General features: G+C 67.2%; 56 protein-coding genes and 1 tRNA gene (1 of these 57 cut by a window edge). 33 read left to right on the forward strand and 24 right to left on the reverse strand.

Annotated elements, in window-relative coordinates:
* Positions 1–242: 242 nt before the first annotated feature.
* On the reverse strand, positions 243–1,439 hold the full coding sequence (tyrS, locus tag NFU04_RS07965; protein WP_251308972.1) for a tyrosine--tRNA ligase: 1,197 nt from the start codon (positions 1,437–1,439) through the stop codon (positions 243–245).
* A 112-nt stretch (positions 1,440–1,551) separates the two neighbouring features.
* On the opposite strand from tyrS, the gene NFU04_RS07970 reads away from it, so the two are divergent.
* On the forward strand, positions 1,552–2,679 hold the full coding sequence (locus NFU04_RS07970; protein WP_251308973.1) for an anhydro-N-acetylmuramic acid kinase: 1,128 nt from the start codon (positions 1,552–1,554) through the stop codon (positions 2,677–2,679).
* An 11-nt stretch (positions 2,680–2,690) separates the two neighbouring features.
* Here NFU04_RS07970 and NFU04_RS07975 read toward each other — a convergent pair whose 3' ends face one another.
* Complete coding sequence (locus NFU04_RS07975; RefSeq protein WP_251308974.1) at positions 2,691–3,833, reverse strand: PilT/PilU family type 4a pilus ATPase; 1,143 nt, start codon at positions 3,831–3,833, stop codon at positions 2,691–2,693.
* A gap of 44 nt (positions 3,834–3,877) precedes the next feature.
* Positions 3,878–4,912 (reverse strand): type IV pilus twitching motility protein PilT, encoded by a 1,035-nt coding sequence (locus tag NFU04_RS07980; protein ID WP_251308975.1) that lies wholly within the window; start codon positions 4,910–4,912, stop codon positions 3,878–3,880.
* Positions 4,913–4,960: 48 nt separating this feature from the next.
* Here NFU04_RS07980 and NFU04_RS07985 point away from each other — a divergent pair, with 48 nt between their 5' ends.
* The 7 genes from NFU04_RS07985 (at position 4,961) to NFU04_RS08015 (ending at position 9,799) form a co-directional block, all read left to right on the forward strand.
* A complete protein-coding gene (locus tag NFU04_RS07985) occupies positions 4,961–5,674 on the forward strand; it encodes a YggS family pyridoxal phosphate-dependent enzyme (protein WP_251308976.1) in 714 nt (237 codons plus the stop codon).
* Positions 5,675–5,713: 39 nt separating this feature from the next.
* On the forward strand, positions 5,714–6,535 hold the full coding sequence (gene proC, locus NFU04_RS07990) for a pyrroline-5-carboxylate reductase (RefSeq protein ID WP_251308977.1): 822 nt from the start codon (positions 5,714–5,716) through the stop codon (positions 6,533–6,535).
* A 39-nt stretch (positions 6,536–6,574) separates the two neighbouring features.
* Complete coding sequence (locus NFU04_RS07995; RefSeq protein ID WP_146803451.1) at positions 6,575–7,165, forward strand: YggT family protein; 591 nt, start codon at positions 6,575–6,577, stop codon at positions 7,163–7,165.
* 70 nt (positions 7,166–7,235) lie between these two features.
* Positions 7,236–8,390, forward strand: a complete 1,155-nt coding sequence (metX, locus tag NFU04_RS08000) for a homoserine O-succinyltransferase MetX (protein WP_251308978.1) — start codon at positions 7,236–7,238, stop codon at positions 8,388–8,390.
* Positions 8,390–8,992, forward strand: coding sequence for a methionine biosynthesis protein MetW (gene metW, locus NFU04_RS08005; protein ID WP_198058178.1), 603 nt, complete (start codon positions 8,390–8,392; stop codon positions 8,990–8,992). Before metX ends, metW begins: the two co-directional genes overlap by 1 nt.
* Positions 8,993–9,020: 28 nt before the next feature.
* Positions 9,021–9,476 (forward strand): DUF4426 domain-containing protein, encoded by a 456-nt coding sequence (locus tag NFU04_RS08010; RefSeq protein ID WP_251308979.1) that lies wholly within the window; start codon positions 9,021–9,023, stop codon positions 9,474–9,476.
* Positions 9,476–9,799 (forward strand): Rieske (2Fe-2S) protein, encoded by a 324-nt coding sequence (locus NFU04_RS08015; RefSeq protein WP_251308980.1) that lies wholly within the window; start codon positions 9,476–9,478, stop codon positions 9,797–9,799. The genes NFU04_RS08010 and NFU04_RS08015 overlap by 1 nt, the downstream gene beginning before the upstream one ends.
* A gap of 164 nt (positions 9,800–9,963) precedes the next feature.
* Here NFU04_RS08015 and sfsA read toward each other — a convergent pair whose 3' ends face one another.
* Entirely contained in the window at positions 9,964–10,692 is a 729-nt protein-coding gene (gene sfsA / locus NFU04_RS08020; protein ID WP_251309038.1) for a DNA/RNA nuclease SfsA, read from the reverse strand.
* Entirely contained in the window at positions 10,692–11,852 is a 1,161-nt protein-coding gene (locus tag NFU04_RS08025) for a pyridoxal phosphate-dependent aminotransferase (RefSeq protein WP_251308981.1), read from the reverse strand. Before NFU04_RS08025 ends, sfsA begins: the two co-directional genes overlap by 1 nt.
* 238 nt (positions 11,853–12,090) lie before the next feature.
* On the opposite strand from NFU04_RS08025, the gene dksA reads away from it, so the two are divergent.
* From dksA to NFU04_RS08080, 11 genes are all read left to right on the forward strand, one after another.
* Positions 12,091–12,528, forward strand: a complete 438-nt coding sequence (gene dksA, locus NFU04_RS08030) for an RNA polymerase-binding protein DksA (protein WP_146803444.1) — start codon at positions 12,091–12,093, stop codon at positions 12,526–12,528.
* Between the two features lie 69 nt (positions 12,529–12,597).
* Positions 12,598–13,479, forward strand: coding sequence for a tRNA glutamyl-Q(34) synthetase GluQRS (gene gluQRS / locus NFU04_RS08035; protein ID WP_251308982.1), 882 nt, complete (start codon positions 12,598–12,600; stop codon positions 13,477–13,479).
* Between the two features lie 26 nt (positions 13,480–13,505).
* The gene (locus NFU04_RS08040) at positions 13,506–13,685 is read left to right on the forward strand and encodes a hypothetical protein (RefSeq protein ID WP_146803442.1); all 180 of its coding nucleotides are present in this window, start codon (positions 13,506–13,508) and stop codon (positions 13,683–13,685) included.
* A gap of 18 nt (positions 13,686–13,703) precedes the next feature.
* A complete protein-coding gene (locus tag NFU04_RS08045) occupies positions 13,704–16,658 on the forward strand; it encodes an ATP-binding protein (protein ID WP_251308983.1) in 2,955 nt (984 codons plus the stop codon).
* Positions 16,636–18,030, forward strand: coding sequence for a sigma-54-dependent transcriptional regulator (locus NFU04_RS08050; RefSeq protein ID WP_251308984.1), 1,395 nt, complete (start codon positions 16,636–16,638; stop codon positions 18,028–18,030). Before NFU04_RS08045 ends, NFU04_RS08050 begins: the two co-directional genes overlap by 23 nt.
* Positions 18,031–18,889: 859 nt before the next feature.
* On the forward strand, positions 18,890–20,296 hold the full coding sequence (gene pcnB, locus NFU04_RS08055) for a polynucleotide adenylyltransferase PcnB (RefSeq protein ID WP_251308985.1): 1,407 nt from the start codon (positions 18,890–18,892) through the stop codon (positions 20,294–20,296).
* Positions 20,289–20,786, forward strand: coding sequence for a 2-amino-4-hydroxy-6-hydroxymethyldihydropteridine diphosphokinase (gene folK / locus NFU04_RS08060; protein ID WP_251308986.1), 498 nt, complete (start codon positions 20,289–20,291; stop codon positions 20,784–20,786). Before pcnB ends, folK begins: the two co-directional genes overlap by 8 nt.
* Positions 20,787–20,935: 149 nt before the next feature.
* Positions 20,936–21,727: a 3-methyl-2-oxobutanoate hydroxymethyltransferase gene (gene panB, locus NFU04_RS08065; protein WP_251308987.1), complete on the forward strand. Its 792-nt coding sequence runs from the start codon at positions 20,936–20,938 to the stop codon at positions 21,725–21,727.
* Positions 21,727–22,575, forward strand: coding sequence for a pantoate--beta-alanine ligase (panC, locus tag NFU04_RS08070; RefSeq protein ID WP_251308988.1), 849 nt, complete (start codon positions 21,727–21,729; stop codon positions 22,573–22,575). The genes panB and panC overlap by 1 nt, the downstream gene beginning before the upstream one ends.
* Positions 22,576–22,598: 23 nt before the next feature.
* Positions 22,599–22,979 (forward strand): aspartate 1-decarboxylase, encoded by a 381-nt coding sequence (gene panD / locus NFU04_RS08075; protein ID WP_146803435.1) that lies wholly within the window; start codon positions 22,599–22,601, stop codon positions 22,977–22,979.
* Positions 22,980–23,119: 140 nt separating this feature from the next.
* A complete protein-coding gene (locus tag NFU04_RS08080) occupies positions 23,120–24,295 on the forward strand; it encodes an acetyl-CoA C-acetyltransferase (RefSeq protein WP_251308989.1) in 1,176 nt (391 codons plus the stop codon).
* 186 nt (positions 24,296–24,481) lie between these two features.
* Here the strand turns inward: NFU04_RS08080 and NFU04_RS08085 are convergent, their stop codons facing one another.
* The 16 genes from NFU04_RS08085 to rplU form a co-directional block, all read right to left on the reverse strand.
* Positions 24,482–25,759 (reverse strand): PilX N-terminal domain-containing pilus assembly protein, encoded by a 1,278-nt coding sequence (locus NFU04_RS08085; protein ID WP_251308990.1) that lies wholly within the window; start codon positions 25,757–25,759, stop codon positions 24,482–24,484.
* Between the two features lie 31 nt (positions 25,760–25,790).
* Entirely contained in the window at positions 25,791–26,333 is a 543-nt protein-coding gene (locus NFU04_RS08090) for a PilW family protein (RefSeq protein ID WP_251308991.1), read from the reverse strand.
* A complete protein-coding gene (pilV, locus tag NFU04_RS08095) occupies positions 26,330–26,773 on the reverse strand; it encodes a type IV pilus modification protein PilV (RefSeq protein WP_251308992.1) in 444 nt (147 codons plus the stop codon). The genes NFU04_RS08090 and pilV overlap by 4 nt, the downstream gene beginning before the upstream one ends.
* Position 26,774: 1 nt before the next feature.
* Positions 26,775–27,248, reverse strand: coding sequence for a GspH/FimT family pseudopilin (locus tag NFU04_RS08100; RefSeq protein WP_251308993.1), 474 nt, complete (start codon positions 27,246–27,248; stop codon positions 26,775–26,777).
* Positions 27,229–27,654, reverse strand: coding sequence for a type IV pilin protein (locus NFU04_RS16380; RefSeq protein ID WP_285835131.1), 426 nt, complete (start codon positions 27,652–27,654; stop codon positions 27,229–27,231). The genes NFU04_RS08100 and NFU04_RS16380 overlap by 20 nt, the downstream gene beginning before the upstream one ends.
* Positions 27,655–27,799: 145 nt before the next feature.
* Positions 27,800–28,753 carry a 4-hydroxy-3-methylbut-2-enyl diphosphate reductase gene (gene ispH / locus NFU04_RS08110; RefSeq protein ID WP_251308994.1) on the reverse strand — a complete coding sequence of 318 codons (954 nt, stop codon included), beginning with the start codon at positions 28,751–28,753 and terminating at the stop codon, positions 27,800–27,802.
* A 354-nt stretch (positions 28,754–29,107) separates the two neighbouring features.
* Positions 29,108–29,554 (reverse strand): FKBP-type peptidyl-prolyl cis-trans isomerase, encoded by a 447-nt coding sequence (gene fkpB / locus NFU04_RS08115; RefSeq protein WP_251308995.1) that lies wholly within the window; start codon positions 29,552–29,554, stop codon positions 29,108–29,110.
* Positions 29,555–29,571: 17 nt separating this feature from the next.
* Positions 29,572–30,102, reverse strand: a complete 531-nt coding sequence (lspA, locus tag NFU04_RS08120; RefSeq protein WP_251308996.1) for a signal peptidase II — start codon at positions 30,100–30,102, stop codon at positions 29,572–29,574.
* Positions 30,095–32,929: an isoleucine--tRNA ligase gene (ileS, locus tag NFU04_RS08125; RefSeq protein ID WP_251308997.1), complete on the reverse strand. Its 2,835-nt coding sequence runs from the start codon at positions 32,927–32,929 to the stop codon at positions 30,095–30,097. The genes lspA and ileS overlap by 8 nt, the downstream gene beginning before the upstream one ends.
* A complete protein-coding gene (gene ribF / locus NFU04_RS08130) occupies positions 32,926–33,978 on the reverse strand; it encodes a bifunctional riboflavin kinase/FAD synthetase (RefSeq protein ID WP_251308998.1) in 1,053 nt (350 codons plus the stop codon). The genes ileS and ribF overlap by 4 nt, the downstream gene beginning before the upstream one ends.
* A gap of 47 nt (positions 33,979–34,025) precedes the next feature.
* Positions 34,026–35,630: a murein biosynthesis integral membrane protein MurJ gene (murJ, locus tag NFU04_RS08135; protein WP_459382074.1), complete on the reverse strand. Its 1,605-nt coding sequence runs from the start codon at positions 35,628–35,630 to the stop codon at positions 34,026–34,028.
* Between the two features lie 122 nt (positions 35,631–35,752).
* Positions 35,753–36,019, reverse strand: a complete 267-nt coding sequence (rpsT, locus tag NFU04_RS08140) for a 30S ribosomal protein S20 (RefSeq protein WP_146803424.1) — start codon at positions 36,017–36,019, stop codon at positions 35,753–35,755.
* A gap of 197 nt (positions 36,020–36,216) precedes the next feature.
* Positions 36,217–37,356, reverse strand: a complete 1,140-nt coding sequence (gene proB, locus NFU04_RS08145) for a glutamate 5-kinase (protein ID WP_251308999.1) — start codon at positions 37,354–37,356, stop codon at positions 36,217–36,219.
* A gap of 11 nt (positions 37,357–37,367) precedes the next feature.
* On the reverse strand, positions 37,368–38,558 hold the full coding sequence (gene cgtA / locus NFU04_RS08150) for an Obg family GTPase CgtA (protein WP_251309000.1): 1,191 nt from the start codon (positions 38,556–38,558) through the stop codon (positions 37,368–37,370).
* Between the two features lie 99 nt (positions 38,559–38,657).
* Positions 38,658–38,915, reverse strand: coding sequence for a 50S ribosomal protein L27 (gene rpmA / locus NFU04_RS08155; RefSeq protein ID WP_251309001.1), 258 nt, complete (start codon positions 38,913–38,915; stop codon positions 38,658–38,660).
* Positions 38,916–38,948: 33 nt separating this feature from the next.
* Entirely contained in the window at positions 38,949–39,260 is a 312-nt protein-coding gene (gene rplU, locus NFU04_RS08160; RefSeq protein ID WP_146803420.1) for a 50S ribosomal protein L21, read from the reverse strand.
* A gap of 269 nt (positions 39,261–39,529) precedes the next feature.
* On the opposite strand from rplU, the gene ispB reads away from it, so the two are divergent.
* From ispB to NFU04_RS08175, 3 genes are all read left to right on the forward strand, one after another.
* The gene (ispB, locus tag NFU04_RS08165) at positions 39,530–40,504 is read left to right on the forward strand and encodes an octaprenyl diphosphate synthase (protein ID WP_251309002.1); all 975 of its coding nucleotides are present in this window, start codon (positions 39,530–39,532) and stop codon (positions 40,502–40,504) included.
* A 90-nt stretch (positions 40,505–40,594) separates the two neighbouring features.
* Positions 40,595–40,671: transfer RNA gene (locus NFU04_RS08170), tRNA-Pro, on the forward strand.
* Between the two features lie 165 nt (positions 40,672–40,836).
* Positions 40,837–41,256 carry a hypothetical protein gene (locus tag NFU04_RS08175; RefSeq protein ID WP_251309003.1) on the forward strand — a complete coding sequence of 140 codons (420 nt, stop codon included), beginning with the start codon at positions 40,837–40,839 and terminating at the stop codon, positions 41,254–41,256.
* Between the two features lie 5 nt (positions 41,257–41,261).
* Here the strand turns inward: NFU04_RS08175 and NFU04_RS08180 are convergent, their stop codons facing one another.
* Together NFU04_RS08180 and NFU04_RS08185 are read right to left on the reverse strand one after the other, a co-directional pair.
* Positions 41,262–42,794 (reverse strand): phospholipase D family protein, encoded by a 1,533-nt coding sequence (locus tag NFU04_RS08180; RefSeq protein ID WP_251309004.1) that lies wholly within the window; start codon positions 42,792–42,794, stop codon positions 41,262–41,264.
* A 4-nt stretch (positions 42,795–42,798) separates the two neighbouring features.
* The gene (locus tag NFU04_RS08185; protein WP_146803416.1) at positions 42,799–43,026 is read right to left on the reverse strand and encodes a hypothetical protein; all 228 of its coding nucleotides are present in this window, start codon (positions 43,024–43,026) and stop codon (positions 42,799–42,801) included.
* Positions 43,027–43,305: 279 nt separating this feature from the next.
* On the opposite strand from NFU04_RS08185, the gene NFU04_RS08190 reads away from it, so the two are divergent.
* Entirely contained in the window at positions 43,306–44,100 is a 795-nt protein-coding gene (locus NFU04_RS08190) for a TlpA disulfide reductase family protein (protein WP_251309005.1), read from the forward strand.
* Between the two features lie 228 nt (positions 44,101–44,328).
* Positions 44,329–47,262, forward strand: coding sequence for an RNA polymerase-associated protein RapA (gene rapA / locus NFU04_RS08195; RefSeq protein ID WP_251309006.1), 2,934 nt, complete (start codon positions 44,329–44,331; stop codon positions 47,260–47,262).
* A gap of 72 nt (positions 47,263–47,334) precedes the next feature.
* Here the strand turns inward: rapA and NFU04_RS08200 are convergent, their stop codons facing one another.
* On the reverse strand, positions 47,335–48,237 hold the full coding sequence (locus NFU04_RS08200) for a TIGR01777 family oxidoreductase (RefSeq protein WP_251309007.1): 903 nt from the start codon (positions 48,235–48,237) through the stop codon (positions 47,335–47,337).
* A gap of 108 nt (positions 48,238–48,345) precedes the next feature.
* Between NFU04_RS08200 and NFU04_RS08205 the strand changes: the two genes are divergently transcribed.
* From NFU04_RS08205 to NFU04_RS08245, 9 genes are all read left to right on the forward strand, one after another.
* On the forward strand, positions 48,346–48,552 hold the full coding sequence (locus tag NFU04_RS08205) for an FAD-dependent oxidoreductase (protein WP_251309008.1): 207 nt from the start codon (positions 48,346–48,348) through the stop codon (positions 48,550–48,552).
* A complete protein-coding gene (locus NFU04_RS08210) occupies positions 48,537–48,908 on the forward strand; it encodes a sirohydrochlorin chelatase (RefSeq protein ID WP_146803411.1) in 372 nt (123 codons plus the stop codon). The genes NFU04_RS08205 and NFU04_RS08210 overlap by 16 nt, the downstream gene beginning before the upstream one ends.
* Positions 48,905–49,810, forward strand: coding sequence for a MerR family transcriptional regulator (locus NFU04_RS08215; protein WP_285835133.1), 906 nt, complete (start codon positions 48,905–48,907; stop codon positions 49,808–49,810). Before NFU04_RS08210 ends, NFU04_RS08215 begins: the two co-directional genes overlap by 4 nt.
* A gap of 178 nt (positions 49,811–49,988) precedes the next feature.
* Entirely contained in the window at positions 49,989–51,407 is a 1,419-nt protein-coding gene (gene phrB, locus NFU04_RS08220) for a deoxyribodipyrimidine photo-lyase (RefSeq protein WP_251309009.1), read from the forward strand.
* 22 nt (positions 51,408–51,429) lie between these two features.
* A complete protein-coding gene (locus NFU04_RS08225) occupies positions 51,430–51,870 on the forward strand; it encodes a nuclear transport factor 2 family protein (RefSeq protein ID WP_251309010.1) in 441 nt (146 codons plus the stop codon).
* A 62-nt stretch (positions 51,871–51,932) separates the two neighbouring features.
* Entirely contained in the window at positions 51,933–52,742 is an 810-nt protein-coding gene (locus tag NFU04_RS08230) for an SDR family NAD(P)-dependent oxidoreductase (RefSeq protein ID WP_251309011.1), read from the forward strand.
* Positions 52,739–54,061 (forward strand): NAD(P)/FAD-dependent oxidoreductase, encoded by a 1,323-nt coding sequence (locus NFU04_RS08235; protein ID WP_251309012.1) that lies wholly within the window; start codon positions 52,739–52,741, stop codon positions 54,059–54,061. The genes NFU04_RS08230 and NFU04_RS08235 overlap by 4 nt, the downstream gene beginning before the upstream one ends.
* A complete protein-coding gene (locus NFU04_RS08240; RefSeq protein ID WP_251309013.1) occupies positions 54,058–54,828 on the forward strand; it encodes a DUF1365 domain-containing protein in 771 nt (256 codons plus the stop codon). Before NFU04_RS08235 ends, NFU04_RS08240 begins: the two co-directional genes overlap by 4 nt.
* Positions 54,825–56,047 carry the 5' portion of an SAM-dependent methyltransferase gene (locus tag NFU04_RS08245; RefSeq protein WP_251309014.1) on the forward strand. The gene runs 46 nt beyond the window's last position, so 1,223 of the gene's 1,269 nt are visible here — the first part of the coding sequence; it begins with the start codon at positions 54,825–54,827; its stop codon lies off the right edge, out of view. Before NFU04_RS08240 ends, NFU04_RS08245 begins: the two co-directional genes overlap by 4 nt.

Here is a 56,047-nt window from a genome sequence, read left to right on the forward strand (position 1 = left end):
TCTCGAGAGGGTTTCGAAAAACCCAACAGAAACAAGCACTTTTGCCACTCATTGCCGCTGGCCACGATGTCCGTCGCCGGCAGCGGATGCGTACTTTACGGATTTCCCCCCGCCCCTGCAAGGGCTTTTTTCAGAAAGTTTATCCACAGCCGAAGATCGCCGACCGCCTGTGGATGACCCCATGGACCAGAGACGACGACGCCCGCTCGAAAGCGGGCGTCGTCGGTACCGAGTCCGGTGTCTCAGGCGACAATGACTCGGGCATAGCGTTTCTTGCCGGCCTGGATCACATAGCTCTTGCCGCTCTCGAGCATATGGTCACGAGCCACCACTTCGCCATCCACCTTGACCCGACCGTTACCCAGCATGTCCTTGGCCTGGGCACTGTTATTGGCCAGCCCGGAGCGATTGAGTACCGCGGCAATCGGCGCCTGAGCACCGTCGAAATCGACGCTCACTTCGGGCAGGTCTTCCGGCAGCTCGCCCTCGGCCAGTTGATTGCCGGCGGACTTGTGGGCGTTGGCCGCGGCCTCTTCGCCGTGATAGCGGGCGATCAGCTCCCGAGCCAGGACCATCTTGATGTCCCGCGGGTTGGCCCCGGCATCCATATCCCGCTTGAGCGCCTCCAGTTCCTCGTTGCTCTTCAGGGAGAGCAGCTCGAAGTAGCGCCAGATCAGGCTGTCGGGCATGGAGACCAGCTTGTTGAACATCACCCCGGGGGCATCGTCGACGCCCACATAGTTGCCCAGCGACTTGGACATCTTCTGCACGCCGTCCAGGCCCTCGAGCAGCGGCATGGTAATCACCACCTGGGGCTCCATGCCGTAGTGCTTCTGGACCTCGCGGCCCATCAGCAGGTTGAATTTCTGATCGGTGCCGCCCATCTCGATATCCGCCTCCAGGGCCACGGAGTCGTAGCCCTGGACCAGCGGGTAGAGAAACTCGTGGATGGAGATCGACTGACCGGCCTTGTAGCGCTTCTCGAAGTCGTCGCGCTCGAGCATCCGCGCCACCGTACTCTGGGCCGCCAACTCGATCATCCGGGCGGCGTTGAGCTCGCTGAACCATTCGGAGTTGAAGCGCACCTCGGTCTTCTCGGGATCGAGGATCTTGAACACCTGCTCCTTGTAGGTCTGGGCGTTGGCGATGACCTCTTCCTCGGTGAGCGGCTTGCGGGTGACGTTCTTGCCGGTGGGATCGCCGATGCGTCCGGTGAAGTCGCCGATCAGGAAGATGATCTGATGCCCCAGGTCCTGAAACTGGCGCATCTTGGTGAGCAGCACGCTATGCCCCAGGTGCAGGTCCGGAGCCGTGGGATCGAAGCCCGCCTTGATACGCAGCTTGCGCCCCGAGGCGAGCTTCTTCTTCAGCTCGTCCTCCAGAAGAATCTCATTGGTACCGCGCTTCAACAGCGCCAGCGCGCTCTCGACATCGGTCATCGTACCCTTACTCCACAGAAAGCGGTGTTGATGGCAAAACAGCTTGACGAATGGGACGGGATGTTAACATGTCTTGCCCAGTACCGTTGAGAGCCCGCGAGGAGTCGTCACGATGTCGCTATATATCGGCCTGATGTCCGGCACCAGCCTGGATGCCATCGATGCCGCCCTGGTGGACTGTTGCGCCCCGACGCCGCGCCTGCTGGCGACCCGGGCGGTGACGATGCCCGAGGCCCTCCGCGACCTGCTGCTGCGGCTCTGCCATGCCGAGGGCGCGAGCTTTCGCGAGCTGGCCGAGGCGGAGGAGGCCTTCTGCCAGTCACAGGCCCGGGCGGTCCACGAGCTGCTCGCGGCCAGCGGCACGGCCGCCGCCGACGTTGCCGCCATCGGCAGCCACGGTCAGACCATCGAGCATGCCCCCGAGGGTCACGCCGGCGGCGCGTCCTATACCCTGCAACTGGATAACCCCAGCCGGTTGGCGGAGTTGACCGGCCTCGAGGTGGTGGCCGACTTTCGCCGCCGCGACCTGGCGGCCGGCGGCCAGGCCGCCCCCCTGGCACCGGCCTTCCACCAGGCGCTGTTTCGTCACCCCGAAGAATGGCGCCTGGTGCTCAACCTGGGCGGCTACGCCAACCTGACCCTGCTGCCGCCGCTCGACCACCCCGCCGACGTGCTGGGCTTCGATAGCGGCCCCGCCAATGCCCTGCTGGATGGCTGGTATCAGCGCCACCAGGGCGGACGCTTCGACGCCGATGGCGCCTGGGCCGCCGGCGGCCGGGTCGACGCGGCCCTGCTGACTCGCCTGCTGGCCGATGACTACTTCCGACGCCCCCCGCCCAAGAGCACCGGGCGCGAATACTTCCACCTGACCTGGCTGGAGCGCCACCTGGATGGGGACGAATCGCCTCGCGACGTTCAGGCCACCCTGGCGGAGCTGACCGCCGCCAGCGTGGCCCTGGCCGTCGAGCAACTCAGCGAGCGGTTGCCCGAGGCCAGGCCCACCCGGCTGCTGCCCTGTGGAGGCGGCGCTCACAACCCCCACCTGCTGAATCGCCTCCAGGCCCGGCTTCGCGGGTTGGCTCTCACCCCCACCGCCGAGCTGGGCTGGCCCGCCGACTGGCTGGAGGCGGGCGCCTTCGCCTGGCTGGCCCATCGCCGCCTGAGCGGGCTGCCCGGCAACCTGCCCTCGGTGACCGGCGCCCGTGGCCCCCGGATACTGGGCGGTGTCTACGCCCCCTGAGCTCTGCCCCGCTAGAAATCATCCCCCGAGCGCAGGCTAAAGCGCTCGCTGCCACTCTTGGCCTGGCCCACCGCCTCGCTGTTGGGATCGCCGAACTTGATCATCATGCGCAGGTCGTTGGCGGAGTCGGCATGCACCAGGGCCACGTCCTCGCTGACCACCCCCGCCCGGTAGAGGTCATAGAGCGCCTGGTCGAAGGTCTGCATGCCCAGGTCCCGGGAACGCGCCATGATGTTCTTGATCTCGCTCACCTCGCCCTTGCGGATCAGGTCGCTGATCAAGGGCGAACGCAGCATGACCTCGATGGCCGCGCGGCGCTCTCCCTGAACGGTGGGCAGCAGCTGCTGGGCGACGATGGCACGCAGGTTGAGGGAGAGGTCCAGCCATACCTGGTCATGGCGCTCGGCGGGGAAGAAATTGATGATACGATCCAGGGCCTGGTTGGCGTTATTGGCATGCAGGGTGGCCAGGCAGAGGTGGCCGGTCTCGGCGAAGGTCAGGGCGTGCTCCATGGTCTCCCGGGTACGCACCTCACCGATCAGGATCACGTCCGGCGCCTGACGCAGGGTGTTCTTCAGCGCCACCTCGAAAGACTCGGTGTCGATCCCCACCTCACGCTGGTTGATGATCGCCTTCTTGTGGGGGTGCACATACTCGATGGGGTCCTCGATGCTGATGATATGCCCGCCCAGCGTCTCGTTGCGCTGCTGGATCATCGCCGCTAGGGTGGTCGACTTGCCGGTCCCGGTGCCACCCACCACGAACACCAGGCCGCGCTTGATCTCGGCCAGCTCACCCAGGGCCGGCGGCAGATAGAGCTCCTCCAGGTGGGGAATATCGAAGGCGATACGCCGCAGCACCATGGCAGGTTGGTTACGTTGCTGGAAGGCGCTTACCCGAAAGCGCCCCTTGCTCGGCAGGCTCAGGGCGAAGTTGGCCTCGCGCTCGGCGGCGAAGCGCTCCCGCTGAGCCTCCGGCACCGCCGCCTGCACCAGCTCTGCCACCTGGGCAGCGCTCAACCCCTGGTCTCCCATGGGGATCAGCTTGCCGGTGATCTTCAGGGTGGGTGGCGCCTTCACCGAGATCAGCAGGTCCGAGGCCTCCTTATCCACCATGATCTGCAACAACTGCTCCAGCCATTCGCTCGCGGTCATGGGTTATCCCTCGCTCGTCATGTTGTGGTTGAGCCATCGCCGATTCAGGTCGGCAGGATCGCCTTGGCCTTGGCCTGGGCCTCGTCCCGGGAGACCACGCCATCGCTGACCAGGCGTGCCAGGGCCGCGTCCAGGGTCTGCATGCCCAGGTTGCCGCCGGTCTGGATCGCCGAGTAGAGTTGCGCCACCTTGTCCTCGCGGATCAGGTTACGCACCGCCGCCGTGGCCACCAGGATCTCGTGGGCGGCCACCCGCCCTCCGCCGATGCGCTTGAGCAGCGTCTGGGAGATGACCCCCTGCAGGGACTCGGAGAGCATGGAGCGCACCATGGCCTTCTCTTCTCCAGGGAAGACATCGATGATCCGGTCGATGGTCTTGGCCGCCGAGGTGGTATGCAGGGTGCCGAAGACCAGGTGACCGGTCTCCGCCGCGGTCAGCGCCAGGCGAATGGTCTCCAGGTCACGCATCTCCCCCACCAGGATGACGTCCGGGTCCTCGCGCAGGGCGCTGCGCAGCGCCGGGGCGAAGCCATGGGTATCGCGATGCAATTCGCGCTGGTTGATCAGGCAGCGTTTGCTGCGGTGGACGAATTCCACCGGGTCCTCGATGGTCAGGATATGGTCGTAGCGGATCTCGTTGATGTAGTCGATCAGTGCCGCCAGGGTGGTGCTCTTGCCCGAGCCAGTAGGCCCGGTCACCAGCACCAGGCCGCGCGGCATCAGCGCCATCCGGCGAAAGACCTCGCCCAGCCCCAGGTCCTCCATGGTCAAGATCTCGGCGGGAATGGTACGGAAAGCGCCGCCGATGCCGCGACCATGGTTGAAGACATTGACACGAAAGCGCGCCACTCCCGGCACCTCGAAGGAGAAATCGGTCTCCAGGTGCTCCTCGAAGTCGCGGCGCTGCCGATCATTGAGGATATCGTAGATCAGCTTGCGCACCTCGCGATCTTCCATGGCCGGCACGTTGAGTCGCCGAATGTCGCCATCCACCCGGATCATCGGTGGCAGCCCCGCCGATAGATGCAGATCCGAGGCGTTCTGCTTTGCCGAGAATGCCAGCAGTTCGGTAATATCCATGCGGTTCCCCCTGTATCCCTGCGCCTAATTGTAAGGACGTGTATCAGTATGACAGAGGTTGCGCTTTCCGAGACGTTGGCGGCCGCCAATCGCCGCCTGGCCGAGGCCCTGGCCCAGGCCGGTCGCGAGCCCGCAGCGGCGCGGTTGCTGGCGGTCAGCAAGACCAAGCCTGCGTTGATGGTGCGTGAGGCCTATCGACTCGGTCAGCGCGACTTCGGCGAGAACTACCTTCAGGAGGCCCTGGAAAAGCAGGAGGCCTTGGCCGACCTGCCCAAGATCGCCTGGCATTTCATCGGCCCCCTGCAATCCAACAAGAGTCGCGCTGTGGCCGAACACTTCGCCTGGCTGCACAGCCTCGATCGGGAGAAACTGGCGCGGCGCCTCGACGAGCAGCGCCCGGCGCACCTGCCGCCGCTCAACGTCTGCCTGCAGGTCAATATCAGCGACGAGGCCACCAAGGCCGGCGTCTCCCTCGACGACCTGCCGGCCCTGGCCGAGGCGGTCGTGGCCCTGCCCAGGCTGCGCCTGCGCGGCCTGATGGCGATTCCCGCCCCCGCCGAGGGGAGCGAGGCCCAGCGCGAGCCCTATGCGCGGCTGCGCCGAGCCCTGGAGGAGCTGCGCCAGCGCTTCCCCGAGGCGCCCCTGGATACCCTCTCCATGGGCATGAGCGACGACCTGGAGGCCGCCATCGCCGAAGGGGCCACCTGGGTCCGCCTGGGCACGGCGATCTTCGGCGCCCGCCCCAAGACACCCCGCGCCTAGGCAGATGCCCTGGGCCCCACGCAGAGGAATCGATTCCCTATGGCTAGCCAAGTGACCTTTATCGGTGCCGGCAACATGGCCAGCGCCATCTTCGGCGGCATGATCGAGGGCGGCTACCCCGCCACGGCCATCACCGCCACTTCGCCCAGTGACGACTACCTGGCACCGCTGCGCCAGCGCTACGGCATTCATACCGAGACCGACAACGCCAAGGCGGTCGCCAATGCCGATGTGGTGGTGCTGGCGGTCAAGCCGCAGATCATGCGCGACGTCTGCACGGCGATGCGTGACGCCATCCAGGCCCGCAAGCCGCTGATCGTCTCGGTGGCCGCCGGCCTCGGCGCCGATACCCTGGAGGCCTGGCTGGGCGGCGAGCTGGCGGTGATTCGCTGCATGCCCAACACCCCCTCCCTGGTGGGCGCCGGTGCCTGCGGCCTCTACGCCAACTCGCGGGTCAGCGACGCGCAGCGCCAACTGGCGACCGGCCTGCTGGAGGCGGTGGGCCTGGTGGAGTGGGTCGACGAGGAGTCCCTGCTGGAGGCGGTCACCGCCATCTCCGGCAGCGGCCCGGCCTACTTCTTCCTGTTCTTCGAGGCCCTGGAGGCCGCCGGCGTGCGTCTCGGCCTGCCCGCCGCCAGTGCCCGCCGCCTGGCCCTGCAGACCGCCTACGGGGCGGCGCGCATGGCTCAGCAGAGCGACAAGGACCCGGCCACCCTCAAGCAGAACGTGATGTCGCCGGGGGGGACCACCGAGCGCGCCATCCACAGCTTCGAGGCCGCCGAGTTGCGGCGCATCGTCGAGGAGGCCACCGAGGCCTGTGCCGACCGCGCCCGGGAGATGGCCCGGGAGCTCGGCCAGTAACGCCGTCACCGCATCCAGTCAAGATAAGGAGCCCCGCACATGGGCAGTCAAATGGGCAACGCCGGCCTGCTGCTGGTCAACACCCTGGTCAATATCTACCTCTTCCTGATGATGCTGCGCTTCCTGCTGCAGGCATCCCGGGCCGACTACTACAACCCCATCAGCCAGTCGGTGGTGAAGATCACCCAGCCGGTGATCGGCCTCTTCCAGGGCTTCCTGCGCCCGGTGGGGCGCTTCGACCTGGCCACCCTCGGCGCCGCCTTCGTGCTCAAGGTCATCGCCATCATCGCGATCCTGCAGATCGCCGGCATCGGCATGCCGCCGCTGGTCGGCGTGGCCATCGGCGCGGTGGCGGCCATCGCCAACGCCATCCTCAAGATCTACTTCTTCGCGCTGATCGCCATGATCATCCTCAGTTGGGTGGCCCCCAGCGCCAGCCACCCTGGCGCCCTGCTGGTGATGCAGCTGGTGGAACCGATCATGGCCCCGCTGCGCCGCGTCATCCCGCCGCTGGGCATGCTCGACCTCTCCCCCATCGTGGCCTTCATCGCCATCAGCCTGATCGATGGTATCGTGGTGGGCTCGCTGACCCGTGCCGCCGGCATCTCCGGCGCCCTGGTCGGCCTGTGAGGCGCGTGCCGCCCCGGCGGCGGCACGCCCCTTCGACAACATAACGACACGACTGGACACCAAGGACCCCATGCCCGAGCTACCCCGCGATTCGGTCGGCCTGGTCACCCCGCAGACCGCGCATTTCGATGCGCCTCTGGAGCTGGCCTGCGGCCGCACCCTGCCCAGCTACGAGCTGGTCTACGAGACCTACGGCGAGCTCAACGCCGAGCGCAGCAATGCGGTACTGATCTGTCACGCCCTCTCCGGACACCACCATGCCGCCGGCTACCACGGCCCCGACGACCGCAAGCCCGGCTGGTGGGACGCGCATATCGGTCCCGGCAAGAGCATCGATACCGAGCGCTTCTTCGTCATCTCCCTGAACAACCTGGGAGGCTGCCACGGCAGCACCGGGCCGCTGAGCCACAATCCGGCCACCGGCCGTCAGTGGGGCCCCGACTTCCCGATGATGACGGTCACCGACTGGGTGCATAGCCAGGCGCGGCTGGCCGACCGCCTGGGCATCCAGCGCTTCGCCGCGGTGATCGGCGGCAGCCTGGGCGGCATGCAGGTGCTGCAGTGGAGCCTCAACTACCCGGAACGGGTGGCCAATGCGGCGGTGATCGCCGCCACCCCCAAGCTCTCGGCGCAGAATATCGCCTTCAACGAGGTGGCCCGCCAGGCGATCCGCTCCGACCCGGACTTCCATGACGGCCGCTACGCCGAGCACGACACCCTGCCGCGGCGCGGCCTCAAGCTGGCGAGGATGGTGGGGCATATCACCTACCTCTCCGAAGACGCCATGGGCAGCAAGTTCGGCCGCGACCTGCGCAGCGACGACTTCAACTTCGGCTACGACGTGGAGTTCCAGGTGGAGTCCTACCTGCGCTACCAGGGAGACACCTTCTCCAACCGCTTCGATGCCAACACCTACCTGCTGATGACCAAGGCCCTGGACTATTTCGACCCGGCGGCGCCCCACGGCGGCGACCTGGCCGCGGCCCTGGCCCCGGCCAGTTGTCCCTTCCTGGTGGTGAGTTTCTCCACCGACTGGCGCTTCCCGCCGTCGCGCTCCCGGGAGCTGGTGGACGCCCTGATCCGCGCCGGCAAGGCGGTCAGCTTCGCCAATATCGACTCGCCCCATGGTCATGACGCCTTCCTGCTGCCGGAGCCCCGCTACCAGGCGGTGTTCGCCGGCTTCATGAAGCGCGTGGCCCGCGACCTGAACCTGGAGGCCCACTGATGCGCGCCGACCTCAAGCTGATTCATGGCTGGGTGCCCGAAGGGGCCCGGGTCCTCGACCTGGGCTGCGGCGACGGCACCCTGCTGGCCGCCCTGGCCCGGGATAAGGGCGTCACCGGTTACGGCCTGGAGATCGATCCCGACGGCATCACCGCCTGTATCGAGAAGGGCGTCAATGTCATCGAGCAGAACCTCGACGAGGGCCTGGCCAACTTCGACGACGACGCCTGCGACCTGGTGATCATGACCCAGGCCCTGCAGGCCCTGCGCCGCCCCGACCTGATGCTCGACGAGATGCTGCGGGTGGCCGGAGAGTGCATCATCACCTTCCCCAACTTCGCCTACTGGCGGCATCGCCTCTACCTGGGCTTCAAGGGCTATATGCCGGTCTCCAAGTCGCTGCCCCACGCCTGGTACGACACCCCCAATATCCACCTCTCGACCTTCAACGACTTTGAACGCCTGTGCCGCGACAAGGGTCTGATCATCAGCGACCGGGCGGTGGGCAACGGCGAGCACGAGGGACACTGGACCTCGCGGCTGTGGCCCAACCTGTGTGGCGAGACCGCCGTGTTCCGGGTCAGCCGGGGCCCGGGCGGCTGAACCGAACCCAACAGCAAGGGGAAAGACCATGAAGGCCAAGACTCTCGGCGCCTGGCTGCTTACCGGCCTGCTGGCCTGGCTGCTGGCGGCCGGCGCCCAGGCCCAGCAGTACGAGCGGGTCGGCAACTACCAGATCCACTACAGCGCCATCAACACCAGCTTCCTGACGCCGGAGGTGGCCGCCGCCTACGATATCCAGCGCAGCCAGGTGATGGCGCTGCTCAATATCAGCGTGCTCGAGGAGCAGGAGGACGGCACCACCCGCCCGGCGAATGCCTGGGTCAGCGGTCGCGTCGGCAACCTGGCCGGCCAGACCCAGAACCTGGCGTTCCGCACCGTGCGCGACGGCGAGGCCATCTACCACCTGGCCACCTTCCGCATCCAGGAGGACGAGCCGATGCGCTTCGAGCTGGAGGTGGGCTACGATCGCAACGCCGACCCCGCCCAAGTCGGCTTTATGCAACGCTTTTATATCGATCGCTGATGAGTGCTATTGCCCACCGTTCCCAACTGGATGCCACCGCGGCCCTGGGACTGCGCCTGCCGGACGGCCGCGAGGCCTTCCTGGTGCGGGTACACGGTCGCATCAGCGCCTTCGAGAACCGCTGCCCCCATCAGGGCATCGGCCTCGACTTCCAGCCGGATGTCTTCCTCGAGCCCGGCGGCGAGCTGATTCAGTGCAGCATGCACGGCGCCCTCTTCCTGCCGGAGAACGGCGAATGCGTCTTCGGGCCCTGCCAGGGGCGCCACCTGGTCCCGGTGGCGATTCGCATCGACGACGACGGCCAGATTCATCTGGCCGAGTGATACGGCGGATCCCCGGCGCGCCCTTGCTGAATCGCCGAGACGCTGGTGAGGCCACTGGTGTGGTAGGAGCCTGCTTCAGCAGCGGTCCGACGTCTCGGCGATGGTATAGCCCTTACCAGGCGCCTGCGGCGCCAATCGCTGGCTGAGGCCAGCTCCCACGGGTATTAGTCCAGGTGAACGGGCAGCCGCCTGACCAACTGGATGCCCCGGGGCACTCCGGCCTCGACGACCACCTCACAGCCATAGGCCAGCACCTCCACCCCCGCCTCGGCGGCCCGTCTCAGGGTCTCGGCATAGCGGGGGTCGAGGTGCGCCGCCGGGGCCACCGAGGGGATGCCGGTGTGGGCCACGCAGAACAGCAGCACCGCCCGATGCCCCTGCGCGGCCAGGTCGGCCAGCACCTCCAGGTGCCTGCGGCCCCGCTCGCTGACCGCGTCGGGGAAGTAACCGCCGCCATCGGCCTCACGCAGGGTCACCTGCTTGACCTCCACATAGGTCGGCTCGCCCCGATCGTCGCTCAGCCGGAAATCGAGGCGCGCCCCCTCCACCCGCACCTCGCGCCTCAGCTCGGCGAAGCCGGCCAGCTCTCTTACCACGCCCTCGCGCAACGCCGCCTCGACGATGCCGTTGGCGCGCCCGGTATGCACCGAGGCGAAGGCGCTGCCGCCCTCCGGCTGGGGTAGCTCGATCAGCTCCCAGGTCCAGGCCAGCTTGCGCTTGGGGTTATCACTGGCGGCCAGCCAGACTCGGCAGCCCGGCACATTGACCGCGCGCATGGAGCCGGTATTGGGACAGTGGGCCACCACCAGGGAGCCATCGGCCAGCTCCACATCGGCCAGGAAGCGCTTGTAGCGCCGGCGCAGGAGGCCCGGCGTCAGGGTGGGGTAGGTCATCATCGCCGCCCCAGGAAACGTTCGAGGCGGTTCAGGGCCTCCTCCAGGCGTGCCACCGAGGTGGTGAAGGCGATCCGCACATGGTGCTCGCCGCCACGCACCGCGAAGTCGATGCCCGGGGTAATGGCGACGTTCTCCTCCTCCAGCAGTTGCCGGCAGAAGGCCTGGCTGTCACTGCTGTAGCGGGAGATATCCAGCCACACATAGAAGGCCCCCTGGGGCGGCAGCGAGGGCGCCAGGTCGAGGCGCGCCAGCCCCGCCAGCAGGGCATCCCGACGCCGCGCCAGCTCCCGGCGACGGCTCTCCAGCTCGTCGAGGCAATCCGGGGTGAAGGCCGCCAGGGCCGCGTGCTGGGCCGGGGTGGAGGCGGCCAGGAAGACGTTCTGGGCCAGCCGCGTCAGGGGCTCCACCGCCGCCTCCGGGGCCAGCAGCCAACCCAGGCGCCATCCGGTCATGCCGAAATACTTGGAGAAGCTGTTGACCACGAAGGCCTCGGGAGCCACCGCCGCCGCCGAGACCGGCTCGACCCCATAGGTCAGCCCCTGATAGATCTCGTCCACCAGCAGGGCGCCGCCGCGCGCCTCGACCGCCGCCGCCACCGCCGCCAACTGGTCGGCATCGAGCATATGGCCGGTGGGGTTGGAGGGCGTGGCCAGCATCGCCAGCCGCGTGGTATCGCGCCAGTGCCGGGCGACCAGCTCGGCATCCAGCTGCCAGCCGCTCGCCGGCCCCACCGCCACGGTATCCAGTTCGGCCTCGGCCAGGGCCATGAAGTGGCGATTGCAGGGGTAGGTGGGATCGGCCATCAGCACCCGGTCGCCGCGCTGCACCAGCAACTGGCTGGCCAGCAGCAGGGCCCCGGAGGCGCCGGGGGTGACCAGGATCCGCGCCGGATCGACCTCGGCGCCGAAGCGCTCGGCGTAGTGGCCGGCGATGGCCTCGCGCAGCGCCGGCAGGCCCGCCGCCGGCGTGTAGCGGGTCTGCCCCGCGGCCAGGGCCCGCTGCCCCGCCGCCACCACCGCCTCCGGGGTGGCAAAATCCGGCTCGCCCACCCCCAGGTGAATCACGTCATGGCCGGCGGCCTCCCGTCCCTGGGCCTCCTCCAGCAGACTCATCACCCGGAAGGGCTCGACGCGATCCAGCCGCGCGCTCCAACTCATGCGTCACTCTCCTTCAACGGCCGCGACCCGGCCTCTCGATGGCTCGATATGGCACCTCTGGCGGGGGCCATGGTCAAACGGGATTGTAACCGGCTGCGGCATCAGCCGGCACCTCCGGATCATGTGACGGTTGCAATGCGGGCGTTTTTTCGCTAAATAAGCAAGGCTTTGGGCCGGCAGCAGTGCGCCTGCCCGACCGGGCATCGGCCCCAGTCACTCGAGCAATGAGGCAGCCCCCATGCCAGTAGCAGCACAAAAGACGGAAGCGCCAAAGAAATTCACCCCGTACGAAGCGGCACCGGGTGAAGAGTACATGAACGAGAAGCAGCTGGAGCACTTCCGACAGATCCTGCTCGACTGGAAACAGGAGCTCATGGAAGAAGTGGACCGCACCGTGCGTCACCTGCAGGAAGACGCCAACAACTATGCGGACCCGGCGGATCGTGCCACCCAGGAAGAGGGCTTCAGCCTCGAGCTGCGGACCCGCGACCGGGAGCGCAAGCTGCTCAAGAAGATCAACGAGACCATCGAGAAGATCGACGAGGACGACTACGGTTTCTGCGAGGCCTGCGGCGTCGAGATCGGCATTCGCCGCCTCGAGGCACGCCCCACCGCCACCCTCTGCGTGGACTGCAAGACCCTGGCCGAGCTCAAGGAGAAGCAGCTCGGCGGCTAACCCCCAGGCGATACCAGCGTGACGGGCACCCTCGGGTGCCCGTTTGCCTTTCCGCCGACGGAGTCCGCCATGCCACGCTATCGAGGCCGCTTCGCCCCGACGCCCTCGGGCCCCCTGCACTTCGGTTCCCTGGTCGCCGCCCTGGGCAGCTACCTGGACGCCCGCCAGGCCGGCGGCGACTGGCTGCTGCGCATCGAGGACATCGACCCGCCGCGCTGCCCCGCCGGCGCCGGCGACACCATCCTGCGCCAGCTGGAGGCCTTCGGCCTGCACTGGGATGGCCCGGTGCACTACCAGAGCGACCGCCACGACGCCTACCAGGCGGCCCTGGAGCGCCTGATCGATCGGGGGCTGGCCTACCCCTGCAGTTGCTCCCGCAAGCAGTGGCGCGATCACCCCATCTACCCCGGCTGGTGTCGCGACGGGGTGCGCGAGCCCGGCAGGCCGGCGGCCTGGCGCCTGCGCAGCGACCTGGGCCTGCGCCCGGTCGAGTGGCAGGATCGCCTCTTCGGCGCCCAGCGCTTCGATCCGGCGACCCTCGGCGACGTGGTGCTCAAGCGCAAGGATGGCCTCTGGGCCTATCAGCTGGCGGTGGTGGTGGACGATGCCGCCCAGGGCATCGGCGATGTCGTGCGTGGCCACGACCTGCTCGACAATACCCCCTGGCAGCGCCAGTTGCAGGCGGCCCTGGGGCTGCCCGAGCCCCGCTATCTGCACCTGCCGTTGATTCTCGGCGCCGATGGCCAGAAGCTCTCCAAGCAGAACCTGGCGCCGGCCCTGCCCCGTGAAGGCCCCGAGGTACGGCGCCAACTGCACCGCGCCCTGGAGGCCCTGGATCAGGCGCCGGCGCCGGGGCTGATCCGCGAGCCGGTGGCGGTGCAGCTGGCCGAGGCGATTCCCCGCTGGTCGGTGGCCCGGCTGCGCGCCGATGCCCAGCGCCCCCAGCCCTGAACCGCCCCGCAGCAGAGGAGCTTCCCATGTATCTCTACCGGCTGATGCTGTTCCTGGTATTCGGCGGCTACCTGCTCTCGCCACTGCTGATGAGCGGCTGGGCCTCGCCGGACAGCGCCTGGTACCGACCCTTCCTGATCTGGGGCGGCCTAATCGCCCTGTCGCTATGGCTGGAGCAGAAGAGGAAACTGGATGAACATGGCTGATTTCCGGGAGGCCCGCCCATGAGCGCCGCCCAGCTATTCCTCCTCGGTATCGGCTATCTGTCGTTGCTGTTCCTGGCCGCCCTGGCCGTGGAGCGGGGCTGGGTGCCGATCCGCCTGGTGCGCCACCCCGCCGTCTATACCCTGGCGCTTGGGGTCTATGCCAGCGCCTGGGCCATCTATGGCAGCCTGGAACTGGCCAGCCAGGCGGGCTACGGCTACCTGGCCTATTACCTGGGACCCGCCGGGGCCTTCCTGCTCGCCTCGGTGCTGCTGGTACCGATCCAGCGCCTGACCCGCACCTATCAGCTATCGTCCCTGGCCGACCTCTTCGCCTTCCGTTTCCGCTCCCGCTGGGTGGGTACCCTGATTACCCTGGTCAGCCTGCTGGCGGTGCTGCCGCTACTGGCCCTGCAAATCCAGACCCTCGGCGATGTCACCCAGGTGCTCACCGGTACCGCCTCCCCGGCGCTGATGGCCCTGGCCTTCAGCGCGGTGATCGCGCTCTTCGCGATCCTCTTCGGCGCCCGCCACACCCGGCTGCATGCCCGCCACGACACCTTGCTGGCGGTGATCGCCCTCGAGTCCCTGATCAAGTTGCTGGCCATGCTGGCCCTGGGCGCCTTCGCGCTGTTCGCGATCTTCGAGGGACCGGCCAGCGTCCAGGCCTGGCTGGCGGGGCCCGGCGCCGAGATCCAGGCCGAGGTGACCCGTCTCGACCCGGGGCAGTGGCGCACCCTGCTGCTGCTGTTCTTCGCCGCCGTCTTCCTGATGCCCCACCTCTTCCATATGACCTTCGCCGAGACCCTCTCCCGGCGCACCCTGCAGCAGGCCAGCTGGAGCCTGCCCCTTTACCTGCTGCTGCTGGCCCTGCCGGTGCCGCTGATCCTGTGGGGCGCCCAGCGCGTCGGGGCCGATAGCGCGGCACTGGGCGCCGCCTACCTGGCCTACGGGCTGTCGGCCTCGCCCTGGATCCAGGGCCTGGTGTTTATCGCCGGCCTGGCCGCCGCCAGCGGCACCCTGATCCTGATCGCCCTGGCCCTCTCCGGGATGATGCTCAATCACTGGGTACTGGTGGCCCACTCGCCGATTCACCAGCCCGATCTCTACCACTGGCTGCGCTGGTTGCGCCGCGCGCTGATCGCCGCGGTAATCTTCGGCGGCTGGCTCTTCTACCGCATCGTCGGCATCCACCATGACCTGATGACCCTGGGCATCGTCGCCTTCGTCGGCATGGCCCAGTGCCTGCCCGGCATCCTGGCGGTGCTCTACTGGCCCGGCGCCAACCGCAAGGGCATGGTCAGCGGCCTCGTCGTCGGCACGGCGATCTGGCTGTTGGGCATGTGGCTGCCGCTGCTCACCGGCATGACGCCACGCATCCTGCTGCCGCCGGGGCTGGAGCTACTGGCCAATGAGCCGGACTGGTATGTGGTGACCCTGGTCTCTTTGGCCGCCAATATCCTCACCTTTATCCTGGTCTCGCTGTTGACCCGCACCTCGGAGGGCGAACGCGCCGCCGCCGAGGCCTGCTCGGTGGATGCGGTGATCCGTCCCAAGCGCCTGCCCCTGGATGCCCGCAACGGCGCGGAATTCATCCAGCGCCTGGCGCCGGTGCTCGGCGAGGAGGTGGCCCGCCGCGAGGTGGAACGGGCCCTGGAGGCGCTGCGCATCTCCCCCCAGGAGGGACGCCCCTATGCCCTGCGCCGCCTACGCGATCGCCTGCAGGCCAACCTCTCCGGGCTGATGGGCCCCTCGGTGGCCCAGGATATCGTCGACAGCTACCTGCCCTACCGCCGCGGTGCCCAGGAACCCACCGACGATATCCACTTCGTGGAGAGCCGCCTGGAGGCCTATCGCTCGCGGCTCACCGGTCTGGCCCGGGAGCTCGACGGCCTGCGCCGCTACCACCGGCGCATCCTCACCCGCCTGCCGGTGGGGCTGTGCGCCTTCGGCGTCGACGACGAACTGCTGATGTGGAACGATGCCCTGGCCGAACTCTCCGGTATCGACGGCGCCAGCGTGGTGGGCTCACGGCGCACCGACCTGCCCGCCCCCTGGGGCGAACTGCTGGAGCGCATGTTCGATGAACGCCAGGACCATCTCTACAAGCAGGAGGTGCCCCTGGCCGCCGGCGTTCGCTACCTCTCCCTGCGCCGTGCCGAGCTGCAGGCCGATGACGCGGTGCGCGGCGGCACCGTGGTCCTGGTGGAGGATCACAGCGAAATGAAGTGGCTGGAAGAGGAACTGGTCCATGCCGCCCGCCTGGCCTCCATCGGCCAACTGGCCGCCGGAGTCGCCCACGAGATCGGCAACCCCATCACCGGCATCTCCTCGCTGGCCCAGAATCTGCGCTATGACACCGACGACCCCCAGTTGCTGGAGACCGCGGAACAGATCCAGCAGCTCACCGATCGGGTCTCGCGCATCGTCTCCTCCCTGGTGGGCTTCGCCCATGGCGGCCGCCACGTCCAGGGCCAGGTCTTCGCGCCGCTCGTCCTGCGCGAGGTGGTGGAGGATGCCCTGCACTTGATCCACCTGGCCCGCTCGGGTCAGGATGTTACCTATCGAAACCTCTGCCCCGAGGCGTGTCGCATCGAGGGCGATGCCCAACGCCTGGTGCAGGTCTTCGTCAACCTGCTCAACAACGCCCGGGACGCCAGCCCCGACGGCGGTGAGGTGCTGATCGAGGCGAGCCGCGAGGGTAACGGTGTCTGTGTTACCGTTACCGATGAGGGGCAGGGCATCGATGCGAGCATTCGCGACCACCTCTTCGAGCCCTTTATCACCACCAAGGCGCCCGGCGAGGGCACCGGCCTCGGCCTGCCGCTGGTCTACAGCATCATCGCCGAGCACCACGGGCAGATCCATATCGAGTCTCCCCCCCCGGAGCGAGAACGCGGCACCCGCATCCTGATGTGGCTGCCCACTAACCGAGAGGACGGCAAGCATCCCCATGAGCCGGATTCTGATCGTTGAAGACGAAGCCATTATCCGCAGCGCCCTGCGCCGCCTGCTGGAACGCCATGACTACCAGGTGAGCGAAGCGGGCTCGGTGGACGAGGCCGAGGCCCTCGATCCCCAGCGCTTCGATCTGGTGATCAGCGACCTGCGCCTGCCCGGCACCCAGGGCACCGCCCTGATCGACCGCGCCGCCCCCACCCCGGTGGTGATCATGACCAGCTACGCCAGCATGCGCTCGGCGGTGGAGGCCCTGAAGCAGGGTGCCGTGGACTACGTGGCCAAGCCCTTCGACCACGACGACCTGCTCAAGACCGTGGCCCGGGCCCTGGAGCAGCACGCCGCCGAGGCGGCTCCCCCCGCGGCGACCAGCAGCGCCGCCCCGCCCCAGGAGCTGATCGGTGACTGCGAGGCGATGCAGGTGGTCTACACGCGGATTCGCAAGACCGCCCCGGCGGACGTCACCGTGTTGATCCAGGGCGAGTCCGGCTCCGGCAAGGAGCTGGTGGCGCGGGCCATCCACTCCCAGAGTCGACGCGCCCGGGCCCCGCTGATCTGCGTCAACTGCGCGGCCATCCCCGAGACGCTGATCGAATCGGAGCTGTTCGGTCACGAGAAGGGCGCCTTCACCGGTGCCAATGCGGCCCGCACCGGCCTGGTGGAGGCCGCCGACGGCGGCACCCTGTTCCTCGACGAGATCGGCGAACTGCCCCTGGACGCCCAGGCACGCCTCTTGCGGGTGCTGCAGGAGGGCGAGATCCGCAAGATCGGTTCGGTGGAGACCCGTCACGTCGACGTACGCCTGATCGCCGCGACCCACCGCGACCTGCGCGCCATGTCCAAGAGCGGCGAGTTCCGCCTCGACCTCTACTACCGCCTCAATGTGATGCAGATCGACCTGCCACCGCTCCGCGACCGGGAGCAGGATATCCTCAAGATCGCCGATGTGCTGCTGGAGAAGGCCTGCCGCCGTCACGCCCGCGAGGGACTCAAGCTCTCCCGGGCGGCGCGCCGCGAGATCCACGACTACCCCTGGCCCGGCAACGTGCGGGAGCTGGAGAACGCCCTGGAGCGTGGCGTGATTCTCGCCGAGGGCCACCTGATACACCCCGACGACCTGGGGTTGCAGCCCGGACCGCCCCTCACTCGCAGCCAACCCAAGCCCGCCTCACCCGCGACGCCGGAGCCGCGAGAAGCCGGCGATGCCGAGCTGGACGAGGAGGACCTCTCCCTGGAGGACTACTTCCAGCACTTCGTCCTCGAGCACCAGGATCAGATGAGCGAGACCGAGCTGGCCCAGAAGCTCGGCATCAGCCGCAAGTGCCTGTGGGAACGCCGCCAGCGCCTGGGGATACCGCGCAAGAAGAGCGCCAGGAACCGCGCCGGATAAGCCCGTCGCAAGCAACCCGACCATGGTCTAAACGCCCATCGAGCCCGACTCGATGGGCGTTTTTCGTGTCGCGGAGGGAACTCTTGCACCAGTTGTTACCATCCCACACACACCCTGCCCCAGAAGGGGCCAGTTTGGGTAACACATCACCCCGCCCCGGCAGGCATGCCAGAAAACAACAATCACAAACCAATGTTTTTTATGTGTTTTTTAGATAGTGGCACGCACGGTGCAATATCCTAGGGCAAGAAGAACAAGATCCGGACGCCGCCAGGTCACTGCCCCAAGGGGCGCAACAAGAACAACAGGTGACACTTCGGCAGGCGCCAGTCGACGAACCAATAACAACAAGATCGTCGAGCATGGCAAACAAGGGGTGACGACCCGCCAAGAACAACAACAAGGCGCAGTCACCCGGATGAGGTCACAACAAGAACAACAGGACCCGATATCCGGAGGTTCATCAGGACGCGACGCACCAGGCGGGAGCAACAAGAACAACAAGCTCCCCGGGCGTGCACCCTCGGCAACCAAAAACAACAGGCCGAGGGAAGGTAGACTGCCTACCGTCGTGGTTGGATTATTGTTTTGAATACGAGACGGTCGCCACCAGGAAGACCGACAAAGACAACAACACTGCTTGCCTGAAACTTGTCTTGGTGACTGTGGTGCGTATTCAAGGCGATGCGCCATCACGAAGAAAAACCAGCAGCATGGATGCTGATCTGACCGCTTAAGGGGAGGCCGCAAGGCCTCCCCTTTCTGCTTTTATGCGCCGATCACCCTCAAGCCACGGTTCCCATGCTGTCGGCGGTCGGCTACACTGACGTTTTAGGACTCCGCGAGTCGATATCGCTGCATGTTCAAAGGATTTACCCGCTTTCTCCAACGCCCCGGTGAACGCTTGAAGAACCTCTTCGGCAGCCAGGATGGCCCCGGCAAGCCTCCCGGTCTTCGCGTCATCCCCCGCGACCAGCACTCGGTGTCACGCCGACTGTTCAGCGAACCCGCCCTCAAGGTGCTCTACCGGCTGCACAACGCCGGCTACGAGGCCTATCTGGTGGGTGGCTGCATTCGTGACTCCCTGCTCGGCAAGCAGCCCAAGGACTTCGACGTGGCCACCGACGCCACCCCCGAGGAGGTCCGCGAGCTGTTTCGCAACTCGCGGATCATCGGCCGGCGCTTCCGCATCGTCCATGTGCGTTTCGGCCGCGAGGTAATCGAGGTCACCACCTTCCGCGGCAAGCCCAACGAGGATCACGGCGAGCATCTCTCCCAGCAGAGCGACGATGGCCTCCTGCTGCGCGACAACGTCTGGGGCGACGTGGAAGAGGACGCCCTGCGTCGCGACTTCACCGTCAACGCCCTCTACTACAATATCGCCGACTTCTCGATCCATGACTGGGCCGATGGGGTCAGCGATATCGAGTCGCGCACCCTGCGCATGATCGGCGACCCGGCCACCCGCTATCGGGAAGACCCGGTGCGCATGCTGCGCGCCATTCGCTTCGCCGCCAAGCTCGACTTCGATTTCGCCGCCGCCACCGAGGCGCCGATTCGCGAGATGGCCCCGCTGCTGCTGCAGATTCCCCCGGCCCGGCTGTTCGACGAGGTGCTCAAGCTATTCCTCGCCGGCCATGCCCTGACCACCTTCCGGCTGCTGCGCGACTATGGCCTCTTCGCCATGCTCTTCCCGGAGGCCGACGAGGCCCTGAGCGAGCTGCCCTGGGCGGAAGCGCTGTTCGAGCGCGCCCTGGCCAATACCGATGCGCGCATCCAGCAGGATCGTCCGGTGACGCCGGCCTTCCTGTTCGCGGCCCTGCTGTGGCCCGGCGTGGTGCAGCGCCAGGCACGCCTGCAGGAAGATGGCATGCCGCCGGTCCCGGCCCTGCAGGCCGCCGCCCAGCAGGCGGTCTCCCGACAGCTGCAACATATCTCGATTCCCAAGCGTTTCAGCATTCCCATGCGCGAGATCTGGGACCTGCAGCAGCGCCTGCCCCAGCGTCGCGGTCGTCGTGCCATCCAGACCCGCGAGCACCCGCGCTTCCGCGCCGCCTACGACTTCCTGCTGCTGCGCGAAGAAGCCGGCGAGATCAAGCCCGGACTGGGCGACTGGTGGACCGCCTTCCAGGAGGGCGACGAGCATGACCAGCAACGCCTGCTGGGCAAGGCCGCCAGCCAGGGGGACGAACCCCGCCCGCGCAAGCGTCGACCCCGCAAGCGTCGCCGGCGCCCCGGTGGCGCCGGCGGCGACCAGCATGGCTGAGGCGAGGTGGCACCGGGCCTATATCGGCCTGGGCAGCAACCAGGAGCATCCCCGCGAGCAGGTCACCCAGGCCATCGATGCCCTGGACCATCTGCCGCTGACCCGCCTAACGGGCGCCTCGCGGCTCTATGCCAGCGCCCCGGTGGGGCCCCAGGACCAGCCCGATTTCGTTAACGCCGTGGCCGAGCTCGCCACGCGGCTCTCGCCGCTGGCCCTGCTCGACCAACTCCAGGCCCTGGAACAACGCCACGGCCGCCGCCGACTGCGTCACTGGGGACCGCGCACCCTGGACCTCGACCTGCTGCTCTACGATGACGTCGTGATCGATTCGCCGCGGCTGCGGGTTCCCCACCCGGAGATGGCGAATCGCGGCTTCGTGCTGGTGCCCCTGGCCGAGCTGACCCCGACGCTGCGCCTCCCCGATGGACGGCGCATCGCCCCCTTGGCCGAGGCCAGGAGCGGCGACGACTTGCGACCCTTGTTACCCTAGGGGTAAAGTCGTCCGGCTGAGTGTTACTGTTTCACACGAGTTAGCCCTTGGTCGGTAACATCTTGCCGCACCATGGCGGGTCGGGTAACGTCACCCGCTCGAGAGCGGTATAAAACGACCGTTTTAACGCCAATCATGAGAACGTCCTTATGAAAACCGTCACCCTGAGCACGCTGCAGGCCTTCAAGCGCTCCGGCGAGGCGTTCAGTTGCCTGACCGCCTACGACGCCTCCTTCGCCCGGGCGGCCAGCGAGGCCGGCATCGAGGTGCTGCTGGTGGGCGACTCCCTGGGCATGGTCCTGCAGGGGCATAGCAGCACCCTGCCGGTGACCCTCGAGGAGATCTGCTACCACACCCGCTGTGCGGCCCAAGGCAAGGGCAGCAGCCTGCTGATGGTGGACCTGCCCTTTATGAGCAACTCCGGCCTGGAGCGCCTGCTGCAGGATGCCGGTGAGCTGATGCGCGCCGGCGCCGAGCTGGTCAAGGTGGAGGGCGAGGCCTGGATGGCCGAGGGCATTCGCGAGCTGACTCGCCGCGGCGTACCGGTCTGCGCCCACCTGGGCCTAACGCCCCAGACCGTCTATCAACTGGGCGGTTACAAGGTGCAGGGACGCGATGCCGAGCGCGCCGAGCAGATCATCGCCGATGCCCGCACCCTGGTGGAAGCCGGCGCCTCGGTGATCCTGCTGGAGTGCGTGCCCGCCAGCCTGGGCCGGGCGGTGACCGAGGCGGTGGAGGTGCCGGTGATCGGCATCGGCGCCGGTCCCGACACGGATGGCCAGATCCTGGTGATGCACGACGTCCTGGGGGTGACCCACGGCCGTACCCCGCGCTTCGTCAAAAACTTCATGCAGGAGGCCCAGAGCATTCAAGGGGCCTTCCGCGACTACCACGAGGCGGTCAAGGCACGGCGTTTCCCCGCCGAGGAGCACTGTTTCTGATGCATACCCTGGAGCGCATCGCCGCCCTGCGCGAGGCCCTGGCCGAGCCGCGCCGGGCCGGCCGGCGTATCGGCCTGGTGCCCACCATGGGCAACCTCCACGAAGGCCACCTGGCCCTGGTCACCGAGGCCAGGCGCCACGCCGATCTGGTGGTGGCCACCATCTTCGTCAACCCCATGCAGTTCGGGGCCGGCGAGGACCTGGATGCCTACCCGCGCACCCTGGCCGAGGACCAGGCCAAGCTGGCCGCCGCCGGCTGCGACCTGCTGTTCGCCCCGCAGGCCGGCGAGATCTATCCCCGCGGCCTGGAGGCCCAGACCCGGGTGAGGGTCCCCGAGGTCAGCGAAGGCCTGTGCGGCGGCAGCCGCCCCGGCCATTTCGATGGCGTGGCCACCGTCGTCACCATGCTCTTCAACCTGGTGCAGCCCCACCTGGCCTGCTTCGGCGAGAAGGACTACCAGCAGCTGGCGGTGATTCGCCGCCTGGTGGCGGACCTGCATCTGCCCATCGAGATCATCGGCGTGCCCATCGTTCGCGCCGCGGATGGCCTGGCCCTCTCCTCCCGCAACGGCTACCTGAGCGAGGCGGAGCGCGCCCAGGCACCTGGGCTCTATCGCACCCTGTGCGAGCTGCGCGACGCCCTCGAAGCCGGCGGTGCACCCGGCGACTGCTTGGCGAACGCCGAGGCGATTCTTGCCAAGCGTGGCTTCACCCCCGACTATCTCGAGCTGCGCGCCCAGGACCTGGGGCCGCTGACCGACGCCACGCGCCATGCCGTGATCCTCGCCGCCGCCCAGCTGGGACCGGCACGCCTGATCGATAACCTGACCGTTAACCTGCCCCGCTAAGCGCAGGAAGGAAGAGAAGCCCGATGCATACCATCATGCTCAAGGCCAAGCTGCATATGGCCCGCGTTACCCATGCCGTACTCAACTACGAAGGCTCCTGTGCCATCGACGGCGAGCTGCTGGACATGGCCGGCATCCGCGAAAACGAGCAGATCCAGATCTACAACGTGGAGAACGGCCAGCGTTTCACCACCTACGCCATTCGCGCCGAGGAAGGCTCGAAGATCATCTCCGTGAATGGCGCCGCCGCTCATCTGGCCGGCGTCGAGGACCGTGTGATCATCTGCAGCTATGCCCACTACAGCGAGGCCGAGCTGGACAGCCACCAGCCCGCCCTGGTCTACCTCCAGGAAGGCAACGCGGTTAGCCACACCAGCAACGCCATCCCCGTCCAGCTCGCCTAAGACTCCAGGCCCGCTGTGATGCCCCGGCCCGCCGCCCTTCTGGGCGGCGGGCCGTTTTCATGGAATTGTCCATTGCCGCAGTGCACAAATCTCCCTTATGCTGAACGAGTCACCGCTCGAGACTCAGCCAGGAGATTCCCATGCAAGACGTGGTCATTGTTGCAGCAAAGCGCACCGCCATCGGCAGCTTCGGCGGCTCCCTCGCCGGCATTCCCGCCAGCGACCTCGGTGCCCTGGTTATCAAGGACCTCCTCGCCGAGACCGGCGTGGCCCCGGAGCAGGTCGATGAGGTCCTGCTCGGTCAGGTATTGACCGCAGGCGTCGGCCAGAACCCCGCCCGTCAGGCCGCCATCAAGGGCGGCCTCCCCGACGCCGTCCCCGCCATGACCATCAACAAGGTATGCGGCTCCGGCCTCAAGGCCCTGCACCTGGCCACCCAGGCGATTCGCTGCGGCGATGCCGAGCTAATCCTGGCTGGCGGCCAGGAGAACATGTCGGCCTCCCCTCATGTGCTGCCCAACTCCCGTAACGGCCAGCGCATGGGCGACTGGAAGGCCGTCGACACCATGGTCAACGACGGCCTGTGGGACGCCTTCAACAACTATCATATGGGGATCACCGCCGAGAACCTGGCGGAGAAATACGGCATCACCCGCGAGGCGATGGACGAGTTCGCCGCCGCCTCCCAGCAGAAGGCCAGCGACGCCATCAAGGCCGGCAAGTTCAAGGGCCAGATCGTCCCGGTGGAGATTCCCCAGCGCAAGGGCGACCCGCTGGTCTTCGAGACCGACGAGAATCCGCGCGAGACCACCGCCGATAAGCTGGGCGGCATGCGCCCCGCCTTCAAGAAGGACGGCACCATCACCGCCGGCAACGCCTCCTCCCTCAACGACGGCGCCGCCGTGGTGATGCTCTGCTCCGCCGAGAAGGCCAAGGAACTGGGCCTGACCCCGCTGGCCCGCATCGCCGGCTACGCCAATGCCGGCGTCGACCCGGCCATCATGGGCATCGGCCCGGCCCCGGCCACCCGCCGCTGCCTGGAGAAGGCCGGCTGGAGCCTGGACGACCTGGACCTGGTCGAGGCCAACGAGGCCTTCGCCGCCCAGGCCCTCTCCGTCAACAAGGAGCTGGGCTGGGATACCGACAAGGTCAACGTCAACGGCGGCGCCATCGCCCTCGGCCACCCCATCGGCGCCTCCGGCTGCCGGGTGCTGGTCACCCTGCTGCACGAGATGATCGCCCGGGATGCCAAGAAGGGCCTGGCGACCCTGTGTATCGGCGGCGGCCAAGGCGTGGCGCTGGCGATCGAGCGTTAAGGAAGCCGGAAGCCGGAAGCCGGAAGCCGGAAGCCGGAAGCCGGAAGCCGGAAGCCGGAAGCCGGAAGCCGGAAGCCGGAAGCCGGAAGCCGGAAGCCGGAAGCCGGAAGCCGGAAGCCGGAAGCCCAACAAAAGATTGCCCCTGCTGGACAGCAGGGGCAATCTTTTTTGAATCAGTAAGGATGGTCAGGTACCAGAAACGTCCACATACCAAGACATAAGGCGAATTCCCTTCCCACCTTGGCGAAGCATTTCAAAGGCAAGGCTGCTATAATGGATACCCATATTCCCGCTAATTGAAAGATCCCCAGTAATTACCTGCCCCATATCTGTAGCACTCTCCAATGCCACCACCCCTCCATATATCTGTGGATTACCGCTACTAAAAGTAAGCGTCCCACCTGGCTCAATAATTATCAATCCCTCGTGAGTGCTTGTTCCCTTGTAATCAAAAACCGCCCCCTCTCTTATAACAATCACTCCAAGCGTATTGGTACTTGCTTTAACCGTCACCTCGGAGCCACTCGTCACCTCTATAAATCTCGGCGAGACACTATCCCAAAACCCGGCAGACTCAAGACCATCATAATATAGGCTCGAGTCATAGCTATCTCTATCACCAGCATTAAAGTCAAGCTCGTCACCTTGCTCAAGGACCACATCAAAACCTGACGTCTCGACAAAATCCAGATATGAATACCATTGATTCTGATCTCCATATCCCTCCTTAATTCCATAAATCCTTCCATTGCAATCAACGTAAGCGTAATTTGGGTCATCATCAGCAAGAGCGACATCATCCGAATTATACCGCGTGTATTCAGTACATTGATCCTGAGGAGGTGGATCCGTATCCGGGTAATAGGCATCATCTTGATCATTTCCATCAGGATTATATCCAGCTATGCAAGAATTACCTTGACAGTCAAACACTTCAGGAACATGGTAATCTTCCCCTGTCAACTCTGAATTCCCTTGGACAGTATCCGAGCAGTCGGGGCCAAAGCATGTATATGCCGCACCATCAGAGAAACCTGGCATTTGCCTAAACTTAGATACCAGTCGAGACTCAACCTCTCCATTAGATGAGTAGCCACTGACATTAGTTACCAGATAGTCATCGCCATTAGAGAATCCGCACGAACTCTCATCAGGATACACTCCCCAGCAGGCCCCCTCTATAGAGAAAGATGAATAATCTCCCACCCCAAGGGAAGATGAAGCGGAGGCAATGACATTTCCAGCATCAGTTGAATCATCAGGCCAACCATTGCTCCTTAGTGCTTGAAACACTCTTGACGCACCAGCCTCGGATGCCAAGTGAGCCAGACTAAGAGCACGGTGATTACCTGTCATTGACTCCTCCAGCCTAGAGGAACTCATACTAGACAGCCCCAAGAGAAGCGCAACGACAAGAAGAACAAGGCTGACCACTAGCGCAGCGCCTTTTTGTGTATTCATCATTTTTCACCTCCCAAGGGTGAAACGCACCACCTTATCTTGTAACACCTTCTCTATTAGCAACCCAAAACTCAAAACTTCCATCAGCAACAGTCTCTCCAGGAAAGGGAGAAAACCTTAGGAAAACTTGGACATAATCATCACTTTCAACATGAACAAAGTCTGCATCCTCAAGGCCTGACACTATCGGCTGAGCGCCGACCCAACCTGAGCCGCAATCATAATCGATAAGAACATCCCCATCCAAATAAGAGTATTTTACCTTTACTAGATCCCCACCAGAAACACAGTATGGATCCTCGGTTCTTGTCGTATACCCAAGCTCAAGCTCATTTAGATTATCATCAGAAATAGTCTCAACCCCAGAGCTTCTTATATCCAGGGAAACGACATCAACAAAATACCTCAAAGACTCCTGTCTTTCCGCCAAACTCTCCATCCTATTAAATGACATCTTTGATGTAACAAATAGCTGAGACGCCCCAAATACGATCAACAACCCAATAACCAAGGCGACCATCAGCTCAACCAAGGTAAAGCCGCCTTGATGGCTTGTCATTCCTTTTCTAGAAATCATGGAGAAACCTCTCTTCCAGGGAGACGAGTGAAATAAGAGAGGAGCGAGACATCTTCCAAACTACCATCTAGAGAAAACCTATCGTCTTGCCAGGAGACGATGACCTGATACTCACAAGAAGACCCATTATTAACAATATCACTACTTACATTCATATTGGGAAGCTTGCCAGCCCAGTGATTAACCCAACCATCCTTTACAGAGCTTGGGGCGGGACAAAAACTACTAGCTGACCCAAGCTCGATCCATAGCCTTTCCACTGCATCCTGAGCTGCCAGGGTGGCGATAGAACGATGATAAGAAAGGTGAGAGCTTTGCATTGCCTTGAGCTGCATGGCAGCCACACCAAGCAGGCCAAAGGAAAGCACAAGAACAGCGATTAGTGCCTCCAATAGCGTAAAGCCACTTTGAGAAAACTTGTTGATCTTATAATTCTTCACCTCAAGCCCCCTTATCAACACCTCCGGCGAGACTCACCACGATGGTGCTATCGCCGATGGTAATGGAGCAGACACCATCGGCATCAAGGGTACAAGACTCTCGACGCCCCAGTGAGTTAAAGGAGATCGTATTCTCAGAAAAGGTCAGCCGGTCATCCCTCGCCTGCCTTTCAAGCAGGGGTTCATCGGAGACTCCGTCATCGTCATGATCGTAATGCACCTGCAATGACCACAAACCTGAACTGTCGGATATCTGAAAAGTCACTTCCTGCCGGCGCTTGACGGCTTCGCTTCTGGCGTAGTTAAGGGATGCCAGTATCTCGTTATAGTCGCTGGCCTGGCGGTTGGTGGCCATCAGGTTCTGGAAGCCAGGCACGGCGACGGTGGCGAGAATGGCTACCACCGCGATGGTGACCAGCAGCTCGATTAGCGTAAAGCCATAATGGCTTCTTCTATTACCAGCAATCACTGCCACCTGCCCCCCTGGCACCGGTCTGAGTTAGGGTAAAGGTGCCGCACTCGGTATCTCGGGTGGCCTGAACCCCTTGAGGTGCCGCCGATAAGGTATAGGTCGATGCGGTAAGTGCCACGTCTGGATCGGCAATACGATAGAAACCATTTTCCGAGTCGACGGGGAAGGTAACGCAGCCGGTATAGTCACTACTGACGGTATAGCAGCGCTCCAGGCGCCCGGCGGTCTCCATCAGTATCGCCTTGGCCTCGGTGCGCCGCGACTCGGTAACGTAGCGGATATAGCTGGGATAGGCGATGGCGGCGAGGATGGCCACCACCGCGACGGCGATCATCACCTCGATTAACGTGAAACCTGCCTGGCGGCGCTTGCTTCCAGGCCTTGTGGTCGCTTGCTCCCCTGCGCGCACGGCGGTGCCTCCGGCTAAGCATTGCTAATGTATCATTCTGTATCAGCATAGACGGGGGAGGCGCGCCGCACCAACAAAAAACCGGGCTTGCGCCCGGTCCTTTGGTACATAAGCCCTGCTTTAACAAGGGCTTTATGGTGAGCAATCACTCGCTGGCAATCACCCGCTCACGCAGCTCCCTGGGCATGGAGAAGGTGATGTTCTCCTCGCGACCGGCGAGCTCCTCCGGGGCCGTGGCGCCCAGGCCCTGCAGGCGCTCGATCACGCCCTTAACCAGCACCTCGGGGGCACTGGCGCCGGCGGTGATGCCGATCTGGCGCACGCCATCGAGCCAGCTCTCCTGGATCTGGCTGGCGTCATCCAGCAGGTAGGCAGGGGTGCCGACCCGCTCGGCCAGCTCGCGCAGGCGGTTGGAGTTGGAGCTGTTGGGGCTGCCCACCACCAGCACCAGGTCGCAGCCGTCGGCGAGCTCGCGTACGGCGTCCTGACGATTCTGGGTGGCGTAGCAGATATCGTCCTTGCGCGGCCCCTGGATCTCGGGGAACTTGGTGCGCAGGGCGTCGATCACCCGAGCGGTGTCGTCCATGGAGAGGGTGGTCTGGGTGACGAAGGCGAGCTGGGCGGGGTCCTCGACTTCCAGCTTGGCCACGTCCGCTTCGTCTTCCACCAGGTAGATCTTGCCGCCATGGCGGGTGTCGTAGCGCCCCATGGTGCCCTCCACCTCGGGGTGGCCGGCGTGGCCGATCAGGATGCACTCCTGACCGCGCTTGGCGTAGCGCAGTACCTCCATATGCACCTTGGTCACCAGCGGGCAGGTGGCATCGAAGACCTTGAGGCCACGCCGCTCGGCCTCTTCCTGCACAGCCCGGGAGACGCCGTGGGCGGAGAAGATCACGATGACGTCATCGGGGACCTCGTGAAGTTCCTCGACGAAGATGGCGCCGCGCTCCCGCAGGGTCTCCACCACGAAGCGGTTATGGACCACCTCGTGGCGCACATAGATGGGCGGGCCGAAGACATCGAGGGCGCGATTGACGATCTCGATGGCCCGGTCGACGCCGGCGCAGAAGCCGCGGGGGTTGGCCAGTTTGATTTGCATGCTGGGTAGACCTCGATGCCTGGGGCATCCGTTGGGGCACTTGATCTCCAAGGTACCCGTAAATCGATTCTAGCGGGCGCCTATCGGCGCCAATCGCCTGCTGAAGCAGGCTCCTACAAGGGGTGGTGCCACTGCCCCGGCCGGGCGCCTGCCGGCGCCAATCGCCTGCTGAAGCAGGCTCCTACAAGGGGTGGTGCCACTGGCCCGGCCGGGCGCCTATCGGCGCCAATCGCCTGCTGAAGCAGGCTTCTACAAGGGTTGGTGGCGTTTGCCCCGCCGGGGCGCCTATCGGCGCCAATCGCCCGCTGAAGCGGGCTCCTACAAGGGGTGGTGCCACTGGCCCGGCTCGACTGCTTAGTGGGTGGTGGCCGGCTTGACGCTGATCACTTCCACCTCGAAGGTCAGGGTACGCCCGGCCAGGGGATGATTAAAGTCCACGTCGATCTGCTCGCCGTCGATGGCGCTGATCACACCGGGCAGTTCGCCGCCGGAGGGGTCGGAGAAGGACATCACCATGCCCACTTCGAGGGCCTCGTCGCCGAAGTCCTCGCGCTTGAGGCGCTGGATATTCTGGGGATTGTGCTGGCCGAAGGCGTGCTCCGGAGCGATCTCGAAGCTTCCGGTGTCGCCGTCGGTGAGGCCCTTGAGCGGTGCCTCGAAGCCCGGCGGCAGGTTGCCGTCGCCCAGTTGGAAGGTGGCCGGGGCCTTCTCCTTGGTGGAGTCCACCACGGCGCCATCTTCCAGCTTGAGGGTGAAGTGCAGGGTCACTTCCATGCCCTCGTCGATACGGTATTCGCTCATCTTTCGCTCCGTGGAATTCAGGATCCGGCCTTGTTGCGGCGCTGGCGCCAGCCATCGCGCAGCGACTCGAGGATGATCCCCGCCGCCCCCAGGGTGATCGCCACGTCGGCCAGGTTGAAGGCCGGGAAGTAGTAGCGCTGTCCCCAGTGGAAGGAGAGGAAATCGACCACGTAGCCGTGCACCAGGCGATCGTAGAGGTTGCCCAGGGCGCCGCCGATGATCAGCGCCAGGGCGACCGCCAGCAGGGTCTCGTGGGCCTTGAGGCGGCGCATCCACAGGCTCAGGCCGACGCTGGCCCCCACCGCGATGGTGGCGAAGAACCAGCGCTGCCAGCCATCGTGGCCGGCCAGGAAGCTGAAGGCCGCCCCGGTGTTGTGCAGCAGGGTCAGGTCGAAGAAGGGCAGCACCGACACCGGCCGGGCATAGCCCAGCCAGGCACTGGCGGCGTACTTGGTGCCCAGGTCCAGCACGATCACCGCCAGCGCCAGCCATAGCCAGCGCAGCGGCTTGTGCATGGGACGGCCCTCCGCCCCAGGGGTCTTAGGCATAGTGGCGCTCTTCACCCGGCCCCTCCGGCAGGTTGCTGATGCAGCGGCCGCACAGCTCCGGGTGCTCGGCGTGGCTGCCCACATCCTCGCGCTGGTGCCAACAGCGGTCGCACTTGGCGTGCGCGCTGGCGACCACGGCCACCTTGAGGTTGTCCAGCTCGGTGGCCTCGGCGGCATCGCCCTCGGCCAGGGGGGCCAGATGCACGTCGCTGGTCAGCAGCACGAAGCGCAACTCGTCGCCCAGGCGCTCCAGGGTGGTGCGCAGGGCATCGTCCACGTACAGCGTCACCTCGGCGGCCAGGCCACTCTTGATGGTCTTGGCGTTGCGCGCCTCTTCCAGGCACTTGTTGACCGCCTGCTTGACCTCCAGCACCTGCTCCCAGAAGTCGCGGCCCAGGGGCGCGTCCTCGGCGAGCGTCTCGAGGCCGCCGTAGTACTCCTCCAGCAGCACGCTCTCGCCGCGCTTGCCGGGGATGTTCTCGTAGATCTCCTCGGCGGTGAAGCTGAGGATCGGCGCCACCCAGCGGGCCAGGGCCTCGACCACCCGATAGAGGGCGGTCTGAGCACTGCGCCGCGCCAGGGAGTCGGCCTGGGTGGTGTACTGGCGATCCTTGATCACGTCCAGGTAGAAGCCGCCCAGCTCCCGGGCACAGAAACCATGCACCTGCTGGTAGACATCGAGGAAGCGGTACTCCTCATAGGCCTTCTCGATGCGCGCCTGCAGCTGGGCGGCGCGGTCCACCACCCACTGGTCGAGGGCCAGCATCTCGTCGAAGGGCACGGCGTCGCGCTCCGGCGCGAAGCCGCTGAGGTTGGCCAGCAGGAAGCGTGCGGTGTTGCGGATGCGCCGGTAGACATCGGCGGTGCGCTTGAGGATCTCGTCGGAGACCGCCATCTCGCCGCTGTAGTCGGTGGAGGCGACCCACAGGCGCAGGATATCGGCGCCCAGCTTGTCCATCACCTCCTGGGGCGCCACCACGTTGCCCACCGACTTGGACATCTTGCGGCCCTGGGCGTCGACGGTGAAGCCGTGGGTGAGCAGGCCGCGATACGGCGGGTGACCGTCGATGGCGCAGCCGGTCAGCAGCGAGGAGTGGAACCAGCCGCGGTGCTGGTCGGAGCCCTCCAGGTAGAGGTCGGCGCGGGGGCCGGACTCGTGGCCGTGGGGGTGCGAGCCGCGCAGCACATGGCGGTGGGTGGTGCCGGAGTCGAACCAGACGTCCAGGGTGTCGGTGACCTTGTCATAGTCGCCGGCCTCCTCGCCCAGCAGCTCGGCGGGGTCGAGGCGGAACCAGGCATCGATGCCCTCGGCCTCGACCCGCGTGGCGACCGCCTCCATCAGCTCGACGGTGCGCGGGTGCAGCTCGCCGCTGGCCTTGTGCAGGAAGAAGGGGATCGGCACGCCCCAGTTGCGCTGGCGCGAGATGCACCAGTCGGGGCGATTGGCGATCATGGCGTGCAGCCGCGCCTGGCCCCAGGCCGGGGTGAACTGGGTGGCCTCGATGCCGGCCAGGGCCTTCTCGCGCAGGGTCTTGCCGTCCTTGCCCTGACGATCCATGCCCACGAACCACTGGGCGGTGGCGCGGTAGATCACCGGGGTCTTGTGACGCCAGCAGTGCATATAGCTGTGGGTGATCGGCTTATGGGCCAGCAGGGCCCCCACCTCGGCGAGCTTCTCGACGATCTGCGGGTTGGCCTTCCAAATCATCTGGCCGCCGAAGAACGGCAGGTCGTCGGCGTAGACGCCGTTGCCCTGCACCGGGTTCTTGATCTCGTCGAAGCTCATGCCGTGGGCGCGGCAGGTGACGAAGTCATCCTCGCCGTAGGCCGGGGCCGAGTGGACGATGCCGGTGCTGCCCACCTCGCTCTCCACGTAGTCGGCCAGGTAGACCGGCGACAGGCGGTCGTAGAAGGGGTGGCGGAAGCGGATGCCGTCGAAGGCCTCGCCGCGGGCGGTGGCGATCGCCTCGCCCTCCAGGCCGAAGCGCTCCAGGCACGACTCCACCAGCTCCTCGGCCAGCACCAGCAGTCGCTCGCCGGTGTCCACCAGGGCATAGGTGAACTCCGGGTGCATATTGAGGGCCTGGTTGGCGGGGATGGTCCAGGGGGTGGTGGTCCAGATCACCACGGCGGCGGGCTTGGCCAGCTCGCTCAGGCCGAAGGCCGCGGCCAGGCGCTCGGCGTCTTCCACCGGGAAGGCCACGTCGATGGCGTCGGACTTCTTGTCCTGGTACTCCACCTCGGCCTCGGCCAGGGCCGAACCGCAGTCGAAACACCAGTTGACCGGCTTGAGACCCTTGAAGACGAAGCCCGCCTCGACCATCTCGGCCAGGGCACGGATCTCGCCGGCCTCGTTGGTGTACTCCATGGTGCGATAGGGATGATCCCAGTCGCCGATCACCCCCAGGCGCACGAAGTCCTTGAGCTGGCCCTGGACCTGCTCGCCGGCGTACTCCCGGCACAGCTTGCGGGCCTCTTCCGACGGCAGGTGCTTGCCGTGGGTGGTCTCCACCTTGTGTTCGATGGGCAGGCCATGACAGTCCCAGCCCGGCACATAGGGGGCGTCGAAGCCGGCCAGGCTTTTCGACTTGACGATGATGTCCTTGAGGATCTTGTTGACCGCATGCCCGATATGGATGCTGCCGTTGGCATAGGGAGGGCCGTCGTGGAGCACGAAGAGTTCGCGGCCCTGACGCGCCTCACGCAGCCGCCGGTAGATATCCAGCGCCTGCCACTGCGCCACCCGGTCGGGCTCGCGCTTGGGCAGCATGCCGCGCATGGGGAAGTCGGTTTCGGGCAGGTTCAGGGTGTGCTTGTAATCGCTCATGGGTGTCCGTCATCGTCGCAGCCGGCGGCCCGGGGGCCGTCCGAGGTGTCGGGTATGGCAGCCTCGCGCGCCAGGGGCGCCGATGCCAGGGGAAACGTATCGCTGGTCTCCGGTGCCCGGGGGCACTCGGCAAAGAAGGTGCGGGCGCGCTGCTGGTCCCGGGCGATCTGGCGCTTGAGCGCCTCCAGGCCGTCGAAACTCAGCTCGCCGCGCAGGCGCGCACAGGGGGTCACCGTCAGGCGCTGACCGTAGAGGTCGCCATCGAAATCGAAGAGATGCACCTCCAGCACCGGGCGGCGGCTGCCCACCGTGGGGCGCCAGCCGACATTGGCCACCCCGGGCAGGGTGCGGCCATCGGCCAGGGTAGTCATCACCGCATAGACGCCGCGCAGGGCCAGCGGCCGCGGCAGCAGCGGCAGGTTGGCGGTGGGCACGCCGATGGTGCGACCGAGCTTCTGGTCGGCCACCACCCGGCCGCTGAGGCGGAAGGGGCGCCCCAGCATGCGCCGCGCCTGGGCGAAGTTGCCGCTGGCCAGCAGGGTACGCACCCGGGTGCTGGAGACCCGTTCGCCATCCAGCACGAAGGTACGGGTGTGCTCGACGCCGAAGCCCCGCTCGGCGCCCATCCGCTGCAGCAGGGCGAAGTCGCCGCTGCGGTCGCAGCCGAAGCGGAAGTCGTCGCCCACCACCAGGTGACGCACGCCGAGGCCCTCGATCAGCACCCGCTCCACGAACTGGCGGGCGGTGAGGCTGCGCAGGGCGTCGTTGAAGGGCAGGCAGAGCACCCGGTCGGCGCCGGCCTCGGCCAGCAGGTCGACCTTGTCGCGCAGCCGGGTGAGCCGCGGTGGAGCCTGGTCACCGGCGAAGAACTCCCGGGGCTGGGGCTCGAAGACCACCACGGTGACCGGCAGGCTCAATCGACGGGCCCGCTCGCGGAGCTGGTCGAGGATCGCCCGGTGGCCGCGATGGACCCCATCGAAGTTACCGATGGTGGCCACGCAGCCCCGGTGCGCCTCGCGCAGATTATGCAGTCCTCGAATCAGTTCCATGCGTCGCCCAAGGCTCCATCACGGGATAAAGTCAACGATTATAGCGATCAGCCATGCAGCCGGAAATGGCGCAGCCGAACGCCCCAGGCGGCCAGCCAGGCGAAGTAGATCGCCGCGCCGCCCACCACCAGGCCGGCCAGGTGCAGCACCCGCTGGCCCACGCCCCAGCCCAGCCACTGCTGCCACTCCGGCGCCAGCCAGGCCAGGCCCAGCCCCATCACCGCGCAACCGCCGAGCAGTTGCACCATGTAGCGGCCCCAGCCCGACTGCGGTACCAGTACCTGCTGCCGCCACAGCAGGTAACCCAGCAGGCCGGCATTGAGGAAGGCCGACAGCGCCGTGGCGAGCGCCAGGCCGGCGTGGGCCAGGGGCCAGATCAGGATCAGGTTGAAGACCATGTTGGCCACCATGGCGAGGATCCCCACCTTGACCGGGGTCTTGGTGTCCTGGCGGGCGAAGAAGCCCGGCGCCAGCACCTTGATCAACATAAAGGCCACCAGGCCCAGGGCGTAGGCCCGCAGGCTCATGGCCGCCATGGCGATATCCTGCTCGGTCATGGCGCCATAGTAGAACAGCGAGATCAACAGCGGCTCGGCGAGGACCACCAGGGCCAGGGCCGCCGGCACCCCCAGCAGCAGCACGGCGCGCATCGCCCAGTCGAGCATCCGGGCGAAGTGCTCGCCGGACTGCTCGGCATGGCGACGCGACAGGGCCGGCAGGATCACCGTGCCCACGGCGATGCCGAAGACCCCCAGGGGCAGCTCCACCAGGCGGTCCGAATAGTAGAGCCAGGAGACGCTGCCCGGGGCCAGCAGCGAGGCCAGCACGGTATCCAGCAGCAGGTTGATCTGCGACACCGAGACCCCGAACAGCGCCGGCGCCATCAACACCAGGATGCGCTTGACCCCGGCATGGGCGAAGTTGGGCCAGGGCCTGGGCATCAGCCCCAGGCGCGCCAGGAAGGGCACCTGGAAGGCCAGCTGCGCCACCCCGGCGATCATCACCCCCCAGGCCAGGGCCATGGCCGGCTCGCTCAGCAGCGGCGTCAGCAGCACCGCCGCGCCGATCAGCGAGAGGTTGAGCAGCACCGGGGTAAAGGCCGGCACCGCGAAGCGGCTCCAGGTATTGAGCACGCTGCCGGCGAAGGCGGTCAGCGAGATCAGCAGCAAATAGGGGAAGGTGAGCCGCAGCATCTCGGCGGTGAGCGCCAGCTTGGCCGGGTCACGGCCGAAGCCGGGGGCGAACAACCACACCAGCCAAGGGGCGGCGAACATGGCCAGGGCGGTGATCAGCAGCAGCACCACCGCCAGGCTGCCGGCCACCGCGTCGAGCAGCTCGCGCACCTCGGCCCGGGAACGCTGGGCGGCATACTCCGAGAGCACCGGAACAAAGGCCTGGTTGAAGGCCCCCTCGGCGAACAGCCGGCGCATGAAGTTGGGGATCTTGAAGGCCACGAAGAAGGCGTCGGCCCCCTGGCCGGCACCGAACAGGGCGGCGATCACCACGTCCCGGGCCAGCCCCATGACCCGCGAGACCATGGTCATCACGCTGACCACCAGGCCGGAGCGCAGCAGGCCGGCGCGCGCCGGCGGCTGGGCGGCGTCGCTCACGGGAGGAGGCACTGTCTGGGGATCGTCGTTGGCCACGGGCATCGCCTTGCTGGGGTGGAGTGACGGCCATAAAAAAACCGGCCGAAGCCGGTTTTTTCCTAAGCACTGCTTGCGTCAGCGGGCCTCCGTGGAGGCCGGGCAATCAGTCCTAGTGGGCGTCCGGCTTACGCAGCCAGCGCCTTAATTCGCTTGTTCAGGCGGCTCTTCAGGCGAGCGGCCTTCTTCTTGGACAGCACGTCCTTGTCGGCGATGCGGTCGATGACCGGCTGGGCCGCCTTGAAGGCGTCCATGGCCTGAGCGTGGTCGCCGCCGTCGATGGCCTTGAGCACCCGCTTGACGTAGGTGCGGACCATGCTGCGCTGGCTGGACTTCAGGACGCGACGCTGCTCTGCCTGACGGGCGCGCTTGCGGGCTTGCTTGCTGTTAGCCACTGCTATCTCCTTGGAGAATCTTTACCACTACTGGGTAAAATCTTGGTAACTAGTTGACCTGGCTGGGCTTTGTCGAGATCCCAACCGGTTTGGCCGGCGTTGATCGAAATCGCCACCACGGGCCGTGTCTGAGAGGATGGCGCATTCTAGCATGTCAAGTCCGGGGTTGCCATAACTCAAGCGCCGGGCCGTTGCCGTCAGAGCACCACCAGATTATCGCGATGGATCAGCTCCGGGGCCTCCATATAACCGAGGATCGCCTCGATCTGATGGCTGGGCTGGCCGAGCAATTGCCGCGCCTCGTCGGCGCCATAGTTGACCAACCCCTTGGCCACTCGCTTACCGGCCTCGTCCACGCAGACCACCATATCGCCGCGCACGAACTGCCCCGAGACCGCCCGGACCCCCACCGGCAGCAGGCTGGAACCGCGACTGCGCAGCACCTTCACCGCCCCGGCATCCAGGGTCAGATGACCGCGCACCTGCAGCTGCCCCGCCAGCCAGCGCTTGCGGGCCGCCATGGGCGCCTGCTCGGGACGCAACAGGGTGCCCAGGCGCTCGCCATCCACCAGCCGCGTCAACACCTCGGGCTGGCGACCGCTGGCGATGGCGGTGACCGCCCCGGAGCGTGCCGCCAGCTGGGCCGCCCGCACCTTGGTGATCATGCCGCCGCGCCCCAGGGCACCGCCATCGCCGGCCATGCCGGCCAGGCGCGGGTCGTCGGCGCGCCCCTCCTGGATCAGCTTGGCCTCGGGATCGTGGCGGGGGTCGGCGTCGAAGAGCCCCTCCTGATCGGTGAGGATCACCAGGGCATCGGCCTCCAGCAGGTTGGCCACCAGGGCGCCCAGGGTGTCGTTGTCACCGAAGCGGATCTCGTCGGTGACCACGGTGTCGTTCTCGTTGATCACCGGCACCACCCGCAGGTCGACCAGGGTGCGCAGCGCCGAACGGGCGTTGAGGTAGCGCTTGCGGTTGGAGAGGTCGTCATGGGTCAGCAGGATCTGGGCGGTCAGCAGCTTGTGCCGCCCGAAGTGCCCCTCGTAGCATTCGGTGAGGCCGTTCTGCCCCACCGCGGCGGCGGCCTGCAACTCGTGCACCGCCGAGGGTCGAGCCTGCCAACCCAGGCGCACCATGCCGGCGGCCACCGCCCCGGAGGAGACCAGCACCACCTCGATGCCACGGCGATGCAGCTCGGCGATCTGGTCCACCCAGCCGCCGATGGCCGCTTCGTCCAGGCCGCGGCCGTCATTGGTCAGCAGCGCACTGCCGATCTTCACCACCACCCGCCGGGCGCCCGCCAGGGCCTCGCGCCCCGGCGCCTGCTCCTTGACCGTCATCTCAGGCCTTCCTACTGCACGTATTCGACGTCGACATCATAATCGTCATCGTCGAAGTCGTCGTCATCATCATCCGTAGCGCGCTTGCGCTTGCGACCCAGGCGCTCCTCGGTGCGTGCCACCGACTCCGCCTCCATGCGCTCACGCATCTGCCGCTCGTGCTCGGCGGCCGCCTCGTCCTCGTGCTCGAGGCGGCGCTGCTCGGTGAGCCAGCGATGCACCGCCTGGACCAGGGCATCGGTGCCCTCGCCGGAGATCGCCGAGATGCGGAACACCGGCCCCTCCCACGCCAGGCGCGAGAGGATCTCCTCGGCCACCGCCTCGCGCTGCTCCTCGGGGAGCAGGTCGAACTTGTTGAGCACCAGCCAGCGGGGCCGCTCGGAGAGCGCCGCGGAGAACTGCTCCAGCTCGTTGACGATGGCCTCGGCGGCCGCCACCGGATCGGACTCGTCGAAGGGCGCCACGTCCACCACATGCAGCAGCAGCCGGGTACGGGTCAGGTGCTTGAGGAAGCGCAGCCCCAGGCCGGCTCCCTCGGAGGCGCCCTCGATCAGCCCCGGCACGTCGGCCATCACGAAGTGCTCGTGGGGACCGATCTTCACCACCCCCAGGTTGGGCACCAGGGTGGTGAAGGGGTAGTTGGCGACCTTGGGCTTGGCGGCGGAGACGGCACGAATCAGCGTCGACTTGCCGGCATTGGGCAGGCCCAGCAGGCCCACGTCGGCCATCACCTTCATCTCCAGGCGCAGGTTGCGACGCTCGCCCTCGGTGCCCTTGGTGGTCTGCCGCGGCGCCCGGTTGGTGGAGGACTTGAAGTGAATATTGCCCAGTCCACGGCGGCCGCCCTGGCCCACCAGCACCACCTGGCCGGCCTCGGTGACATCGGCGATCACCTCGAGGGTCTCCTCGTCGATCACCGTGGTCCCCACCGGCACCTTGATATGCAGGTCGTCGCCGGCCTTGCCGCTCATCTGCCGCCCCTGACCGGGCTGGCCGTTCTGGGCCTTGTAGAAGCGCTGGTACTTGAAGTCGATCAGGGTGTTAAGGGCATCGTCACCGATCAGGTAGACGCTGCCGCCGTGGCCGCCATCGCCGCCATCGGGGCCACCCTTGGGCACGTACTTCTCGCGCCGAAAGCTCAGGCAACCGTTACCGCCCTTGCCGGCTTCGACGATGATCGAGGCTTCGTCGACGAACTGCATCTGTCACTCTCCTGGCGGCCGCTGCCGCCCCGCCGCCATCATATAAGTACAAGAAGGCCCCGCCTGGGCGGGGCCTTCCTAACACAGGTTCGGGCGGTCTCAGGCGGAGACGACGCTGACGAACTTGCGGTTCTTCGGACCCTTGGTCTCGAACTTGATCACGCCTTCGTCCAGGGCGAACAGGGTGTGATCCTTGCCGATGCCCACGCCGGTGCCGGCGTGGAACTTGGTGCCGCGCTGGCGGACGATGATGTTGCCCGGCTTGACGACCTGACCGCCGTACAGCTTGACACCAAGGCGTTTGGATTCTGAATCACGGCCGTTCCGCGTGGAACCGGCAGCCTTCTTATGAGCCATTGCAAATACCTCGCTCTAGGGGGATTGGACCGCTTAGGCGGAGATCCCGGTGATCTTGACTTCAGTGAACCACTGACGGTGGCCCTGACGCTTCATGTGGTGCTTGCGGCGACGGAACTTGATGATGGTCACCTTGTCGCCACGGCCGTGAGAGACGACCTCGGCGGAGACCTTGGCACCGTCGACGACCGGGGCGCCGACCTTGACGTCGTCGCCATCGGCAACCAGCAGCACCTGGTCGAAATCGATGGTTTCACCGGTGGCCACTTCCAGCTTCTCGAGCTTCAGGGTCTGGCCTTCCTGAACGCGGTACTGCTTGCCACCGCTCTTGATCACTGCATACATGGGCTTTCTCTCCAATCACTCATCGGGGTGTGCTCTTCATCGGCCTGCGTCGAGTGGCGCCCCTTCCGGCAGCCATCTGACAGGGAGCGTGATGAGTCGGGTCGCGGATTATAACGGCAGGCAAGCCTTGACACAAGCCGCAGGCCGCGCAATGCCTGGCTTGACGCCCATCGGCCCCCTCCATAGCATTAGCCCCACCCAAGGCCGGATCACATCGCACATCGTCACCCCCTCGGCCCCACCCTCTTATCGCGACAAGCCCAACACTCATGCAGCCAACCGCATCGCCCATCCATGCGGCGGTGGCAGAAGATTTCGCCGCCGTCAATCGCACCATCCAGGCCCAGCTGGCGTCCCGCGTGCCCCTGGTAGAAGCCATCGGCAACTACATCACCGAGAGCGGCGGCAAACGCCTGCGCCCCCTGCTGGTGCTGCTGGCGGCACGCTCTTTGGGCTACGAGGGCGAACAGCACATCACCCTGGCCACCCTGATCGAGTTCATGCACACCTCCACCCTGCTGCATGACGACGTGGTGGACGAATCGCATATGCGTCGCGGCAAGGCCACCGCCAACGACGCCTGGGGCAATGCCCCCTCGGTGCTGGTGGGCGACTTCCTCTACTCCCGCTCCTTCCAGATGATGGTGGAGATCGGCTCCATGGAGGTGATGCGCATCCTCTCCGGCGCGACCTGCGTCATCGCCGAAGGCGAGGTGCTGCAGCTCACCAACGTAGGCAACCCGGACGTGGACGAGGCCGCCTACTTCGAGACCATCCAGGGCAAGACGGCGATGCTCTTCGAGGCCGCCTCCCACACCGGCGCCATCATCGCCGACGCCACCCCGGAGCAGCAGGCGGCGCTGCAGCACTATGGCCGTTACCTGGGCCTGGCCTTCCAGTTGATCGACGACCTACTCGACTACCAAGGCGATGCCGAGACCATGGGCAAGAACGTCGGCGACGACCTGGCCGAGGGCAAGCCCACCCTGCCGCTGATCCAGGCCATGGTGGCGGGCAACGCCGAGCAGGCCGAGGTGATTCGTCAGGCGATCCGCCAGGGCGGCCTGGAGCGCCTCGACGAGGTGCTGAGCATCGTCGAGGCTACCGGCGCCCTGGATTACACCCGCGCCCGGGCCGAGGAGATGGTCGAGCTGGCCCTGGCCCAGCTCGAGGCCCTGCCGGCGAGCCCCTACCGGGAGAGCATGGCGCTGCTGGCGCGCCTGGCGGTAGAACGCAAGACCTGAGGCGAAGAAAACGAGCAAGCGCCGCGATGCTTGCATCGCGGCGGCGAATGCGTATAATGCGTCTCCGTTGAGGCGCCAGCCCCAACGCGTCGGAGTATAGCTCAGCTTGGTAGAGCGCTGCCTTCGGGAGGCAGAGGTCGTAGGTTCGAATCCTGCTACTCCGACCACAATTCCAGAAAACGCCCGCTCACTCGAGCGGGCGTTTTCGTATGTCGCCAACTCCCGCCCCTCCCGATAAGCCCCGCCAATCGTCACCATGGCCGGAATCCAAGGGCCGAATGCCCGCCGCTGGGCCAGACTGAGGTTAGCGCCACCCACCGGAGGGGAACCTCATGCAACGCCTGTCCCTGGAAGAGGCGGTGCTGCGCCTGAGAGAGCTCGGCCCCATGGAGCAATTCTGCACCAAGGTGCTGCGCTTGCCGCTGATCCTGCGTACCGCGCGCAGCGCCATCTTCGAACTGGGCAGCGACGAGCGCGGCCACACCCAGGTGCTGATGCTGCTGGAAGACACCCCGGAGGCGAGCCCCCGCGAGCTGACCCTGGAGGTGAGCGAAGACGAGTTTCCCGCCGCCTGCGGCCAACTGACCCGGCATGGCGCACGTCTCTTCGAGAGCGAGGGCAGCTATGCGCCGGGCTGCGCCTGGCGCATCCTCTACTGCCCCCTGCCGGAAGGGCATCGCCTCAGGGTCATCAGCATCGACCCGAGGCGCTGCGCCTCCGGCATGGGCGCTCCCGGAGCGGCCGATCGCTAAGGCGACTAGAGCAGCGACTCCACCCCGGGCAGCCGCCCCAGCCAGGCGCCGAGGCGCCGCCAGAACCCCGCGGGCTCGCGGCGCCAGACCTGCGGGTCGTCGACGCTCCTGGCATGCCAGGAGAGTCGACCGGCGGCATCCCGGCGCACCCGATAGCTCACCGCCGGATGCATGCCCTCCTCGGCCAGGGCCCAGAGCCGGGCATTGAGCTCGGGACTGTCGATCAACAGCCCCACCTCGGTATTACACCATAGGGAACGCGGGTCGATATTGAAGCTGCCGACGAAGAGGCGATCCGTATCGAAGGCCATGGCCTTGATATGCAGGCTGGAGTCGGAGGCACCCGGCAGGCCCGCGCCGCTGGCATCCTCGCCATCGGGACGCAACTCGAAGAGGCGCAGGCCCCGCGCCAGCAGGGCCGGCCGATAACGCGCGTAGGCGCCATGCACCGCGGGAATGTCCGTGGCCGCCAGGGAGTTGGTGATCACCGTGGTTTCCACCCCCGCCTCGGCCAGCTCGGCGAGGCGCCTCACCCCCTCTCGCATCGGCACGAAGTAGGCGGAGATCAGCAGCAGTCGTTCGTCCGGGGCATCGAGACGCGCGGCGAGCGCGCCGGCCAGGGTCTGGTCGAGGGCGGGCCGCCCCGCCAGGCGCACCTTGTCGGGGTCATCCCAGAGCGCCTCGCCATGGGCCCAGGTCAGGGGCCCGAGCAGGGTCGGCGCCTCCGTATGGCGCCGCCCCGGGGCCTGGAAATAGGGGGTGTCCTCCCCCCGGGTGGCCTGCCAGGCCTCCAGTTCCTCGAGCAGCTGCCGCCAGGCTCCCGGCGGCGCCGTGGCGAAGCGCGCCAGGGGCTGGGCGAGGGGGTGCCGCCAGTAGCTGTCGAAGCCCTCCGAGAGGTCGGCGGCGATGGGCCCCGCGGCCAGCACGTCCAGGTCGGCGAAGTTGCGCCGCGCGTCGGCATCGAAGTACGCATCACCGAGGTTGCGCCCGCCGGCGATGGCCACGGCGTTGTCCACCACCCACAGCTTGTTGTGCATGCGCCGATGCTGACGATCGAAGTCGAGCCCCATCATCAGGCCGCGGGTCAGCAGGCTGCCGCGCCCGCGCAGCAGGGGATTGAAGAGGCGCACCTCCACGCCGGGGTGGCTATCCAAAGCCGCCAGATAGGCCTCGCCGTCGAGGCTGGCCAGGTCATCCAGCAGCAGGCGCACCCGCACGCCCCGCCGCGCCGCCCGCAGGGCGCGCCCCATCAGCACCCGGGTGGTCATGCCGTCCTCGGCGATATAGCTCTGCACGTCCAGGCTGCGCTGCGCCTGATCGATCAGGGCGACGCGCAGGGCGAAGGCCTCATCGCCCCGGGACAGCAGCCGATAGCCGCTGCGCCCCTGGCGAGCCGCCGCCTCGCCGAGGCTCCATGCCCCCAGGCGAGTGGCCGCCACCTCGTGGGGCAGCAGCGCCATGGATGCGGTACGCGTGGCCGCCGGCGGGATGCACCCCGCCAGCAGTAACACCAGCAGCAGCGGTGCGAGGCGATGCATGGGGTCAGTCGTCGCGGTGGGCGGCGTCGCGACGCTTGCGCCACTTGTTGCGGCGATAGAGGCGCGCCACCGCGATGCCCAGGGCGAAGGCCACCATCACCGCCAGGGTCACGCCCTGCCAGTAGCGGGCACCGTCGTCCATCAGGGTGCCGAGGGTAATGATGGTGATAAAACCGATGGCCTGGCTGGCGATGGCCAGGGCACGCAGGGTATCGAAGGCCGGCTTGGCCATGCACAACTCCCGTCGCTGGTGAGTGACAGCCCCTCTCGCGGTCAGTAGGCTAGCAGTCTGTCGGACTTAACACTGATCTACTACGAATCCCGGGCTTTCGGCCAGTTTCATTCGATCCATTTCGTTAAATAGCTCGCTATTCGCCTCAATCGATCGATAAACCTGACTCGAAATCCGTGATTCTCGTGACGATCGGCTAAACCCGACAGACTGCTAGCGCTGAAACGCCCATTGTAGCGCGGCCGACTCCGGCCGCCGAGCCCGCCCCGGAGCCCCGTCATGGATGCCATCGCCCTCGGCACCGTCCTGCTCTCCCTGCCCCGCCTCTACGCCATCGCCGCGACCCTGGTGCTGCTGGTGGCCAGTTGGTTCCTGCTCGGCCTGCCTCGCGCCCTGCATGCCCGCTGGTTCAATGGCCTGCTGCTGAGCTGGCTGGCGGGTGCGCGCCTGGGGCATGGCTTATTGCACTGGGAGAGCTATGCGGCGGCGCCCCTGGACCTGCTCAAGCTGTGGCAGCCCGGCTATCACGGCCTCTGGGGCCTGCTGGCGGCGCTGATCTGGAGCGCCTGGACGCTGCGCCAGCGGGTGGTGCGCATGGGCGGCGCCATGCTGCTGGTCGTGGGCAGTTCGGCCATGTGGCTGGCCCTGGTGACCTGGCAACCCGGCGCCAAGCCCCTGGCGATGCAGACACTGCCCGCCTTGACCCTGGAGAACCTCGACGGCGAGGTCGTCGACCTGCGCTCCCTGACCGGCGAGACGGTGCTGCTCAACCTCTGGGCCACCTGGTGCCCGCCCTGCCTGCGGGAGATGCCACTGCTGGCCGAGGCGGATGCACGGGAGGGGGTCACCGTGGTAGTGGCCAATCAGGGCGAGGACCTGCTCCAGGTGATGCGCTACCTGGACGACCAGGGGCTCGACTTCCGTCATGCCCTGCTCGATCCCCACCAGGAGTTGATGGTGCGAACGGCGTCGCCGGGACTACCCACCACCCTGCTCTTCGATGCCGAGGGGCGCACCGTTCAACAGCATGTCGGCGAGCTGACCCGGGCCCAGCTGGAGCGCTGGCTCCCCTGACCGACGCCCGGCGATTCGGCCGACGGCCTCGGGCGACCTTCCGAAACCCGCACCATAGGGCGAGCCGGGTCCAGATGGGGCGCCGGCTGCGCTACCCGGCAAGCATCGATTCGGCCTACAGCCTCGGGCCACTTTCCGGTACCATACCGCGCCCTGCCGCCGCCCCTTCCGCGACAGCCCGGGCGGCGATGAGCCATTGGCAGCACCCTGTTGATCATCCGAGGCATCATGAGCGAATTTTCTCCCGGTCAGCGCTGGATCAGCGACGGCGAAGCCGAGCTGGGCCTGGGCACCGTCCTGAACTGTGATTTCCGCACCGTCACCGTGCTGTTCAGCGCCAGCCAGGAAACCCGAACCTACAGCGTGCGCCAGGCGCCCCTGACCCGCGTGGCCTTCGGTAGCGGCGACCGCATCCAGGCCGCCGAGGGCTGGTTCCTCACCGTCGACGACAGCAAGGAAGCGAACGGCCTGATCGTCTATATCGGCGAGGATGACGACGGCGAGCTGCGCGAGCTGCCCGAGGTGCGCCTGGCCGACACCATGCAGTTCAATCAGGCCCGGGACCGCCTGCTGACCGGCCAGGTGGATCGCAACGACTGGTTCGACCTGCGCTTTCGCACCCTGCACCACCATGCCCGCATCGAGCAGCACCCGGCCCTGGGCCTGGCGGGCCCCAAGATCGACCTGATCCCCCACCAGTTGTATATCGCCGAGGAGGTGGCCGGGCGCCATGCGCCACGGGTGCTGCTGGCCGACGAGGTGGGCCTGGGCAAGACCATCGAGGCAGGCCTGATCCTGCATCGCCTGCTGCTCAGCGGCCGCGCCGAGCGCGCCCTGATCCTGGTGCCGGACAGCCTGACCCACCAGTGGCTGGTGGAGCTGCTGCGCCGCTTCGCCCTCGAGGTGACCCTGCTCGACGAGCACCAGAGCCTGGCCCACGGCGACGCCAACCCCTTCGACAGCGGCCAGCTGGTGCTGGCCAGCCAGCAATGGCTGTTCGCCAACCCGCACCGGCAGGCCCAGGCCGAGGCCTGCGACTGGGACCTGCTGATCGTCGACGAGGCCCACCACCTGGACTGGTCGCCGGAGCAGAGCGGCCCCGGCTACGCCTGCGTGGAGCGCCTGGCCGGCGCCATCGACGGGGTGCTGCTGCTCACCGCCACCCCGGAGCAGATGGGCGTGGCCAGCCACTTCGCCCGCCTGCGGCTGCTCGACCCGGAGCGTTACCAGAGCCTGGAGCGCTTCCAGGCCGAGGAGCAGGGCTATGTGGCGGTGGCCGCGGCGATCGACGCCCTGGAGCAGGAGAGCCTCGATGCCGAGGCCCGGGATCGTCTCGGCGCCGTGGTGGACGATGCCGATAGCCAGGCCCTGCTGACGCTGCTGACCCACCCGGAGAGCGATGCCGACCAGCGCGACCGGGCCCGCGCCCAGCTGCGCGAGCAACTCCTCGACCGCCACGGCACCGGCCGGGTGATGTTCCGCAACAGCCGCCGCCATGTGGGCGGCTTCCCGGAGCGGCGCCTGACGGTCACGCCCCTGGAGGCCCCCAGCGCCTATCGCCGAGTGCTGCGCAAGCTGGATCGCGACGAGGACTACCTGGACGAGCTGCTGATCGAGACCGGCCTCGATCACCCCGAAGTGCTGCTCTACCTGGACACCATGTACCAGGCCCTGGCCGACGACCCCCTGAATGCCGAGCCCTGGTGGCAGTTCGACCCGCGAGTCACCTGGCTGCTCGAATACCTGGTGGAGCACGGCGACGACAAGGTGCTGGTGATCGCCCACGACAAGGCCACCGCCCAGGGCCTGGCCGAGGGCCTGCGGGTGCTGGGCGGGGTGCATGCCCCGGTGTTCCACGAGGATCTCTCCCTGGTGGAGCGGGACCGCGCCGCGGCGGCCTTCGCCGACGCGGAGGAGGGCTGCCAGGCGCTGGTCTGCTCGGAGATCGGCTCCGAGGGGCGCAACTTCCAGTTCTGCCATCACCTGGTGATGTTCGACCTGCCCCAGCACCCGGATCAGCTGGAGCAGCGCATCGGCCGCCTCGACCGCATCGGCCAGCGCCACCCCATCGAGATCCAGGTGCCGGTGTTCGCCGGCAGCCCCGGCGAGCGCCTGCTGCGCTGGTATCGGGAGGGGATGGACGCCTTCGGCGCCCCCCATGGCGTCGGCAACGACCTCTTCGCCGCCTTCGGCGACGCCCTGGCCGACGCCCTGCTCGACGACGAGAGCCTGGAGGAGGTAATCGAGGAGACCCGGGCGCTGTTCGAGAGCCGCCTGGCCGAGCGCGACGCCGGGCGCAACCGCCTGCTGGAACTCAACGCCTGCCGCCCGGGCCGGGCCGAGGCCACCGCCGCGGCCATCGGCGAGCTGGACGCGGACAAGGCGCTGCCCCGCTACCTGGACCAGGCGCTGGATATCTTCGGCGTCGACAGCCAGGAACTGGGCGGCAAGATCCTCCACCTGCGCGCCGGGCCGCAGATGCTCGACGGCCTGCCGGGGCTGGTCAAGGGCGAGGAGGGCTTCTCCGCCACCCTGGATCGGGGCGTGGCCCTGGCCCGGGACGATGTCCAGCGCCTCTCCTGGGAGCACCCGCTGCTGCGCGAGATGATGGGACGCGTCCTGGATGGCGCCATGGGCAACACCGCCCTGGCGCTGCTCAAGCATCCGGCGATTCCCGCCGGCCGGGTGATGGCGGAACTGGTCTTCCGCACCCACTGCCCGGCCCCCAGGAAGCTGCATATCAACCGCTTCCTGCCGGCCACGGCGGTACGGGTGCTGCTCGACGAGTCCGGCGCCAATCTCAGCGACAAGGTCTCCTTCACCGGCCTGGCCAAGAACCTGCAGAAGGTCAAGAAGGCGGTGGCCCGGGACCTGATCAAGAGCCGCCACGAGCAGCTGCGCGAGCTGCTCGACAAGGGCGAGGCCGAGGCGGAGCGGGAGCTGCCCTCCATCGTCGAGGCCGCCCAGCAGCGCATGCGCGACAGCCTCGACGGCGAGCTGGCTCGCCTCAGCGCCCTGGCCCGCCATAACCCGGCGGTCCGCGAGGACGAGATCCAGGCCCTGCGTGACGAGCGCAGCGCCCTGGATGCCGCCATCGAGGGCGCCCGGCTGCGCCTGGATGCGGTACGGGTGATCGTCACCATCGATAACGAGACCCGCTAGCCTCCTGAAGGCAGAACGCCGCGTCCCATCTCGGGGCGCGGCGTTTTTGGTTATGGGCACCGGCACCCGGCGCTAGCCGAGAATCTCCGCCAGGGCCCGATCCAGGGTCGGGTACTCGAAGGTGAAACCGGCCGCCTCGAGGCGATCCGGACGCATATCCGCGCCGGTCAGCAGCAGATCGGCCATCTCCCCCAGCGCCAGCCTGAGCACGAACGCCGGGGCCGGGAAGATCGCCGGGCGCCTGAGCTGGCGCGCCAGGAGACGGGTAAAGGTGGCGTTGCGCACCGGGGTCGGGGCGCTGGCGTTGAAGGGACCGCTCAGCTCCTCCCGGGTCAACAGGAATTCGATGGCCCGCACCAGGTCGCGGCGATGGATCCACGGCATGAACTGCCGGCCGTCGCCGAAGCGCCCGCCCAGGCCCATCTTGAAGGGCGGCAGCATCTTGGCCAGGCTGCCGCCGTCGCGGTCCAGCACCAGGCCAGTACGCAGCAGCGCCACCCGCACCCCCAGGGGCTCCGCCTCCCGGGCCGCGGCCTCCCACTGGCGACACAGCCGGTGGGCGAACTCGTCATGGGGGGGCGTCTGCTCGTCGACCCGGACATCGCCCTGGTCGCCATAGAAGCCCATCGCCGAACCGGAGACCAGCACCCGGGGCGCGGCCTGGCGCTCCGCCAGCCGCTGGCAGAGCGCCACCAGCTCCCGGGTGAGGGTCAGGCGGGAATCGACCAGCCGCGCCTTCTGCGCCTCGCTCCAGCGCTTGCCGGCGATGGACTCGCCGGCCAGGTTGATCATCCCCTCGGGGCGTGCCGCCTCGGCTTCGGCCACCCCCGCGATTACCCGCACCTCCTCCGGCAACACCCGGCGTGCCGCCTGGGGATCCCGCGAGACCACCCATACCTCGTGCCCCGCCTCGATCAGGCGCCGACAGAGCGGGCGCCCCACGAAACCGCTGCCTCCGGTGACCAGAATACGCATGCGACGACTCCCCGAACCGAAACAAGTTATACAATGATTGTACGGTTTTGTTAGTCTAGCCGATATGGCCACGCTGCCTACCCCTATCACTGTCGCCGGAAACGCGCCATGCCCTCCATCGCCATTATCGGAGCCGGTCTCGCCGGCCTGGCCTGCGCCAGGACCCTGCAGGAGCAGGGACTCGACATCCCCCTGTTCGACAAGGCTCGAGGCCGGGTGGAGGATGCCTGGCGCTCCGGCCACCTGCTGGGCCGGGCACTGGCCGAGCTGACCCCCGCTTCGCCGATTGGAGGCACCCAATGTCCCATGCCCTGATCCTGCTTGCCCACGGCTCCCGCGACCCCCGCTGGCAGGCCCCCTTCGCCGCCCTGGCCGATACCCTCGGCCAGCGCCTGACCACCCCGCTGCGTCTCGCCTATATGGAGCTCTGCGAGCCCTCCCTGGAGGCCAGCGTGGCCGAGCTGGCCGAGGCCGGCATCACCCGCATCGATATCCTGCCGCTGTTCTTCGCCGCCGGTCGTCACCTGCGCGAGGACGTCCCGGGCCAGGTGGCGGCGCTGGAGCGACGCCACCCCGAGTTGCGGCTCTCGCTACTGGCGCCGGTGGGCGAGCATCCCGCCTTCGTCGAGGCCCTGACCACCATTATCCATGAGCGCGCGAGGTCGTCATGACACTACAGGCCAACCACCCCAGCGACACCCCGCTCTACCCGATTCGTGAGGTCTCACGCCTGACCGGCGTCAATGCCGTGACCCTGCGCGCCTGGGAGCGCCGCTACGGGCTGATTCGCCCCCAGCGCACCCCCAAGGGGCATCGCCTCTATACCCGCGAGGATATCGAGCGCATCGAACGCATCCTGCAGTGGCTCAATCGCGGCGTGCCGGTCAGCCAGGTCACCGAGCTGCTCGATCAGCCCGAGCGGGTCGAGGCCCCGGCCCCCGGCGCCGGTGACTGGCCGGAGCAGCGTCAGCAGATGGCCGCCGCCGTGGAGAGCCTCGACCTGGAGCGCCTGGAGAGGCTCTATCAGCAGGCCCTGGCCCTCTACCCCATGGCCACCTGCCTGGAGGAGCTGCTCACCCCGGTGGTGGCGAGCCTGGAGGAGGGCTGGGAAGAGCAGTTGGGCGCCTGCCTGCAGCGTCGCACCCTGGAGTCCTTCCTGCGCACCCGGGTCGGCACCCGCCTCTACCATGCCAACCGCGGCAATGGCGGCCCCTGGCTGATCATCAGCCATCTGCCGGAGGCCAAGGGCCCGCTGTGGGACCTGCTCGCCGCCCTGGCCGCCAGCGATGCCGGTTATCGGGTCCACCTGCTGGACGGCCCCCTGCCCATCGGCGAATGGCCCCTGGCCGCCGAGCGCCTCAAGGCGGTAGCCCTGGTGCTGTGCAGCGGCCAGGCGGAGCGTGCCGACCTGGTGCGCCGCCAGTTGCCCCGCCTGGCGGAGCAGCTGGCGGTGCCCCTGGGGCTGTGCGGCCCGGTGGCACGCATTCGTGCCGCCGAGCTGGAGGCCACCCGGGTCACCCTGCTGGGCGAGACGCCCCAGGCCGCCATCCAGGCGCTGGGCGAACGACTCTAACCAAGCGATGCCTCTGAAGGAGCGCTGGGAGCAAGCCAGAGCGAAGCGTCTTTATCATGGACGAGAAAGTCGAGCGTCCAGGGAAGGATTAACAGCGTCTTCGCGAGGCTGCTCCCAGTGCAGTCCCGGGGCTCGATCCCCCCGAGACGAGTACGATGCCTGAAGACAAGGAGGCCCGATGCCTGCCACTCCCGTTCTGGTCTGGTTCCGTAACGACCTGCGCATTCATGATCACCGCGCCCTGGCCGCGGCGGCCCGCCAGGGGCCCGTGGTGGGCGTCTTCCTGCACTGTCCCGACCAATGGCGCGCCCACGGTCACGGCGCCAATTGCCTCGACTTCCTGCGCCGCGGCGTCGCCGCCCTGGCCGATGACCTGGCCGGCCTCAATATTCCCCTGCTGCAGCGGGACATCGGCGACTTCGCCGCCGCCCCCGAGGCGCTAGGCGCCATCGTCGAGTCCCTCGGCGCCAGGCGGCTGCACTTCAACCACGACTACCCCCTGGACGAGGCGGACCGCGACCGTGCCGTCACCCGGGCCCTGGCGGCCCGGGGCGTGGAGGTGACCGGCCACCATGACGGTGTGGCCTTCGCCCCCGGTGAGCTGCTCACCGGCCAGGGCAAGCCCTACAAGGTCTTTACCCCCTTCGGCCGCGCCTGGCACCGCCACCTGGACGCCGAGCGGCTGGCCCTCTCGCCCACCCCCGAGGCGCAGGCGCCACTGGCCATCGACGGCGAGCCCCTGCCGCCATGCCCGGCCATGGATGACCGGCCGGTGGCAAGCCGCCGCTGGCCCGCCGGCAGCCGCGCCGCCGAGGAGCGGCTGAGCCGCTTCCTGCGCTATCGCGGGCGCCACTACAGGGCGCAGCGCGACTTCCCCGCGGTGGCCGGCACCAGCGAGCTCTCCCCCTACCTGGCCCTGGGCATGCTCTCCCATCGCCAGTGCCTGCAGGCGGTGCTGACGGAGAACGACGGCCGTCTGACGGAAGGCGATGCGGGCCTCGCGGCCTGGGTCAACGAGCTGGTGTGGCGAGAGTTCTATCGGCATATCGCCGCGACCTTCCCGGCGGTCTGCCGCCACCGCGCCTTCCAGCCGCATACCGAGGCGCTGGCCTGGCGGGACGACGAGGCGGCCTTCCGGGCCTGGTGCGAAGGGCGCACCGGCTACCCCATCGTCGATGCCGCCATGCGCCAGCTGGTCACCAGCGGCTGGATGCACAACCGGCTGCGCATGATCAGCGCCATGTTCCTCAGCAAGCACCTGCTGATCGACTGGCGTCGCGGCGAGGCCTTCTTTATGCGCCACCTGGTGGATGGCGACTTCTGTGCCAACAACGGCGGCTGGCAATGGGCCGCCTCCACCGGCACCGATGCGGCGCCCTACTTCCGCATCTTCAACCCCACGACCCAGTCGAAGCGCTTCGATCCCGACGGCCGCTTTATCGCCGACCTTGTACCGGAACTGTCCAAGGTCGACCCCAAGCAGCGCCATGATCCTCCCGAGGCGGTACGCCGCGCCCAGGGCTACCCGGCGCCCATCGTCGATCACAAGGCCGCCCGCCAGCGTGCCCTGGATGCCTTCGCCGCCCTGAAGTCCTGATCCCACCGCGCCCGGAGGCCCGATGAGCCCTGATCCCGACCTGGAGGCGTTCTGCGCCTTCTTCAACAAGCTAGACAAAAGCTATACAAAAAACCTTTACAGGGTATACACTGATGACGTGGTCTTCACCGACCCCGTGCATCGGGTCGAGGGCCGGGCGGCGCTGGAGGCCTATTTCGCCAGCCTCTACGCCAGGGTCATCGACTGCCGCTTCGACTTCCATGAGCGCCAGCGCCAGGGCGATACCGCCTTCGTGACCTGGCTCATGACCCTGAGGCATCCGCGCCTGGCCGGTGGACGACCCATTCGGGTCGAGGGGTGTTCCCACCTGACATTCGCCACCGCCGACCCGGCGCGGGTCTGCCGGCATCGCGACTACTTCGATGCCGGCGCCATGCTCTACGAGCACCTCCCGCTGCTGGGGCCAGGCGTGCGCTGGGTGAAACGCCGCCTCGCCGACTGAATCCACTCGCTGCCCGATTGCGTATCAGCGAGTGACGCTGACACCACGCAGGACGGGGAGCCATGAGCGATTCCAAGACGACACGCCGCATCTGGTTGACCGGGGCCACTTCCGGGATCGGCCTGGCCCTGGCCCGCCGACTGCTCGAGGCGGGCCACCGGGTGGCGCTGAGCGCCCGCAACCCCGAGGCCCTGGACGAGCTGGCCGCTCCCTACCCCCAGGCGCTCTGCCTGCCCCTGGACGTGAGCGACCGGGAGGCGGTACGCGAGGCCGCCAGCCGCCTCGAATCGGCCTTCGGCGGCCTCGACTGGGCCATTCTCAACGCCGGCACCTGCGAATACCTGGATGCCCGGACCTTCGACAGCGCCCTGGTCGAGCGGGTCTTCGCGCCCAACCTCTTCGGCGCCATCTACTGCGTGGAGGCGGCCCTGCCCCTGCTGCGCCGGGCCCGCCGCGAGGGCGCCCCCCCCTTGCTGGCCGCCACTTCCAGCGCCGCCGCCTACCTGCCGCTGCCCCGCGCCGAGGCCTATGGGGCGTCCAAGGCGGCGCTCAGCCATTTCCTGGCGTCCCTGCGTCTCGACCTGGACGCCGAGGGCATCGACGTCAGCCTGATCCACCCCGGCTTCGTGCGCACGCCGCTCACCGACCGCAACGACTTCCCCATGCCATGCCGTGTCGAGCCGGAGGCCGCCGCCCGAATCATCGTCGCCGGCCTGGAGGCGCACCGCCTGGACATCCACTTCCCGCGTCGCCTCACCCTCTGGCTCAAGCTGCTGGGCCTCCTGCCCGTCGGCCTGAGGCATCGAATCGGCAGGCGCCTGAGTCGCGCCCCGGCTCACTCACCGGACTCATCAGCGGAGCGCCGCCCATGACCACCCGTTTCGCCCCCGAGGCGCCCCAGCATATCGCCGTGGTCGGCAGCGGCATCGCCGGCATGGCCGCCGCCTGGTACCTCTCCGGCCGCCACCGGGTCACCCTCTTCGAGGCCGAGGAGCGCCTCGGCGGCCATACCGCCACCATGGACATCCGCCTCGATGGCCGCGACTACGCCATCGACACCGGCTTTATCGTCTTCAATGACTGGACTTACCCCCACTTCCGGCGCCTGCTGGCCCGCCTGGGGGTGGCCTCCCAGCCCACCGAGATGAGCTTCTCGGTGCATGAGCTCGGCGTCGACTTCGAGTACAACGGCCATACCCTGGGGTCGCTCTTCGCCCAGCGCGGCAACCTGCTGCGGCCGCGCTTCTATCGGCTGCTGGCGCAGATCCTGCGCTTCAATCGCCAGGCGCTGCGGGACCTGGAGCGGGGGGAACTGCCCGCCGACCTGACCCTAGGCGACTACCTGACGGCCAACGGCTACGGACGCGACTTCCAGCACCGATACCTGCTGCCCATGGGTGCCGCCATCTGGTCGGCCAGCCTGGGGGACATGCGCGACTTCCCGCTGGTCTTCTTCCTGCGCTTCTTCCGCAACCATGGCCTGCTGTCGCTCAATGACCGCCCCCAGTGGTACACCCTGGTGGGGGGCTCGCGCAGCTATATCCCGGCACTCACCGCCCCCTATGCCGAGCGAATCCGCCTGGCCACCCCGGTCAGGGGCATCCGTCGCCGAGCGGATGGCGTCCAGTTGCGCTCCCCGGCGGGACTCGAGCATTTCGATCAGGTGGTGCTGGCCTGCCATGCCGATCAGGCCCTGGCGCTGCTGGAGGATCCCAGTCCCGCGGAGCGCCAGGTGCTCTCCGCCCTGCCCTATCAGGACAACGCGGTGGTCTTGCATACCGACACGCGGCTGCTGCCGCGTCGCCGGCGCGCCTGGGCCAGTTGGAACTACCGCCTGGATGGTCGCGGCGAGGCGGCGCGGGTCTCGGTGACCTATGACATGAATATTCTCCAGCGCCTGGAGGCGCCGCACACCTTCTGCGTGACCCTCAACGACACCGCCAGCATCGACCCGGCCAAGATCCTCGGTCGCTACCGCTACGCCCATCCCCAGTTCACCCTGGCCGGCGAGGCGGCCAAGGCGCGCCACGCCGAGATCTCGGGCCCCGTGCGCCACACCCATTTCTGCGGCGCCTACTGGCGCAATGGCTTCCATGAGGATGGCGTCTGGAGCGCCCTGCGCGTCGCCGAGGCGCTGGGCTGCCAGGAAGCCGACGCCCCCCGGCGCGAGACGCTCGAGGGCCTGGCATGATTCCCGCCGACCGGCTGCGCTCACGCATCTACCGGGGCGAGCTGCGCCATCGCCGCTTTTTGCCCCGTCGCCACGCCTTCACCTATCGGCTGTGGATGGCCTGGCTGGACCTGGCCGAGTTGCCCGAACTCTTCGACGGGGTGCCAGGGTTCAGCGCCCGCGGTCCGGCCCTGGCGCGCTTTCGCCGCGAGGACTACCTGGCCCCCCACGACCTGCCCCTGGCGGAGGCGGTGCGCCGCGCCCTGCGCGAGCAGCTGGGCGAGGCCCCCGACGGCCGCATCTGCGTGCTTACCCAGTTGCGCACCCTGGGCAGCGGCTTCAACCCCATCACCCTCTACTACGCCTACGACGCCGCGGACGAGCTGCGCGCCCTGCTCGGCGAGGTAAGCAATACCCCCTGGGGCGAGCGCACCACCTATGCCTGCCGGGTCACGCCGGGGCGTCACCAGCACCGGGCCGAGTTCGCCAAGGCGATGCATGTCTCCCCCTTCAACCCCATGGACATGACCTACCGCTGGCGCTTCAACGCCCCCGGGGAGCGCTTGCTGATGCATATGGAGAACCACCGGGCGGGGGAGCGTCACTTCGATGCCACCCTGACCCTCGGCGCCCGCCCCGCCACCCGCGGCGCCCTGCTGGCCGCCCTGGCCCGCCAACCGCTGATGAATCTCAAGACCCGGGCCGGCATTCACCTGGAGGCCCTGCGCCTATGGCTCAAGGGCGTCCCGGTGCATGACCACCCCCAGCGCAAGGAGACCTCCCAGTGAACACATGGCGCACCGCCGAAGACCGCCCCGCCCCGAGCCGCGACGACCGCCTGGGGCGCTGGCTCAAGGATCGCCTGCTGCACCAGCTGGATCGGCTGGAGGGCGGCCAATTGACCCTGGTGGAGGCGGATCGCCGCCGGCTCCTGGGGCGCGGAGGCCCGCTCCAGGCCACCCTGGTGATCCGCGACCCACGGGCCTGGCGGCGCCTGGCCCTGGGCGGGACCCTGGGGGCCGCGGAGGCCTATATGGACGGCGACTGGGAGTGCGACGACCTGGTCAGCCTGGTGCGCCTCTTCGCCAGCAACCTGGAGCGGGTCAATGGCGAGATCGAGACCGGCAGCGCACGGCTGGGGCGCTGGCTGCTCGGCGCCCTGCTCCGGCTGCAGCGCAACAGCCTCGCGGGCTCCCGGCGCAATATCGCCGCCCACTACGACCTGGGCAACGCGCTCTTCGCCACCTTCCTGGACCGGCACCACTGGATGTACTCCAGCGCCGTCTTCCCCCACCCCCAGGCGAGCCTGGAGGAGGCCTCGACCCACAAGCTCGACCTGCTGCTGGAGCGTCTGGACGTGCGCCCCGAGCATCACCTGCTCGAGATCGGCACCGGCTGGGGCGGCCTGGCCATCCATGCCGCCAAGACACGCGGCTGCCGGGTCACCACCACCACCATCTCCGAGGAGCAGTACGCGCATGCTGCCAGACGCATCGCCGAGGAGGGACTGGAAGAGCGCATCACCCTGCTCAAGCAGGACTATCGCCAACTGGAGGGACGCTTCGACCGCCTGGTCTCGGTGGAGATGATCGAGGCGGTGGGCCATCAATACCTGGAGACCTACCTGGCGACCCTGGATCGCCTGCTCGGCGACGACGGCCTGGCCATCCTCCAGGCCATCACCATCCGCGATCAGCGCTTCGAGGCCGCCAAGCGCGAGATGGATTTCATCAAGCGCTATATCTTCCCCGGCGGCTTCTTGCCCTCCCATGGCGCCATCCTCGACGCCATGCGCCGCGCCAGCTCCCTGAACGTGCTGGCCCTGGACGAGATCGGCCCCCACTATGCGCGCACCCTGCGCGAGTGGCGCCAGCGCTTCGAGGCCAACCTCAAGCGAGTCCGCGCCCTGGGCTACGACGAGCGCTTTATTCGCATGTGGCGCTACTATCTCTGCTACTGCGAGGGGGGCTTCCTGGAGCGCAGCATCGGCACCTGCCATCTGCTGCT

The organism is Halomonas sp. NCCP-2165, assembly GCF_023708045.1.
Taxonomy (GTDB): Bacteria; Pseudomonadota; Gammaproteobacteria; order Pseudomonadales; family Halomonadaceae; genus Bisbaumannia; species Bisbaumannia pacifica.

Bases quoted from the DNA above. Each gene is read 5' to 3' on its own strand.
- NFU04_RS08080 (WP_251308989.1), top strand. From the start codon at position 23,120: ATGCAAGACGTGGTCATTGTTGCAGCAAAGCGCACCGCCATCGGCAGC.
- sfsA (WP_251309038.1), bottom strand. From the start codon at position 10,692: ATGACCTACCCCACCCTGACGCCGGGCCTCCTGCGCCGGCGCTACAAG.
- NFU04_RS08040 (WP_146803442.1), top strand. From the start codon at position 13,506: ATGTATCTCTACCGGCTGATGCTGTTCCTGGTATTCGGCGGCTACCTG.
- ispH (WP_251308994.1), bottom strand. From the start codon at position 28,753: ATGCAAATCAAACTGGCCAACCCCCGCGGCTTCTGCGCCGGCGTCGAC.
- metW (WP_198058178.1), top strand. From the start codon at position 8,390: ATGCGCGCCGACCTCAAGCTGATTCATGGCTGGGTGCCCGAAGGGGCC.
- panD (WP_146803435.1), top strand. From the start codon at position 22,599: ATGCATACCATCATGCTCAAGGCCAAGCTGCATATGGCCCGCGTTACC.
- NFU04_RS07970 (WP_251308973.1), top strand. From the start codon at position 1,552: ATGTCGCTATATATCGGCCTGATGTCCGGCACCAGCCTGGATGCCATC.
- NFU04_RS08185 (WP_146803416.1), bottom strand. From the start codon at position 43,026: ATGGCCAAGCCGGCCTTCGATACCCTGCGTGCCCTGGCCATCGCCAGC.
- NFU04_RS07995 (WP_146803451.1), top strand. From the start codon at position 6,575: ATGGGCAGTCAAATGGGCAACGCCGGCCTGCTGCTGGTCAACACCCTG.
- NFU04_RS08045 (WP_251308983.1), top strand. From the start codon at position 13,704: ATGAGCGCCGCCCAGCTATTCCTCCTCGGTATCGGCTATCTGTCGTTG.
- ispB (WP_251309002.1), top strand. From the start codon at position 39,530: ATGCAGCCAACCGCATCGCCCATCCATGCGGCGGTGGCAGAAGATTTC.
- NFU04_RS08175 (WP_251309003.1), top strand. From the start codon at position 40,837: ATGCAACGCCTGTCCCTGGAAGAGGCGGTGCTGCGCCTGAGAGAGCTC.
- panC (WP_251308988.1), top strand. From the start codon at position 21,727: ATGCATACCCTGGAGCGCATCGCCGCCCTGCGCGAGGCCCTGGCCGAG.
- NFU04_RS08085 (WP_251308990.1), bottom strand. From the start codon at position 25,759: ATGATGAATACACAAAAAGGCGCTGCGCTAGTGGTCAGCCTTGTTCTT.
- fkpB (WP_251308995.1), bottom strand. From the start codon at position 29,554: ATGAGCGAATACCGTATCGACGAGGGCATGGAAGTGACCCTGCACTTC.
- rpmA (WP_251309001.1), bottom strand. From the start codon at position 38,915: ATGGCTCATAAGAAGGCTGCCGGTTCCACGCGGAACGGCCGTGATTCA.
- NFU04_RS08225 (WP_251309010.1), top strand. From the start codon at position 51,430: ATGAGCCCTGATCCCGACCTGGAGGCGTTCTGCGCCTTCTTCAACAAG.
- phrB (WP_251309009.1), top strand. From the start codon at position 49,989: ATGCCTGCCACTCCCGTTCTGGTCTGGTTCCGTAACGACCTGCGCATT.
- NFU04_RS07980 (WP_251308975.1), bottom strand. From the start codon at position 4,912: ATGGATATTACCGAACTGCTGGCATTCTCGGCAAAGCAGAACGCCTCG.
- NFU04_RS08025 (WP_251308981.1), bottom strand. From the start codon at position 11,852: ATGAGTTGGAGCGCGCGGCTGGATCGCGTCGAGCCCTTCCGGGTGATG.
- panB (WP_251308987.1), top strand. From the start codon at position 20,936: ATGAAAACCGTCACCCTGAGCACGCTGCAGGCCTTCAAGCGCTCCGGC.
- NFU04_RS08180 (WP_251309004.1), bottom strand. From the start codon at position 42,794: ATGCATCGCCTCGCACCGCTGCTGCTGGTGTTACTGCTGGCGGGGTGC.
- ileS (WP_251308997.1), bottom strand. From the start codon at position 32,929: ATGAGCGATTACAAGCACACCCTGAACCTGCCCGAAACCGACTTCCCC.
- proC (WP_251308977.1), top strand. From the start codon at position 5,714: ATGGCTAGCCAAGTGACCTTTATCGGTGCCGGCAACATGGCCAGCGCC.
- NFU04_RS08215 (WP_285835133.1), top strand. From the start codon at position 48,905: ATGACACTACAGGCCAACCACCCCAGCGACACCCCGCTCTACCCGATT.
- proB (WP_251308999.1), bottom strand. From the start codon at position 37,356: ATGACGGTCAAGGAGCAGGCGCCGGGGCGCGAGGCCCTGGCGGGCGCC.
- metX (WP_251308978.1), top strand. From the start codon at position 7,236: ATGCCCGAGCTACCCCGCGATTCGGTCGGCCTGGTCACCCCGCAGACC.
- rapA (WP_251309006.1), top strand. From the start codon at position 44,329: ATGAGCGAATTTTCTCCCGGTCAGCGCTGGATCAGCGACGGCGAAGCC.
- NFU04_RS08090 (WP_251308991.1), bottom strand. From the start codon at position 26,333: ATGATTTCTAGAAAAGGAATGACAAGCCATCAAGGCGGCTTTACCTTG.
- folK (WP_251308986.1), top strand. From the start codon at position 20,289: ATGGCTGAGGCGAGGTGGCACCGGGCCTATATCGGCCTGGGCAGCAAC.
- dksA (WP_146803444.1), top strand. From the start codon at position 12,091: ATGCCAGTAGCAGCACAAAAGACGGAAGCGCCAAAGAAATTCACCCCG.
- NFU04_RS08210 (WP_146803411.1), top strand. From the start codon at position 48,537: ATGTCCCATGCCCTGATCCTGCTTGCCCACGGCTCCCGCGACCCCCGC.
- NFU04_RS08190 (WP_251309005.1), top strand. From the start codon at position 43,306: ATGGATGCCATCGCCCTCGGCACCGTCCTGCTCTCCCTGCCCCGCCTC.
- NFU04_RS08235 (WP_251309012.1), top strand. From the start codon at position 52,739: ATGACCACCCGTTTCGCCCCCGAGGCGCCCCAGCATATCGCCGTGGTC.
- lspA (WP_251308996.1), bottom strand. From the start codon at position 30,102: ATGCCTAAGACCCCTGGGGCGGAGGGCCGTCCCATGCACAAGCCGCTG.
- pcnB (WP_251308985.1), top strand. From the start codon at position 18,890: ATGTTCAAAGGATTTACCCGCTTTCTCCAACGCCCCGGTGAACGCTTG.
- rplU (WP_146803420.1), bottom strand. From the start codon at position 39,260: ATGTATGCAGTGATCAAGAGCGGTGGCAAGCAGTACCGCGTTCAGGAA.
- gluQRS (WP_251308982.1), top strand. From the start codon at position 12,598: ATGCCACGCTATCGAGGCCGCTTCGCCCCGACGCCCTCGGGCCCCCTG.
- tyrS (WP_251308972.1), bottom strand. From the start codon at position 1,439: ATGACCGATGTCGAGAGCGCGCTGGCGCTGTTGAAGCGCGGTACCAAT.
- NFU04_RS08015 (WP_251308980.1), top strand. From the start codon at position 9,476: ATGAGTGCTATTGCCCACCGTTCCCAACTGGATGCCACCGCGGCCCTG.
- cgtA (WP_251309000.1), bottom strand. From the start codon at position 38,558: ATGCAGTTCGTCGACGAAGCCTCGATCATCGTCGAAGCCGGCAAGGGC.
- NFU04_RS08010 (WP_251308979.1), top strand. From the start codon at position 9,021: ATGAAGGCCAAGACTCTCGGCGCCTGGCTGCTTACCGGCCTGCTGGCC.
- NFU04_RS07985 (WP_251308976.1), top strand. From the start codon at position 4,961: ATGACAGAGGTTGCGCTTTCCGAGACGTTGGCGGCCGCCAATCGCCGC.
- NFU04_RS08205 (WP_251309008.1), top strand. From the start codon at position 48,346: ATGCCCTCCATCGCCATTATCGGAGCCGGTCTCGCCGGCCTGGCCTGC.
- ribF (WP_251308998.1), bottom strand. From the start codon at position 33,978: ATGGAACTGATTCGAGGACTGCATAATCTGCGCGAGGCGCACCGGGGC.
- NFU04_RS08200 (WP_251309007.1), bottom strand. From the start codon at position 48,237: ATGCGTATTCTGGTCACCGGAGGCAGCGGTTTCGTGGGGCGCCCGCTC.
- NFU04_RS07975 (WP_251308974.1), bottom strand. From the start codon at position 3,833: ATGACCGCGAGCGAATGGCTGGAGCAGTTGTTGCAGATCATGGTGGAT.
- NFU04_RS08240 (WP_251309013.1), top strand. From the start codon at position 54,058: ATGATTCCCGCCGACCGGCTGCGCTCACGCATCTACCGGGGCGAGCTG.
- NFU04_RS08050 (WP_251308984.1), top strand. From the start codon at position 16,636: ATGAGCCGGATTCTGATCGTTGAAGACGAAGCCATTATCCGCAGCGCC.
- NFU04_RS08230 (WP_251309011.1), top strand. From the start codon at position 51,933: ATGAGCGATTCCAAGACGACACGCCGCATCTGGTTGACCGGGGCCACT.
- murJ (WP_459382074.1), bottom strand. From the start codon at position 35,630: ATGCCCGTGGCCAACGACGATCCCCAGACAGTGCCTCCTCCCGTGAGC.